The following is a 56231-nucleotide window of genomic DNA, read 5'->3' as shown; positions in this document are numbered from 1 at the left end:
CTGAGGTATTGGGAGCATTCAAAGAAAATACCATTCAGTATGTGAATTTTCAAAAGAGATTGCGAGAAATAATTGAGGAATTAACTTTGGAGAAAGCATTGGAACTTGGAATTTCTAGAAGAATGTTTTTTTATCTCAAAAAGAAGTTAGAATATAAAATTCCACTGAAGTTAAAAGAAAAAACTTTGAAAAAACTATTGGATCTAGTGTGAAATACCTCGTCAATAATCAGTAGAGGCATTTAACCTGTACATCTCTTTGTTTTGAGATTCCTTAAACTGAATACTTCTAGTTAAGAAATCATCTAATCCACAATACCACTTCATATTTTCTTTATCAGGTTTTGGCAAATTGAGAGTTCTAGGAAGATCATTTCGTAATGGGTTTTGCTCATAAAATTTTTTTCTAATTTCACCATATCTATTCCATTCTTCAACACTGAGTTTTTCTGAATCATGCGAAACGTTTGGCAACATTCCACTGGTTTGTCGTTCAATTGTAATTATTCTGTTATTTACTATGTCATGAATGATCTTTTGAAGTCCTGATGCAATAATGTGATATGATTTAATTACATCATCAGAATATGGAACATACACAACATCATCCAAAATATTTTCTTTCATAAGTACAGCTGAGCAATGATCAAAATTTTTCATAAAATCAAGTGATTTGGGAGAGTTCACAGCTGGAAATACAGGAAATCCTGCATGCTTGAATCTTTTAAACAGAGGGTGATTAGTAGTGCTAAATTCTTTTAGTTCTGATAACAATCGACGCATTTCAGAGATGTTGATTGTAAGATACTTTTCAACTAGACGTGCATCTTCAGAAGTTTCCCAATTTGTGGAATTGACGTCAACATAACTCATTATTTCCCATAGTTCATTTGTGGATAATTTCTCAAGATTTTCAAAAAATTCTTTGATCACAAGTCCTACATCTATGTCCGAATTTGTAACAATACTGTAAAAACTGACATTTCGTCTTCGTGATTCCATAAAAATAACTGCATCTTCTACCAACATCATCAGTTTAGAAATAATGTCGGTTTGTATGATCGATTTGAATTGTTTTTCAGATTCTTCATTGAATTTAATTTTCTTTTTTCCACCACGAATAAAGAGTTCCAAAGTACCCTCATCATATTTTTCAATGGATGTAAAATCAAGATTTAGAAGAATTCCCCTTAATGGCAAAATTCGCTCACGATAGTTTTGTAGCAAATACCATTCGCTTTCTTCAATTTCATCCAATATGAAATGAAACCCGTTCTTCTTCTTAAAGAGAAGGTTATGTCAAATAGTATGCTAAACCTAAGTATTAATCAAATTTCAAAATTATTTCAATAGTTTGTTCCTGTCCCTCATCAAAACCATAATTGAAAAATAATCTTGGATTTTCATCTGCAATTTCTTGATATAATTTATGATTAAACTGGACTTTGTACTCCACAAACATATTGCTAGATTCTTTGGGTACTAATCCAATAGTACAATACGACTTTTTTTGTTGACACGGTATGCTGTTACCGTCTTGGATTGTTGCTGAAGTTTGGAAATCAAACCACAAACCCTGAGGCTCAGAATACATATCTATCCAAAAATCATCAGCATTGGCTTTTCCAGTATTTGATATTTTGAGGGTAAATATTTCATCTTTGGTTCCGTTTGGAGTTAAACTTGTAGGTTCGTATGAATAATACAGTTTGTTTCCTTCAACAATCCCTCCAAGTGCATTCAAATCAGTTACCTGAATTTCTGGTTTGGAAATATCTGATTCTTCGTCATATAATGCCAAATAATAAAAAAATCCTCCTACCAAAAGACCTCCACCAATGGTAATGAATATGGAAAGTAAGATCATCGGTTTGTGTTCATTCCAATAACTTTTTGGATTTTGAGAGATGTGTGTATGTATTGATTTTCCATTTTGATATTCTTTTTCAGGATTAATGTTTTCATCCAAGTTTTTAGTATTTTTATCAATAGAGTGTTCTTCCCCTTTTTCTGAAAGGATCCAATATCGTTCATTGTTTTCATCAAAAGCATCAATATACTTGCGAACATTTCTCAAATATTCAATTCCTTTCCACACTTCCTCTTCAGGTTTTTTGATTATTCTGACTATTTCTTTACCCGTATATTTTTCTGGATGAATCAAATTAATTAAATTAAAAATTTGTTGCCAAGTTGAACCATTCCAAATCAAATCATTCCCTTTTTTTGTGATAAGATAATGTATTCCTCTTCCTTGAATAACTCGCGTGTCGATGATTTTTTCTTCAGCTAAGAATCGAAGTTTTTCTTTTAAATCATCATTAATTTCTAATCGATTATTTTTCTCAACCATGTCCAAAGTACTCAAAACATGAGAAGGGGAGGATTTCAATGTCCATAAAATCTCTACTTCTATTTTCTCTCTCATTGTTTTTTTCCAAGAACTTGAGAATAAAATTTTATCTAGACATACCAAATCCTCATTTTTTATTTACATATTTAGCGCAAAATCTGAGCGACTAAAAACTCTGTATTGCCCATATTACTAGACTTGCTATTATGGAAATGGCAAATCCTATAGACCAATTTCGTGGTTCTTTCCAACTGTTCTGGACTTTTTCTTGTAGTGTGTCAACTTTTTCTTGTAATTTACCATTGTCTATCAATAATTCATCACGAGTTTTTTGATGCTCAGCCATCTGTTCTGTATGGTGCTCTTCTTGTTTGTCTCCTACATCTTTGAAATTTCTTTCAGTAGTTTTTTGTAATGATTCTATTTGATCAGATACGTCATCTAATGTTTTATGAGCTATCTCTATATTGTTTTTTGATTCTACTGCTTCTTTGATTTCGGGTTTAGCCTCAGCAGCTTTTGTAAGTATAGTATCAACACTAAATCCTTCAGGTTTAGATTTTTCTAACTCTTTTAGTAATGCATTATCAATATCAAACGAAATCTTTGGGATTTTGATTTTGTCTAAGTTTATTGTTTCTAACACTTTTTGCATCTGAGTAATTTGTTTCACCATTTTAGTATCATGAATTTTTAAGAAAGGCTGAAGTGCGTTTGTTACCTCTTCCTGTTTTTGTGAGAGTAATTTCAGTGAATTTGTAAGTGATTCTGGCTGTATTTTTTTAAACCCATCTAGAAAACTTTCTCCAAGTTTGTATAATGACGTATTTTTAAGGGGTTCTTGTACCTCATGATCAGGATCATTTGAAAGAATGTCAAACAGATCTGCATACATACCAAATGGAATGTGATCATATTTTTCAAGATTTTTTGCGATGTGTAGTCTCACATTTTTTGATTGTTCTTTTTTAGCAAGTTTTTTTATTAATTCTATGCTGTCTTCTGGTAGTTCATACTGTTGCTTGAAAATTATGTCTATGGCTTCAATCACTCCATCCTCTTTCTTAGATAGTTGTTGAACTTTATTCCATAATTTGGAATCAGGATTTCTTTTAGGCAAGTAGTCTTTGATGTTAATTTTTTTATCTTCAGACATATTTCATAGTATTCTGTTAATAATTTAAGATATTCTTTAGATGATTTCTCATAATTCTGAATTTTAGGATTTAGTGCAAAATCTTCGTCCCTAACTATATCCCCCCCTTCAACGTGCTCCCAACTAAAATTGAACCAAATTTTGACAATTAATAATAAAAGATTATCATCAATTCATAATCACACCTTTAATTTTTCTCTGGAAATCCTTCTGTGTTCTTTTTCCGTACCATTTTTTCAAGGTTTCAGTACCTTCATGAGACATTTCAGAAACTAAATTGTAATTGTAGTCAGTTGCAATAAGCCACATCTGGATTCCGAAATGTCTAAAACCATAATTGGCTCTAAAATAAATTCCAAAATCTGATTTCTTAAAACCTATCATAGATAGAATTTTTTTGAAAAATTTGTTATCTCGAGCTACTGAACTAGTCAAAATTCTATCATATGTTTTAGATTCAAATTTAGTATCATTATCTTCCCAAAATAGATATTTTTTTCCTCTAGATACTCTGGTATTGTAAAATTGTTCTAATGGTTCAACAAATTCAGAATCCAAAATGTATTTATCAAAATCATCATGGGTTTTGTTTTCATGGACTTCAATGTGGCATATTCTTCTAACATAAGAGTAGATTTTATCACCTCTAAATTTTGCATATGCTACAACTTTTTCATCGGTTAATTTTACACCGTCTGTATCTTCCACATATTCAACTAACTGATCAATGAACTCCATTTTTGCCAATTCTATTAAATAAACTGTTGATGGTCTGACAAAAGTCCATGTCTTGACTCCAAATTTTAGATAGTCTTCAATGGAATAATGTTTCAACAGTAATTTTTTAGCTTGTGTGATTTGTTCAGGTGTGATGTGCAAATCTGATGATTTTTCTTTTGGTTTCTGTCCGCTTATTCTTAATTCAATTCCTTCGTCTTTACTAATGTCTATTCCAAGTCCATATTTTAGGGCGTGTCTTATTGCCTGTCTGTTTGACCAGTTTGGTTCACCATCTACTACTTCATAATTTGCAACTTCTATTAAGGCATCAACCATACTTGGAATGATTTCTTTCCAGTTTTCTTTGGTAATGTCATCAGGATGAATTTTGAATTTTGGAGTCACAAACCCCAGTACAATTCTAGCAAAACGTGTCTGATTGTTATGTTCAAATTTGGCATGGTTTTTTCTAGTCCAATTTTTGAATAACTCTGTCTTGAAAATATCTGATTCTGAGCGTAACTGTTTTTGAATTGTAAGAATTGTATTTTTTTGCTTTGCTAATTGATAATAATGAGAGCCATTAACCTTTTCAATTTTTTTAGAATCTCGTAGAGGATAGATATGACTTTTTGAAAATTGTTCTCTTGTTTGATGAAAATGATTTGCTAGTTCAGTAGGTGTGTGAGGTTTTATTTTTAATAATTTCAAAATTTCATTCTGAATATCTATTTTTGGTGTAACATTGTCATCAAATCTTGAATGAGAGGATGGAATTTTTGCATTTAGTATATTGACCAAGTATTCCACTCCCTCAGAATGGAATTGATTGTATCGTGATTTGATACGAATTGATTTAGACTCATTCCCAATGCCATTCTGAACAAAAAATGATTCTCATGTTAGTTTTAAAATCTTACGGATACAATGTTGCCTCAAAATGATGCATTAAGCGTCAATTTGGAGTTGATTTGTACAATTTTTCACAATATCGTTATTTCTTGTAATGTCAATGTCCGACAGCATGAAAAGCCTAAGAAATTTGTTCAGAATGACTTAAGGGATCCACACCATCGGACATTATTCTGATCATTCCATTTCTATAAAAAATGATATATCCTGTCATTTTACATAAAACCATTTTCCTCATTCATTTTTATTTTTCAAAATGGTTTTCATTTTCATTTTTTTAAGTGTGTGAATTATTTTGTGGGTTCACATTTTCCATTTTTGTGGGCATAGAAAAATAAAAAATGGTTATTTTACAAATGTATGTGTTCACGAAAAAAATGATCATAAAATGAACTCTTAAAATAAGATTTTTGGCATATTTATGTAATGAAAAAACATGGGAATGAAATATTTCATGAATATTCCCAAATGAAATCATTTTGTTAAGGTCACGCTAAATATCACGTTTTATACCACGTTTTGTGCCTACAGAGGAGTCAAAAATAGTTTCCAGAAACTATTATACATAAATGCAAAATATTATCATCATGGAAGGTTTTGACGGCAAAAAAGCTGCACAAGATTACATGTCAAAGCATACTCTTGCATTTTCTACTCCAGAGTTGACTCTAATGAGATTTGCATTCTGGTTAGGAGATTCAGTTCCAGATCCAAAGAATGAAGGAAAAGGAGTTCCACGAATGATGACATATTTGGTAGAGCAAGACTTTGAACCAGTTTTGATTGATGATGAAAAATATGTTCCATCAGGTGCAGTCAAGAGTTCAACACTAGTTGGAAATGCATTCAACGAACAAGTTTCAGATGGAAAGTTTTGTTCAGAATGTGGTACGAGTCTTTCTGCTACTGCAAAATTCTGTCCTGAATGTGGAACAACACAAGAATAAGAAAATTATTTTTAATTACTAGGTTTATGCTTTAGCGCCACACTTTGTGCAAAACTTTGCATTTGCTCGAAGTGGTGCACCACATGAAGAACATCCATTTCCATCTTGTGGAATAGATTGTGGAGATATTGTTTGTCTTGGCATTAATGAAGGATCAGGTGATGGTAATGTTCCAACGTCACCAAATGCTTCTTGTGCAGAAACAATTCCCGGTGGACCTCCACCTACTGGGTTTTGTGCAGTTCCTGCTCGTGGAGGTTGACCCATTCCGCCTGCCATCATTCCAGGTTGGCCCATCCCTGGCATCAATCCTGGAGATTGTGTGTTTCCAGAGCCTGTACCAATTGATTTTTTTAATTCAAAGATTACTTTGATTGCTAGAAATTCTAAAGCAGAATATGCAACTGTATAATCACCTAATTTTTGAAAGAATTCTTTGTCACTGATTTGTCCTTTCTTGTACATGTTGTTTGTATCTAGAAATGATTCATAGTATCCCTGAGACTCGTCAAACAAACTCTGAAGTTTGTCAAAGAGCATGTTCAGTGTATCTACTTCACCAAATGACATAACCTCACTCGGTTTTTGGAATATTAATTACTTTAGGATCAAAAAAGAGGAAAAACGTGTAGAAAGTTATGCGAGTGCTCTATCAATCATACCTTGGTATGATTCTTTAGATGCTGCTCCCACTTGCTGGCTAACTATTTCACCTTTGTTTAAGAGGATTAAAGTTGGAATACTAAAGACGTTGTATTTTGATGCCAGTTCATTGGCTTCATCAACATTAACCTTGACAAACTTTACTTTGCCTTCATAGTCAGCTGCCAGTTCTTCAACAACTGGACCTACCATTCTACATGGACCACACCATTCGGCCCAAAAGTCTACAAAAACAGGAATGTCAGAATTTATCACATCTACTTCCCATGATTTTGCATCTGAAATTTGTGTTACAGCCATTCTAACATTATTTTATTGGACGTACCTAAAAACGTTCACCAGAATTAACACCATATTTTTTGTCGGAAAATTAATTTTGATATATACTTAAATGACGTTTTGATAAAACTTATTCATGAGTTCAGAATCTAGACTGAAAAAATTACGAGGATCTGGCGGTTATGTTATGGCTTCAGTTACCGATGAACAACAGATGAAGGGTAACTTAGGTGGACCAGATCTATTTTTAGCACCAATTGGAAGATTAGATGCCGATAAAATTACTAAACATTTTTGCAATACTTGTGAGAAGGAATTTGAAGGCCCTCCAAAAATTGAATATGAGAACCCAAATGAAGAGGTTGCAGAGAACTTAATTCTTGCAGAACGAGGTCAATACATTTGCAATTCTTGTAATGCATCAATTGCAGAATACAGGGAATTTAAAAAAGAAGACGAAGCAGGAGAAGTTGGAAGTGCAAAACCATTAGAACCACAAGTTCAAAGTGCACCACAACCAGAAGTTTCAACACAGCAAGTACCAGAAACAACACCACAGTCTACATCTGCTCCACAAGAAACTGCAACACAACCAGGACCAGCAACTTCAGTTACATCAATTGAAGGAAAAATTGTATATGATGAAAATGCAAACAGAGTTGGAACTGCAAAACAAGTGGGTATTGATTCTACACAGACAATGGTTTTAGTAATAACTAAAGAAGATGGCACAGAAGGAAGTATTCCATGGAATAGTATTAAGAAGATTGGAGAAGTTGTTCTTTTAGGAAATCCAGATATTGTAATAGCAGCTCAACCAGGAAAATGTTCAAGTTGTGGATTTGTAAATAAAGAAGGCTCTAAATTTTGTGAAGAATGTGGAACCAAGATCTGATAGTTAGTAAATTTAATCAATGACACTATAGGCGAGAATGTAATTGGCAAAAAGATCAATCCCTAAAGGAGTAGTTAAAGACATCATTATTGTCGGTGTAGGGGTTTTAGTCATTTGGATAGGTCTACAAGTTGCATTTGGAACCCAAAATCCATTTTATGTTGTAGCAAGTGGAAGTATGATTCCAGTTCTAGAAGTTTATGATGTACTGATAGTTCAAGGTCACGAACCTTTTGAGGATATAGAAGTAGGAGACATTATTGTGTTTAATCGACCATCAGACCACGACAGAGTTATTGTACATAGAGTTGCGTCAGTAATATCTGAAGATCCTAAAACAATTAGAACAAAAGGAGATGCAAATCCAGCATCAATTCCCGGTACAGACTTTCCAATTACAGAAGAAGAATACATTGGAAAAGTAGCTTATACTCTTCCGCAAGTAGGATATGTAACTCAATTGCTCAAACCTCCAATTAACTATGTAATCATTGCAGTTGTTATTGGAATAATGGTAGTAAAGCAATTTGTAAAGAAGAAAAATGAAAAAGAATTATCCTTCGCAGATCCTTTGGATACGGATAATTCAGATACAATAGAAAAATTATCAGATATTAACAAGATTGAAAAGGATTCTGAATATTCTGAACATGTAGAATCTGAGAATGTAGAAGAATTAGATGATACTGACAAGCCAGAAGATGTGACTAGAACAAAAAAGATTGATGATACATTTGAGGGGATTGAGGATTCCATAGACAATGAAAAATCAAAATCCAAAGAAAATCCAAAGAAGAAAGATAAAGAATTCTAAATTTTCAGGCAAACAGGTTCACATATGCTGTATGACAAGAGCAATAGATCGTCCTGCTTGCTTGGTAGCATTATTACGTTAAATTTACTAAAAAAGGATTCTGATGAATTATTAGTTTCAAGAATAGTACCATTTATCAAGTAGCAAAAATTAAAATTCATAATTGAAATATTTGTTGGTTTTTTCAATAATACTTTTAGTTGGTTCTGCATATGCACAAACTCCATTTCGTGACACTTCGGGTTTGACATTAAATGGAATAGAATGGTGTGAAGAAAACTATCAGTTGTATTATTTTATGGGAAATGATTTTTTTGAACATCATCATCATTCAATTGAATCAAGATTATGTGGAAATTTGTATAATGATGACTTGTGGTTGTATTCAGGTCCTGACAGATACCAAAAATTAATTGAACAAAGTAGAATATACTATAACTTAGAAATTCAAGAGAGTGCAAAAGAAGCCGAGCAAGGAAAAATAGATACCAAATCTGTAAACATTCAAGAGATTCCTCAAGAGATTGCACAACAACAAAAAGAACTAGAGAAATCTGTTGAAGAAGAATCAAGTGAAGTAGAGGTTCGAGTAGAAATCCCCAAAGAAAAAGAAATGGATGAACCTCAAGGTGGAGGTTGTCTTATAGCTACTGCAGCATACGGCTCAGAGATGGCACCACAAGTACAGCTGTTACGTGAAATCAGAGACAACCAGTTGATGAACACCCAATCAGGGGCCTCATTTATGAGCGGATTTAACTCACTATACTATTCATTCTCTCCACATATTGCAGATTTGGAAAGACAAAGTCCAGTCTTCAAAGAGATGGTAAAGATTGGAATCACGCCAATGTTGTCAACTTTATCTGTAATGTCATATGCTGAATCAGAATCAGAAGTGATAGGGTACGGAATTAGTGTGATTTTGATGAATTTGGGAATGTATGTAGCTGCACCAGCTATGCTGGTTTATCAAATAAAAAATAAAAGAAAAAGAACTAAGAGTTCTTGTTGATGTCACCACAGATTCCGGGTGTGGAACCATCGGCTTGACATTCAGGAGCGAATCCTTCAAGTTCAATTATCTTTCGATTTCCATTACCATCATCTACAAGATCAAATTTCATCCAAGCAACATCGTTTGAAGAATCTGCATCAACAAATGCATTTGCAGGATTCCATGTATGTGTTAGGAAATATCTGTCATTTGGAATATTTGAAATATCAATTTCATTACCTTCAACTGATTGATGATATTGATCAACCCATCCTGGCTGAATTCCTTGTAATCCTACTTCACAATCCCAATAGATTCTTTGAGATGTTGGAGAATTACTACCATCATATTTGAAAACATTTGTAATACAAAATCCAACTTTGATGGATGTAGATTCATCAACTATATCACCTGGAACATTAGGATTAGTTGGATCATATGCTCTGATTGCAAATTCTCCAACATTATCAATGTGCCAATGATTGTGAGTTTCATGGAAAATGAATTGACTTACAGTGTCACTCCATACATTATGTTCTGGTAATCCAAAGTTTCCTTCATCATCATAGAGATTTTGAAAAGAATCTTGTGTAGTTCCTTCATCAGCATCAGGATCTGGGAATAGAGGCTGGAATTCTAAAGTTCCAGGTCCCAAATTAGCCCAAACATTTGTGAATCTTAAATATTCATTTTGTTGTTGATTATGAATAGCTAGATGTTTTGGAACTCCAGGTGTTACATCTGGTAAAAGTGCATCAGCAGGAACTGCTGTTCCATCATTACCATTACCATTACCATTACCATTACCATTACCACCTTTGGCTGCTGCAGCATCCATTATCATCGGAGTTGCAAACATAAAACCAATTGCTAGTAATATTGGAAGTATTAGAAGTGGTTTTCGAAAGTTTGTTTTTGAAAAAGTCATTAATCAATGCAAGATTGTTTGATACTTAAACGCCTGTTAGTAATGAAAATAACAAGCTACTTTTAATAGTATTATTTACTGTATTTCTTAATTTAAGAAAATATGAACTGATTTTTAGATTTAGAGAACAGAATCTTTTGTTTTGAAAACTCGCTTAAAGTAATCAGATGGCTCTTTTGGCTCTACAATATCATTTTTGATGCCTGCAAGATTCTTAGCCAAATTCTTTTTGTAACCAACTTGCATTTGTCTTTGAATTTGGATTCTTTGTGCTTGAGGAGATCCTGCACCATGCATAGATTCTGTGAGATATCCAACTGCATTTCTTCCTAAAGTCATGTTTTCGATTAATCTTAGAATTCTCATTCTATTTTCAACATCTACACCTTTTCTTCCAGCTAGATACTTTTTGAGTAAAGGTCCTGCTTCTGGATGTCTAAAGTCTTTTTCAGAAGGTAAAGTTACTACCAATCCACCTGCAATATCTTGTGCAAGTCTACTAATTTCATATGGGAATCGTGTTACATTATGTTTACAAACTTGTGCGAGCATATCATCATTTAAGAAAACACCAGACTTCATCTTTTGTCCTTGGTGAGAAGATGCTATTCCCGCTGCAAAAATTGTTTCATTAAGATGAGTCATCTCAATAATTTTATCTTTAATGTGAGATACTTTAGGAACACCATTGTAATCTGCAATTGTTGCAGCTGCACCAATTAACACATCACCTAAACCAGTTTTACACACATAACTGCGTCTATGATAACAGGTGAATCTTTCTACAAGCATAGATGCAAATTCATATTCACCATTCATGAAAACTTTGTCCCATGGAATAAACACATTATCTAAAATTATCAAAGCTTCTTGACCTCCAAACTTTGCGTTACCATCATCAATGTCACCTTCTTCCATACTTCTTGTATCACAAGATTGTCTTCCGTAAATGTAAGTGACTCCTTTTGCATCAGCAGGAATTGCTCCTACAATTGCCCAGTCTTTGTCTGATTCTGTTAGCCTAATAGTAGGCATCAAGATAATCCAGTGAGAGTTGATACAACCAGTTTGATGTGCCTTTGCTCCTGAAACATAAACTCCATTCTCATCAGTTTTTACAATTCTTGTAAACAAATCAGGATCTTCTTGTTCTGCAGGTCCTTTACTTCTGTCTCCTTTAGGATCAGTCATAGCACCACCAATTACAAGATTTTCTTTTTGTACCATTTTTACAAATTCTAAGAATCGTTTATGATAATCTGTTCCATGTTTTTCATCGATTTCAAATGTTGTAGAATGTAATGAATTCATTGCATCCATTCCAACACATCTTTGGAAACAGGTTCCAGTGTTTTGTCCAAGTTTTCTTTGCATTTTATTTTGTAATACTAGATCTTCTGCGCTTTCAGCAATGTGTAAAAATCGGTTTACTTTCAATCCAGTGATTGAAGAGTCTGCAGAAGCTAATGCTTCTTCACGAACTGCAAGATCATAAGTTTCGGCAACGGCATTAATTGATGGTCGGATCATTGGATGATCGACTGGTTCTTTAACTAATTCACCAAAGAGATAAATTTTGAGATCACGGCCTCTAAGACTTTCAATATAGTCATCTCCAGTTCTAATTGTCTTCAAGACATTAGCCATGTAACATTATTCATCTAGAAGTTGTATAAATATTCTAGACTAGTACAAGCTGAATTTTAGGAATGAATTGCGATCAGAGTCCTATTCGAACATCAAGGATTTTGCAACCCTTACCTTTCTCCATTACAAGAACAGGATTCATGTCTAATTCCTTAATCTCTTTAAAGTCTGAAACTAGTTGAGATAATCTCTGAATACATTCAGAAAGTTTTGTGATATCAGAGGGTTTTTCTCCTCTTACACCTTGAAGTAATTTTTGAGTCTTGATTGATGCAATCATGTCATCGGCTTCTTTATCAGTTACCGGTGCAAGTTTGAATGTAACATCTTTTAGAACTTCGACATAGATTCCACCCATGCCTAACATAATAACTGGTCCAAAGCCTGGTTCAAGTTTGGAGCCAATAATGAGTTCTTTACCGCCTTTTACCATTTCCACAATCAAAACACCTTTGATTTCGGCTTTCTTGTTGTATTTTTTGGCATTTTTGATAATTGTCTTAAATGCTTCTTTAATTTCACTATCATTTTTCAAATTAACTTTTACACCACCAGCATCAGACTTGTGAATTATTTGCGGTGATGCAATTTTCATTACAACTGGATATCCAATTTTCTTTGCAACTTTTATTGCCTCTGCTTCATTTTTAGCAAGTGCACTTTGTGGTAAAGGTAATCCATATGCTTTGAGAACTTCTTGTCCTTCTTCTTCTAGAAGATTTGGTCTTTTCTCTTTTTTGACCTTGTCAAAAATTTTCTTTGCTTTAGCTTTGTTTACTTTGAATTTTGTAATTTTTCCTTCTTTTGTATTTACCCAAATTGCAAATTTTATCATTGCAGCTAAAGTTCTGATTGCTCCTTCTGCATATGTGTAATAAGGAACATCTCCTTTGGATAAAATTTCTCTATTTGTAATTCCTTCATCTAATCCCATTAAACTTGCTAGCATTGTTTTTTTGTATTTTTTTGACATTGCAACAATGACTTCTGCTAGCTTATCATAATTTAGAGTCCCAGAAGGAGTACACATTGTAATAACTGAACCAACTTTGGGATGTTTTAGTACTCTATCTAAGACATTATGGAATCTGTTAAAATCAGCATCGCCTACAATGTCAACAGGATTTCTAGAGCTTCCCCACGGAGGAATTACTGCATCTATCTTTGGACGAATACTATCAATTTTGGCCATTCTAATACTTGATTTAGAGCAGGCATCAGTTGAAATGATTGCAGGTCCACCAGCATTTGATACAATAACTAAGCCACCAGCCGTTGGAAGTGGTTGTTTTGAAAATGCTGTTGCATAATCAAATAGTTCTTCCATTGTATCAACTCTGATTGCACCAGACTGTTTGAGTAATGCATCATAAATTTCATCTGAACCCATCAATGCTCCTGTATGAGACATTGCAGCCTTTGCACCCTCTGGACTACGTCCAGATTTTAGAACAAGTACTGGTTTTTTGAGTTTTTTAGTAATATTTTTACAAACTTTAAGAAATTCTTGACCATCACCCATGTCTTCAAGATACATTACAATGACTTTGGTTTGTTTGTGGTTTGCAAGAATCTTAAGAACGTCAACTTCGCTCATTGCAGCTTTGTTGCCAAGACTAACTACTGCAGAGAAACCAATTCCTTGAGCGCTTGCATCTTCAACTAATGCGGCACATATTGCACCACTTTGTGAAACAAGTGCAATTTTTCCAGATTTTGGGGTAACTTTAAGGAAAGTAGAATTCATCATTGTCTTTGGATCAAGATTCATGACGCCAAGACAGTTTGGTCCAATGATTTGGATTTTGTATTTTTTTGCAATGTCTTTAATTTCTTGTTCTCTCTTTGCACCTTCTTCATCAACTTCTTTGAAACCTGCTGTAATTATGATAACACCTTTGACTTTTTTCTTGCCACATTCTTCCAGGACAGGAGCTACCAAAGTATTTTTGATAACAATTACTGCCAAGTCAATGGATTTTGGAACATCTAAAACAGTTTTGTAAGCTTTTTTGTAAAATACAGTATCTCGTGATGGACTAATTGGATAAACAGTACCTTTGAAACCATTCATAATATTTGATGTAATTGTAGCACCTACACTTCCTCTCTTATCTGATGCACCAATTACTGCAATAGATTTTGGAGATAAAAAGACAGATTCTGCCATGTATGTTGAATCTAAGGATTTTGTATAATAAAGTTATTCTCGAAAATTCCTGATCTCTGATTTTTAGCTTCCCAGCATTTTTCCGGCCAGATTCTCTTTTCTTGGAACCCAAATTATAGAAAGATTGGAATATTTTCCAATTATCTCCCATGCTTCTCTAGCTAAATTTCTTAATTCTTCATTATTTATTGCAAATTCATGATTTAGTTGGTTTACAGTATTTTTTGAATCACTGTAAATTTTTACTTCTTGATCTAAATCTACATACTTGTTTAAAGCTGAGATTATTGCTAGATATTCTGCCTGATTATTAGTCAAATCAGGTTTTTTTTCATAAAATGATTCCCCGGTTTCTTTAACAAAATACCCATATCCACTATCTGTTCCACCAGAACCATCAACATAGATACTAATTCCCATCTTTATACAGCCTCGTTATCTTTACAATAAGATTTAGAACTATCATGTAAATAATTGTAGAGATTCCTTGAGACATTATTGATGCTAGGTATGGATCATAGTTTATTGTCAGAAAATAGTATTGTAATGCCCATCTAGCAACAGTATATACAACTTCAGCAACACCTAATGAAGTAATTAATTTTTTAAGATCATCTTTTAGTTTTACAGTATCAGTTTTGCCGGATTCTAATCGATATTTTTTTCTATTATCTAAATAAAATAGACTGCTAAAAACTGAAAAATAAATCACATAGTCAGCAATTGTAGTATATGTTGTGTTAAGATAATCTTCTTGATCTGATAAAACTTGAGCAATAATGGCAGAAATAATTATTGATGCTGCAAATGCAATGAGAATATTCTTGTTTAGTTTTAGATACTCTTGTAACACATACTAGAATATTGTCTGTTACAAATAAACTAAGATTAGTCCAATGTAATTTTCAAAAATATTATCAATCCTGCAAGTTCGGCAATTCCTACACCTAACATATATGGGAAAATTTCATGAGAAAAAATCTCTTCCATTGAAAAATATGCTAAAGCACCAATGACATTATGTAAAAATAACATTCCTGCTACAACTATCATGCCTAATGGAATCTGAGCTCTGGTTTTGGCATACATTTTTCCAAATATACAGATTAGAATTCCTAATATTCCCATATTTGCAATTGAGACAATAGACAATACTAAAGAAGTAGATTCCATTTAGTGTAAAACACCTGCTGAGCTTTTATTTACTTTTGTCCAATTTTCCTTCAATTTCTTCAAATGTCTCCATATTGACTTCAAGAAAAGTTGAGATGAAATACATTACATTGTATTTCTCTCCAACTTTACTAATCATGTTATTTTTTTCTAATACTCGTATATGATGCTGAATTGCCTTGTAATCAAGACCTAATTCATTAGATAATTGATTTGTGTTGAATGGTTTTTCTTTTAATTTTGAAATTATTTTTAATCGATTTAATCCCCCACGAGAACCTGCAAAAACAAACCACAAGAGTCTTTTTGCATCAGGATCACTAGCCATGATTTATGAAATTCTTTCTCATTTACTACTAAAAGGTATTCTGAGACAAAGTAGAAAGTATAAAAAACAAATCATACAAATTTGAATGAATCAAAAATGATGTTAAATTACGATGCACCTCTTTACAGACCTCCTTCAGAAGCTAGATCATTAATCTTTCAAGTAACTTTAGGTTGTTCATTTAACGAGTGTTCATTTTGTGATATGTATAGATCAAAAGAATATTCTGAAAGATCGTGGGATGATGTAAAATCTGAAATTGATATGATGGCAGAATATCTTCCAGATACCAGACGTGTATTTCTTGCAGATGGAGATGCACTTAATCTTGATTCAGAGTACATGATTAAAATTGTAAAATACATTAGAGAAAAATTTCAGAATATTGAAAGAATTTCTTGTTATGCAATGCCTATGAACATTCTAAAGAAAACTTCTGAGGAATTAAAGAAGATGAATGAAGCAGGATTAGACATGTTTTATTTGGGAATTGAAAGTGGTTCGGATATTGTATTAAAAAAAGTGACAAAAGGTGCTATTGCAAAAACTATCATTAAATCAGTAAACAAAGCAAAAGAAGCTGGATACATAATGTCATGCATGGTAATATTGGGATTAGGAGGAAAGAAATATTCTAAAGAACATATCAAAGGAACAGCAGAAGTTATCAGTGCATGCTCACCACATTATGTAGGTGCTTTAACACTCTATTTAGAAAATGGAATCAAACAAGAATTCATTGACAAGTATGAAGGAGAATTTGTTAGAATTAATGATGATGAATCATTAGAGGAGCTTTATGATCTGATAAAACAAATCGAAACTAAAGAAGAAATTGTTTTTAGAGTAAACCATGGTTCAAATGCATATACTGTAAAAGGAACATTCCCTCAAGATAAGCAAGACATGTTAGATAAAGTAGAATGGATGAAACAACATCCAGAAATTGTGCGTCCACAAGGACTACGTGGATTCTAAGCTAGATTATCGCGATATTGGTGTACTACCTTGAAGATTTTAACTGAATAATCTCCATCAAATATTTTGCTTGTAACACCATTATCAGAACTCAATACCCTAAATCTATACTCGTAACTTCCATCACTATTCACATCTGTCTGGGCAAAGTGAACTGCATCATTTTCTTGGAAAATTTGAATTATTACTGGGTATCCTTCTACATGATTTGCAATTTTTCCTTCAACAAATGCCCATGGCAATGCATTATCTTCAGGAGTGTGGAAAAAGAGAGATGTTTTTTCAAGTGCAATATTTCCATTTAGAGGAATCGTTTCAGTTTGGGATTCATGTGTATGATCATTGATTAGAACTTGCCCTGAATGTGGATGTGCAAAAGCAGAGTCAAGAGAAAAAGACAAAAGGAAAGTTAAAGTCAAAATGCTAGAAAATAAAACTATTTTATTCATATCAAAATCTTTGATTATAGTAGTTTAAGAATTTTTCAAACTAAAGACTATCAATTACGGATTTAAGATGGTCTGGAAGTTCTGGCAATTCAGTATGACTCTCATTATTTTGGAGAATTTCAGGTCCAATTCTCCTTACTCGTTGAGTTCCAAGCAGAGTGTCAATATTTCTTTGAATATCTTTTTCAGACATGACAGATTTGAGTTTCTCAGTTACTATTGCTTCATTTTCATATTTTTTTATCCCGTACTGAACAATTATGGTCTTCTCTTCAGATGATAATTCTGTCATGTTTTTGACATGCAGTTTATGGCTAAGAATCTTTGGTTAGTCAAATATAGTTAAAATATGATGAATTGTAAATCAACCTGCTTGGTAAGCAAATTACAATTAATTTCAAATGTTCTTACAACAAAGAGATATGCATCTATTGCAATAATTAGTGGAACAGGATTAGGAATAATCTACTATTTTTTGACAATGTCAATGCTTCCTTCTCATTTAGGAACTACAATGGAAATAATGCCAAGTTACATAATTACATCAGTAGGACTAACAATTTCAATATCAGCATTAGCTGGAATCAACTTTGCAATGATGGCATTCAAAATTAAAAGAATGAAAATGATGAATTCTGTTAAATCAAATTCTTCAACAATATTAGGAGGAGCATTTGCTGCATTTACTCCTGGATGTCCAGCTTGTACTGCACCTCTAGCAGTAATTTTAGGTGCTGTAGGAGGATTATCATTATTTCCAATGCAGGGATTAGAATTGAAATTCATTTCAGTAGGAGTATTGATTTTTTCAATTTGGTGGATTGCAAGAGGTTTACAAAGCAAAAGCTGTTGTAAAATAGGATAAAATTAATTCAAGAATTCTATTATTTTGATCTGTTATCAATGTAAATAGCTTTTAAGATGTCAGTTTTACTTACAACACCACCAAGTTTTCCATTAATTCGTACACCAACTCCATTAATTTTATTCTGAATCATTTCTTCACAAGCTACAGTAAGATCTTCATTGAAATCTACAGATTCAAAATTACTAGTCATGACATCTTTTGCTTTAATTGTATTTCCAAATCCCGAGTCAGATAGAAATCCTTTTCTTGTAAATACAACTGATATTGCAGGATCAGAACTATCCAGTACAGCATCAGTATTGCCTTGTTCTAGTGCAACATGAAACAAGTCACGAAATGTCATGATTCCTTGAGGTTCATTGTCTTGGTTTTTTAAGAAAATTCTAGATATTTTTTGTTCAATCATTTCAGATACAACATGTCTAAGGCTAGTTTCATAATCCAAAGAAACGTAAGATATCGTCATGACATCTCCAACGGTATGTTTGTTTGCATAGTTTTGGATATAATATCGAGCAATGTCAGTTTTAGTAATAATTCCAATGAGACCTTTTTGACTGGAGGTAACACCCAAAGAACCAATTTCCTTTTCAAGCATAATTTCTACACATTTTTCAACACTCATGGATTCATTTACAGAAGTCAAAATGTTCATTATTTGTGAAATAGGAATTTCATCAAGATTTTTTTCTGAATCGTCTTCAAGTAAAAATAATCCAACATCTTTTTCTGTAATTATTCCAACAGAAGAACCATTTTCAGTCACTATCAATCTACTAATTTTATTTTTTAGTAGTTCTGAAATCGCATGACTAAGAGAGGCATTTTTTTCAATGGTAATTGGTTTTTGTAAAATAGAAATTAAATCAGACAATTCAGTTCTCCAAACTACTTGATTAGATATACAGGGATTTTGGATTTTTGAAGAACATGATTTGATACACTTCCTATCATGTCCTTTGTTGCAGAACCAGAACCAGTTGTACTCATTACTATATGATCAAATTTTCCGGTTTTGGCAGTATGTAGTGTTACATGCCCAGGAGAGCCTCTAAGGATTTTTGTGGTGAATTTTACATTCTTGTTTCCTGCACGTTTTTCTGCTTTTTTTAGGATTATTTTTGCATCGTCTTCTAGTTGTTTATCAAATGCCTTTGTTCTTGGTCCCCCATCAACTACATGAGGTATTACATGAATACCAGTTACCTGACCATGAGTAAATCCTGCAAGAGTTAATGCTCTATCTAGGGCTTCAAAGGATTTTTTTGAACCATCAATTGGTACTAGAATTTTGTTAAGATCCATGAAAAAAACCTAAAATCATCCCATATTAAGAGTAAAATTGATTCTCAATTAAGAAATTGATCATTTGAGATTATTTGTAAGATATTGTCTTATATTTTTGTATAAATTTGAAAAATCCGTTTAGTAAAAAAAATAATTGTATTCAATGTGATGCAAAATTTTCGAATCACGAAGATTTAGTTGTACATGTCAGACATGAACATCATAAAACTATTGTAAAATGTCAAAAATGTGGCAAAGAATTCATTCATGAAAAAGACAGGCTTCATCATGCACGAAAAGAGCATGAAGAGGAGATGAGAAAAAGATCACATAGAAACTCATATCCTGATGAGTATCATACTCAAAATAGAGTGGACAAATTCAAATCTAGATTTAGTGATAAACTCTAATCATTTAATTTTTAAATTAAAATCCCATTTAAGATAAATCAAATTCCGTTAAATATAATGAAGATGTTTTCATTATATGGCAGACAAACAATTTCCTATTGAAGAAATTAAAAAGAACATTAAAGATATTTTGACTGAGCCAGAAATTCGATTTTGTGGATTAATTGATAGTTCAGGAGAATTGATTGTAGGAGATTTTAGAGAAGATGTAGTTCCTTTTGAAAATGATGCAAGAAGAAAACAAATGTATCAAGAATTAGCACATAGAGTAGGAAATCGACAAGGATTTGATGCAAGTTTAGGCAGAGTGAAATATTCATCTTCAAGAAGAGAAAATGTAGTCATGATGAGTTTTCCAATTGGAAAGTATGTGATTATGGTTACTGCTGAGCCTAGCGTCAACATAGACAGATTAGCTTGGAAGATAATTTACAAATTAGAGCATCAATGGTCTGAATTTCACGGATTTTGATTAAGAATAATCAGTGTGAGATGCAATTCTTTTTTCACTAGGTTTGTGTTTTCCTGTAACAATATAGTTGATAGCATCACTCATGAAAACTGCATGATCTCCAATCCTCTCAAGATAACGTAAGAGTAATGCTTCAGCTAAAGCACATTTGGTATTATTTGATTCAATAAGTTTGGGCAATCTTTCTTTGTACATTTTATCAATGAATGCTTCATCTTCTTGAATTTTTACAGCTTTTCTAACATCTAGTTGTGCAAAAGAGAGAACAGCTTCTTTTATCATGTGTTTTACTTTTTTTGTAATTTCAAGCAATGATGCATTTGTACATTCAGAAATATCTCCAAACAAGTCTCTTACTTCAGTTATATCATAAGCATATCTTCCAAATCTTGAAAATGCATAAGATATTTCAGTTGAAGAGCGAATCATTCTAAAATCATCAGCAACAGGTTGATATTTTAACAACATATCAAAAATTAAATCTTCTACTTCAAAGTACTTGTTACGAATTGAGTCAGATAATTCATAAACTTCATTGTGATTATCTTTTCCTTCAAGATACGTATCAACTGCAAGTGAAACACATTCTATGGCCATGTCACCCATCTCAGACATTATTTGAGATAGTTTTTCAAGTGAAGGATCGATTAATCTAGTCATTATCCAAATTGGCCCTGGACATATTTTGCAGTTAATTCATTTTTTGGATCAGTGAATAGTTTTTTTGTCTCTCTAAATTCAATTAAATCTCCAAGATACATAAATCCAGTATAATCAGATACTCTAACTGCCTGTTGCATGTTGTGAGTGACTATAATTATCGTGTAATCTTTTTTTAATTCTGTTATTGTTTCTTCAATTTTTTGTGTGGCAATAGGATCAAGTGCTGATGCAGGTTCATCCATCAACAATACTTCTGGCTGAATTGCCAATGCTCGTGCAATACAAAGTCGTTGTTGTTGGCCTCCAGACAATTCTATAGCAGATTTTTTTAAATCATCTTTAACTTCGTCCCAAAGATATGCCATTTTCAATGAATCTTCTACAATTTCATCAAGAATTTTTTTATCTCTTACACCATTTAGTTTTAGACCAGCAACTACATTATCATAAATAGACATAGTTGGAAAAGGATTTGGTTTTTGGAATACCATTCCAACTTTTCTTCTATGGTAAATAGGATCAATGGATTTATCATAAAGATCAATATCATCAATCATTACTTTTCCTGTAACTGATGCATTTTTTGTCATATCATGCATTCGGTTTAGACATCTAAGAAAAGTAGTCTTTCCACATCCAGAAGGGCCAATTAAAGCTGTAACAGATTTTTCTGGAAATTTCATTGTGATGTTCTTTACTCCAATAAAATCACCATAACGAATTGTAACATCTTCAGCAATCATTTTGTATTTCTTTTCAACTTCAGGTGTAGAAGAAGAAATATCATTAGAAGTTGTAATGTTTTGTGGGGGCATACTTAATGCAGTCATTTTTGTTTAGACACTCCTTGTTTAATTAATCTCCCGATCAATCCATGACCTCTTTTATTTGCAAAGTAATATCGTATTCCCAAATTAATTCCTAGAATGATTATTATCAAAACCAAAGCAGAGCCCCATCCTTGGAGTTGTGCACTATCATATGGTAGTAAAGATAATCTCCAAATTCGCAAAGGCAATGCATCCATTGGAACATCCATGCTGCTAAAGAATTGACTACTTCCAAGAATAGTCATGATCAATGGTGCAGTTTCTCCACCGATTCTAGAAACAGAAAGTAAAATTCCAGTTATCATACCATTTTTGGCAGCAGAAATTACAATTCTAAACGTAATTACCCATTTTTTTAAGCCTAATGCAGTTCCAGCTTCCCGATAAGTTACAGGAACCATCTTTAGAGATTCTTCTGTAGTACGTGCAACAATTGGAAACATAATCAAAGACAATGCAAAAGCACCAGCCCAAACTGAAAAATGACCTAAAATCAAAACGATCATCAAAAACGCAAAGATTCCAAGTACAATAGAGGGAAACTCCATAAAGACATCATTGAAGAATCTAATGGATTTGGCAAGCTTATTGTCCCCATATTCAGATAGATAGATACCAGACATCACGCCAATTGGAACTCCAATCAAACTAGATAACCCAATTATTATCAGAGTTCCTTGAATTGCAGGTCCAATTCCTCCTTCACCGGAACCAATCGCGCCAGGGGTTTCAGTTAGAAATTCATAACTTAATGCTGCAGCACCATTTTTGAAAACTTCAACTAAGATACTCCCTAGTGGAATTATTGCAATTATTACACAAGCAAATACAATTATTCTAACAGCTTTATCTACAAGTAATCTTTTTTCTACGTTTGATTTGAATAAAGCTCGATATTCCTGTCGACGTTCTTGTGTTGTGGTCAATTATTGATTGCACCTTCTTTAACTTTGAGCATTCTAGTAACAAGAATATGTGCAACTACATTGATCACTATTGCTATTAACAACAAAACTAATGCAACTCCAATTAATGCTGGAAGATGTAATGATGCAGGTGACGCTTCAACAAATTCATTTGCAATAATACTTGACATGGTTTGACTTGGTTTGAAAAAAGATGATGGGATTGCTGCAATGCCAGTTGCATTTCCAATTAACATAGTTACTGCCATAGTTTCACCAACAGCTCTTCCCAATCCAAGTATTGATGCACCAATTAAACCAGTTTTAGAATATGGAAATACAGCAAGTCTAAACATTTCCCATTTTGTTGCTCCTAACATGTATGCTGCTTCTTTTTGTTGTTGAGGAACTGCTTTCATGATTTCTCGTGAAACCGCAGAAACAGTAGGAATAATCATAATGGCTAAAATTACACTTGCAGTGATAATGTCTAATCCAAATGGAGTACCAGAAAATAACCAAATAGAATCTCCAAATGCATCATGAAGGGGTTTTTCAATCCAATCTTTAAAATAAATTCTAAAAACAAAAAGACCCCACAGTCCATAAATTACACTTGGAACTGCAGCCAATAATTCAACTAGAAAACCTAATGGTCCACCAATTTTTGCAGGAGCATCTGAGATAAACATTGCAATCCCAAGACTAAGAGGGACCCCTATTGCCATAGCAAGTGCTGCAGTAGCCAAAGTTCCCAAGATGTAAGGTAACGCTCCAAAGGATTCACGATCTTCAACTGCATTCCAATCAGTTCCTACAATGAAGGATAAACCGTCTTCTTCCCAAATTGGATAAGATTCAGAAAATAATTGAAAAACCAATAATGCAATCATGATTAAAACATAAACACCTGCAAGGGTTGCACCGATTTTGAAAACTTTATCAGAAATTGGGAGCTTTCCAGGTTTTTCTGGTTTTAGTCTTGCTCTAACCACAATTTTTGTTCCAAAAATAGTGTTATCTAAAAAATGATCATAAATTATGTAGAATATGATTTAGATGTAGATCTATATAGTTTATAATCAGAAGTAGTATAATTACAAAAATACAACTACGATCACAGAAAATAATGTCAGAAATTAAGCAATTTAGACGATTACAAGTAACTGGTGGCTCCACATATACTGTGTCATTACCAAAAACATGGATTGATGAATTAGGGTTAAAAAAAAATTCCAATGTCACCCTAATAAAAAATCGTAATGATTCAATAACATTATTTCAAGAAGAACAAAGTAAAAAAACAAATGCAATTGCATTAATTGGAAAAAAAGATACAAAGGAATCTCTAAGAAGAAAAATTATTGCAATTTATCTTTCAGGATACAAAACTATTGAGATTAAAACAAAAGGCATAGAAATTACCAGTGGACATAGAGGAGCCATTAGAGATTTAGTAAGAACCACATTAATGGGTACAGAGATTATTGAGGCAAGTTCTGAGAAAATAGTTTTACAAGTTTTAACACAACTTGCACAACTATCATTTGATGTTGCATTAAAGAGAATGTACATTACTGCAACAAATATGCATCAAGATGCCATAGAGGCATTAAAAGAATTAGATGTAGAACAATCAGAAGAAGTTCTCAAAATGGATGATGAAGTAGACAGATTTAGTCTTTATTTGATGAGAAACCTAAATTTATCATTAGAAAACGTGCAAGTTTTGCTAGATTCTGGGCTCGAAAAACCCTCAGATTGTCTTGGATACAGAACAGTTGTAAAATGTGTTGAAAGAATTGCAGATCATGCAGGACTAATTGCAAAAAAAGTAAAATATCTAAATTCACCAATAGATAAAAAAATTCTAAAAGAAATTGACAACATTAGCAAAGAATCATTGACTGTTTTTGAAAATTCGGTTTCTGCACTTTCAAAAAGAGATTATGAGATGGCAGAAAAAGTTGCATCAAGTGTAACCAAAGTAATAGAAAAAGAGAAAAGTCTAATGGATTCTCTTAAACCAAGTGACAATATAGCAATTATAAAATTGATTTTAGAAGATATTAGAAGAACTGCAGAATATTCAAGAGATATTTCTGAAATTGCGATAGATGAAACAGTGCAAAGTGTTATTGAAGAATCTTAAAAAAATAAAAAATAGAAAAAAATTAGACTTTGAGAATGCCTTGTTGGATTAGATATTGTAATCCATTGATATAGTCTTGATCAGTTATCAATCCTTCAGACCACCACTTTGCATTATCTCTAATCCATTGTGGAATTCCCAAATCTGTACTTGCATCAGCTTCATAATTCCAAAGAGTTTCTCCATCATAGGTTACTTGGGAGAGACCATGTTTACCAAGTTCTACCACTTTATCTGCAAGTGGAACATATAGTAAACTAGATGAGAATTCTTGTCCATCAGTAATCATCCAATATATCATATGGATGACAGCTTTTGCTTGTGCTTTGCTATCAGTTACAGATTTTAGATCATCATAGACTAGCAAGTACGTAAAACTTGCAATAGGATATGAATCAGATCCTGGTGCATTAACTAACGATACATCAACCCAACTATCTTCAGATGAAGGTAAAGTATCTGCTACTCCACTAGATGCAGCAGAAATACTGTCTAGCGTAGGCTCAATAAAGGCAGTTTTATCTGCATTTTGTATTGATGCAAAACTCATTCCGGTTTGGAATGCATACGCAAGTTCAATATAGCCAATTGAGTATTCGGTGGACTTTACAATACCTGCAACACCTTCATTTCCTGCAGCTGCAAGACCTGAAGGCCATGGTACAGATTTTCCTTTTCCTATCTGTTCATCCCATTTTGGACTAACAGTAGCCAGATAATCTGTAAATATGAAAGTGGTTCCTGAACCATCGGATCTATGTGCTGTAACAATTTCATGATCAGGGAGATTTAATCCCGGATTCTGTGAAGCTATTATAGGATCATTCCATCTTGTAATTTCTCCTAAGAAAATTTTTGAAACGGCTTCTGCTGTAAGCTTTAGACCTTTGTTTGGAACTTCAGGAAGATTATAAACAACAGTAACGCCTCCAATTGACTCTGGAATATGTAATGTTCCTGTTGCAATGTCTCTTTCTTTTTGACTCATGGGTTTATCTGATGCTGCAAAATTTACAGTTTTTTCAATATGCTGTTTTATTCCACCGCCACTGCCAATTGATTGATAGTTTAGATTTACGTTGTTGTATACATTGTTGTATTCAACTCTCCATAGATCGATGAGTGGAAATGGGAATGTTGCTCCTGCGCCAGTCAAAGTAAATTCTTGATTTGGATCAGGTACATCAGGGGATGTTGCTGCTTCTGCGTATAATGGAGTAACTATAGCTCCAAGTGCAGTTAATAAAATCAGTAACGATGTTTTTGTCTTCATTGATTAAACTGGTTTGAAAATTTTATTTACAAATGCTAGTCATAGATTACATTAGTTCCATATACTATATAGAAAAAAATTCATTATTCTTTTAGCTTATTTTCTCTAAATATGTCAGATCCATACCAACAGTATCTAAAATAGTCAAGACACCACTCATGGAACATTGGATCATCTGAATAAAACATCTCACTAATGTCAGATTCACCATCAAGAGTAGGAAACATCAAACAGGCTTCTTTTTCATTTAGAACAACCACAGTTTGGACATTTTTTTCCATTTTACGCTCAATTAGGCCTTTTTCTATTAATTTATCAAATCCCAATTTTTTTAGAAGAGTTTTTCGCCCTTTGGGAACAATTGCAGATTCTGAAAAAACATAGTTGAATTTCACTCCTTTTTTGATTTTCTTTACTAAAGGCTCTATCAAATCCAAAGGAACATCAGATAGAATCTCATAGACATATTGCTCAGAATTTTTGTAAATTATTTTCCACTGTTCTAAAACTTTTGAAACTCCTTTGATGTATTGTGCATTTGCAAGTTGACCACAACGCATCTGAAACTTGTGAGGAACATCTCCAAAGTTATGCTCTTCAAAATATTTTCTATTCTTGGAGAAAAATACAAGTGATGGAACCTGTGTACAAATAGTTTGTCCAAATGTGGTTAGAGAATATTTTCCACCAACATTTTTTTTAATTAATCCTGCTTTTTCTAAGCGTAAGAAATTTCTATGGACCTCTTGTTTTGTTGCATCAATTTCTTTTGCAAAAGCAGTAGGGGTATTATTTTTTGCAAGCAATCCAATCAAAATGCTTAACCGTTGTGAACTTGCAAGCTCTAAAACATAATCTGCAGTCTTATCTATAAGATCAGTCATCAAGAATAATACTCAATGCAAGATAAAAAGGATTGTAAGTTATTCAATCACTTTGATGAGATCTTTGAGTTTTCTTCTTGATTTTGGAGGTTTTTTCTTGTCAGGATATCCAATACATAAAATGGATGATGGTCTAAGATCAGTACCCAAAATCTTTTTGACTTTATCTTCATCAAACATTCCTATCCAAATAGTACTCAACCCCACTCCTGAAGCAGCAAGTAATGAGAATGCTGCAGCAATTGTTGCATCCTGTAATGAGAATTTATCAAGAATTTCTGAGGGGAATTTGAGTTTGACTCTTGAAGGATCCATACAAAAAACTAGAACTACAGGGGCATTAACATAAGGTTGATTGTTTGCAGCTTCAACAAGTGCTTCCTTTGTTGTTTTATTTTTGATTAGAAATACCTGAAATCCTTGAAAGTTTCCAGCAGAAGGTGCTACATCTGCAGCTGATAAGATTTTATCAATTTTCCAATCCTCTACCTTAGTTTTATCAAATTTTCTAGTAGAACGTCGAGTTGAAAATACTCTAAACAGATCAGTTGGGGAAAGATCCTGTCTTATTTTTTCAGGCTCAGATGACAAAATAGCTTGTATCAGAGATTTTTTTGTTTCTTTAGAATCAGCTTCTTCTTTGACTTTGGTGTCATCTCTAATCCATATAGACGGATAGAATTCTTTGGTTCCAATATACACATATTGTGGTTCATGAGGAACTTTGGCAAATTCTAAAAGTTTCTCTTGAATGTCAGTTGTTTTTGCTTCAAGTAATCTATGATTTGTTAAGATAAACTGTGTAACATCGGAATTAATTCTAATAAAGCTTGTTTGATCTTCTAGTTCCACTTCACCTACTGAATTATTTTTGAAAATTTCAACAAGATTATTCAATTCTGTTTTGTTGAGAATTATTACATCAGTATCATCTTCATCTATACCTTGCCAAACTAATCTACATCCATCCTTTGAGGTGTATGACGGTTCAACAGATTGGAATTGCATAACACTATTCATAATTCATTATTATAAAAAAGAAATTGTTGCTAGCTGAATATACCGCTAGCAACAGAGTAGGCACCTATTCCCATTCCTATTACTGCACCTATTCCCATGCAGAGGAGGTCAAATTTTATGACTTTTTTGAATGGAGCGTGTACCATTTTATCCCAGTTTGAGATTTGTTGGTTTTTCATGATTATAGTTAGTGATGGAGTTAGATAGAACATGGTAAAACATGGAGATTACAAGTAAGCTTAATAGCTGACCATGGATAATAGGGAATTATGAAATAAGTTAGTCATGAAAATGGATTCATGTAGAAAATGTGGAATTGAAATGGATGTGAACCAAACATGTTCAGTTTGTAGAGAGCCAATTAAATTCAAATGTAAAAAATGTCATTATTTTACAGATGAGCAAATACATTCTACATGTAAACTAGTGGATATGAATTACAAACAGCCAGTTTTTGATGTGATATAACAATAAACGAATAGAAAGAAAATCACTCTATTCTGTAGAGATTTTTGAACAGTTGTTTGATATTTGTTATTCAATAATTTTGAGGAATAAATAAAATTGGATCTTAAGACCAAAAACGATTAGTTGTTTGGTGACAGCTCCAATTACAACATGTTTTTCAAAATAGTATTTAGATCGTACTGATAATTTCTACTATTCTCTTTTAAGCAAAATCACTTTATGAAAAAATGGTATTCCTACAAGAGTTATTTGTCATAGTTTACCAGCGTCCAAGGATTGGGCATATTTTGGCCCAATCTTTTATTATTAGATGTAAATTCAGTCACAGATAATTATTAAAAATGGGCCCACGGGGATTTGAACCCCGGATCTTCGCCGTGTAAGGGCGACGTCATAACCGACCTGGACTATGAGCCCAGAAACCTACCTTGTTAAAATCCATTTAAACTTTGAGACAGGTAAAAATCTAGAAATTTGATTAAAACATGAGAAAATCATGAATGTTTTTAGTTTCTTTTCTAGTCCAATTGGTTTAGGACATGTTACTCGAGATATTGCAATTGCAAATAATTTTGAAAATGTTTCAACAAATTTTATTACAGGCAGTGGAGCTGCAAAAATTCTAAAAAAATTAGATTACAATGTACACGACGTATACAATCCACCATCATTTATGATTGAGAATGGAACATTAAAGAGTCCAATAAAATGGTTATGGAATTATTATCAATACTACAGGGATTGTAAAAGCATTTCCGAAAAAATTCTACAAAAGAATCAGCCTGATTTGGTAATCAGTGACGAAGATTTTGCATCATTAACTATTTCACAAGAGATAAAAATTCCTACAGTTCTGATAACGGATGTTTTAGAAACGCATTTCACTAAAGGAATAGCATCATTTATTGAAAAAAAAATGAACAAATCAATGCAAGAAATAATCAAAAAATGTGATCTAGTAATTTTTCCTGAAAAAGGAAAAGATGAAGATAACATCAAAAGAGTGGGTCCAATAGTTAGACAAACAAAAAATAATAGAGAAGAATTAAGAGAAAAATTTGGTTTTGATAAAAAGACAATCATCATATCCATAGGAGGAACTGATGCAGGATTGTTTCTAATTGAAAAAGCATTAAAAGTTCTTTCAAAAATTAATCAAGATGTAGATATAGTTCTAGTTTCAGGACCAGCAGTAACCAAAAAATTTGAAAATGTAAAAAACTTAGGATTTGTGGATAATTTGCATGAGTTGATTTTTGCAGCTGATGTTCTAATTTCTTTGGCAGGAAAATCGACAATCGATGAAGCAAAAGCTTACGGAACACCAGCAATATTCATACCAATCAAAGGGCATTTTGAACAAGAAGACAATGCAAAAGAAGAGGGGTTTTATTTTGAAGACATTTACAGACTAGAAGAATTAATTTTAGAAAAACTTGAATCAAAACGAAACCAAGTAAATGCAGACGGTGCCATAATCGCATCAGAAATTATTCAAAAATTGGTGGTTTAGCAATCAAATGCTTAATAGAAGGCCATGAGATTTTGAAAAAGTACTATGACTAAACTAATTGTTGCCAAATTTGGTGGCAGTGCATTAGGTCCCAATGGAGAAACAATTCCTCAAATTATTCAAAGAATTACAAATTTGAAAAAAAATTCTAAAGTAATTACGGTTTTTTCAGCCCCATTAACAATTTACAATGAAAAAAAGCGTTCATTGACAGACATTATTTTAGAACAGGGAAGAAATGCAGAAAAGGGAATTATGCCATCTTTGGATGTTGTAAAGACAACCTATCAGAAGATTCTAGAACTAGTAGATGAAAATAACAAAGAAAATTGTAAAAAAACGATAAATTCCCACCTAGAAAAAGCACAAAAAGCACTAGATGAAGCATTTGAAAACAAAGAGTTTGCCAACGAAGTACGTTCTCAAGCACTGGCATTCTCAGGAGAAATTTTGATGTCACATGTCATGAATCATATTCTGCGAAGTAATGGGATCAAAAGTGAAGGAGTAGATTTTGAAGATTGGCCAATTATAACTGATAACAATATTGAATTTACAAACTTTCTAACATCAGAATCCAGAGAAAAAATAGATAAAATTTCAGAACTAGTTGATAATAACGAGGTAGTTACTATTGGAGGATTCATAGGGAAAACCACAGATGGGATCCTTACTACATATGAGCGAGGGGGTTCTGATAGAACAGCTGCTGATTTAGGAATATTATTTCATAAAAAATATGACACAAGTGTAGACTTTGAGAAGGATAGTGCAGTAGTTTCTGCAGATCCAAAAATTGTAAGTTCTGAACTAAGAGAAGTGATGCAATTGTCATACAATGAGGCAAGACTTGCAGGGATGTTTGGAATGAAAATTTTAGATCCAATTGCAATCAAAGAAATTGTAGAAAATGGAGTAGACATGCCAATTACAATTACAAACATGAAAAATCCAGAACAAATTACTATAATTAAAAGAAATTTACCAGAACAAAAAGGTCATCCCATCAAGATTGTAACAGGTAAAGAAAATTGTGCTATTTTTAGAATTGAAACTAGTGCAATTCAAAAACTGTTGACATCTTTAGAAAAAGACAAACATTATAGTGAATTTGTTATTTTATCGCCATTTACAAAAGATGGAATTGAATTTTCTAGAATATTATTCCTTGACGGAGAATACGTAAAAAGAAATGAGAAATATCTTTTAGCATTTGATTCACTTGCAACTATTACATACAATAGAGGAGTAATTACATTAATTGGAGATGAAATGTGGAGAGTTCAACAAGTGGCATCTAGAACCAGTGCAAAGATTGGTGAAGCAGGATTAAATATTTTGAACATGGATGCACAGGAAGAGACATCACGGATAATTATTGTAGTAGAAGATACGCATGACAACATTACAAAAGCCATTAAAGCAATACACCAAGAAATTTCAAATATTAATTTTATTTAGTGTAAGAGTGGCGTTACGGGCTTTCACCTGTAAACGCCATCATGGGTTTGTTCTTGGACCTTTATCTAGAGTTAGTCCGGCGTTACCCAAAACACGCGATACTATACGTTGCAATTTCTAGTATTTAGACCTGATCTATATAGATCTGTTCACATACGCTCAGCTGCGTACCACAAAATAATTCCAATACCCAATAACGCATACCACTTGAAATTTTTCTTATTCATGAAAATATTGGCTGAGCCTAAATCCTCATCTTTGTATACAGTCAAACGTATTTTTCTCATCTCAAAAGCCTGACCAATCAAACCCACCACAAGGCATACAATTCCAGCAAAGCCCAGTGTCCATTCCATACTAGAATTTACAATTAATCAGATATGTAGTTTGAGATATTGAATAAAAGTTAGAAAAATAATTCTTTAAATTAGCATGTATTTTTTGCTCTCCTATGAAAGAAGTGGGTAAAATATGGATGAATGGGAAATTAGTACCATTCAAAGATGCCAAAGTTCATGTTTTAACTCATGCATTACATTATTCAACATCAATTTTTGAAGGGATTAGATGTTATGATACGCCAAATGGATCAGCAATTTTCAGATTACCAGAACATGTTGATAGATTTTTCAAATCTGCAAAGCTATATTCAATGAAAATGCAATTTTCAAAAAAAGTAATTTCAGATGCCATAATCAAAACAGTTCAATCTAGTGGACTCAAAGAATCATACATCAGACCATTAGCATACTATGGGTATGGAACAATGGGATTGACCCCAACCACAAACAAAGTGGATATTTCAATTTCATGCTGGGAATGGAAGATGGGTGAATCAAAAGCCGGTAAATTTTCAGGGGCAAAATGCAAGGTTTCAAGCTGGACAAAGATTGATTCAAGATCTCAGCCAATGCAAGCAAAAGCTGCATCAAACTATGCAAACGCAGCTCTTGCAAGAATGGAAGCATTAGAAAATGGATATGATGAAGCAATTATGCTAAATTCACATGGTAAAGTAGCAGAAGGGAGTGCTGAGAATATCTTTATTGTAAAAGATGACATCATTCAAACTCCTCCACTTTCTGCAGGAGGCTTGGACGGAATAACTAGAGACAGTATAATACAGATAATAGAAGAAAATGGGGGATTTGTAATCGAACGGGATTTAGAGAGAGATGACCTGTATAATGCCGATGAAATTTTTATGACAGGAACTGCAGCTGAAGTAAAATCAGTAACTCAAATTGACAAGGTAAAGATAGGAACAGGAAAAATGGGTGTCATTACCAAAGCATTACAAAAATCATTTACAGATGTAGTTATGGGCAAGGATGAAAGATTCTTGCCTTGGTTAACTTTTATCTGATCTCCATGAAGTTTTTTACCTATAGTGAGAAATAAAGAATTATGGATTCATGCTATACAGGCAATACACAAGAAATTTGCTGGTTCTGTAGAAAAGGCAGACATGATGATTGCATGAAAGAGATTCCTACTCAGGGAAAATCAGATGGACCACATGATTGCACGTTTGATACAAAACTTATTCCATGCAAATGCCAGCACTAAACAATTAGTAACAAATACAGCTTTTGGTGGAAAATTTCTATGAGTTACAATGAAGAGTTTTGGAATAAATATTCGGATGAAAATGAAGCAAGATACAATGAAGAGTTTTCTAAATTTGTCAGGGATTTGGCAACATCATTACATTGTACAAGTATACTAGAAATTGGTTGTGGAACAGGAATTGATTTAAGATTATTTCCAGATACATTTGAAATCCACGGAATTGATCTTAATGAAAAGGCATTAAAAATGGCTAAAGAAAAACTCTCAATTGCAAATTTTAGGAAAGGTTCCATTACAGAACTACCATTTGATGATTCAACAATTGATTTTGTCTTTACTCATGGACTGATGAATTATCTAGATGATGAGACTGTAGAAAAAGGAGTGTCTGAAATGTTCAGAGTGTCCAAAAGATGGATTATGAATTGTGAGAAATTTGAGGAAATTGAACAACAAATTGATGAGAATCAAAAATCTCGAAATATGCAAAATAAATGGCTTGACTATAAAGTAAAATTTGTCAGCAATGTGAATATGCATGAAGATATAGAACCAGACAAGCCCAGATTCACATTGCTAAAGAAACTCTAATTTTGTTTTGGTTGTAGTTTCACTTTTTGTACAGATAGTACTTTTGGCAACATTATACTAAATGTTGTAGGATTATTAGAAACAGAAATTTCTCCTTGATGTTGTTCCACAATATTTTTACAGCTTGCAAGACCCAACCCAGTTCCTTTTTGTTTAGTTGTAAATAATGGTTCAAAGATTTTATTCATATTTTCATTGGGAATTCCTTCTCCTGTATCACTGAATTTTATAATTGCAAAATTGTCTTGCTCACTTATCTGAATGGTAATTTTCCCTCCATCATGCATGGCTTGAATTGAATTCACAATCAAATTGATAAAAACAGCATCAAGTTTAATGGCATCACAATCAATTTTTACATCTTTTTTTGAAATTTCAACTTTAACATCTTCTGGAACATTAACTTTTTCCAAAGAGTTCTCAACAAGTTCTTTTAGCGAAACATTTGTCAGATTTAATGGAGAATTTCTCACATATCCCAAAACATCATCTACCTGATGAGAAATTCTATCAATACTTTTCTCAATCAAATCAATACGTTTTGTTACAGTTGGATCAGATATTTTTGAATCTGCAGGACTCTGTTTTATCAAATCTAGAGACATTTTCATGACTGATAGGGGATTTCTCAAGTCGTGTGCAAGACGTCCAGAAAGTTCACCAATTGCAGATAATCGCTCTGACTTTAGAATTTCATGAGTCTTTTCTTCAACAAGATTTTCAAGATTATCTCTTTGTTCAACAAGCTCAGTGGTTCTCATTTTTACTAGGCGTGAAAGATTTTTGTTGATTGTAATTACGATCACTGCAAAAACTCCCAGCATTGCAACTACTCCAAGCATAAGACTTTGTGATGAGAGGGTTTCATCCTCTTGAATAAAAATAGCATCAACCATTGAAACTAAGATGACCATGCTAACAATTGCTAATGTTAGTGGAATTCCAAATTTACTAATTGTTTCAAACTGAACAGTTTCAGAGAAAAACATTGCTTTATTTTCAGAGGATGGTAAATTAGCAATTTTGAGTCTAATGTGAAATGCGAAAATTAACAGTACAAAACTGTAGACATACAACAGATCAACTGGATGGCCATCATAGTAAGTTCCATCTAATTCAGCAAACAAAAAGAAAGTATCAGAAATGTTGTAAATTATAAAACCAAATAACACAAGCATCCAAGAGAAATTGGCAGATCTTTTTGTAAGAAATAAAATTCCGACGATGGCAGGTACAACTTGAATTGATGCCATAATGGGATATGCAAGTGCAATGGATGTTGCAAATGCTTCTTCTCCTTCCATATCATCATATGCTGCTAAAAGGGAGGGTAGCAATAATGAAAAAGATAATCCTATTGCAAACAACCAAACTTTCCAATTAATTGATTTTAAAACAGGTTTTAAGGAAATAAAGAGAAAAGCAATCATGAATGGATATGCTCCAACATAGAAAATGTCAGCTTCTGATGGGAATGGATCTCCTTCCCAAACATGATCGTATAATTGCCAAATCTGTTCAGCTATAAACCAAAATGCTGCACCAATTGCAAAAACAAGAAAACCTTTTGCTTGGAAATGTTTTTGTCTATGTAATTTTATTGCAAGAATTGATGAGTATGCAGTTAGAATTCCTGGAACAATTGCATATGTAGGAATTGAAATCCACATGAATTGTTGATCATCAAGAAGAGGTCTTAGCTGATAAATAGCAGTAAACCCAAGTAAAGTTACAATTAGAAAAGTTAAAGATTTTTTATTATCATTCAATTGTTTGTTAATTAAATTGGGTTTACTCAATTTTTGATCCTCTTAACTTCATATTATTTCCAATTTTTATAGAATATACGTTTTCAAGTAATTTCAATTGCATTTTACCTTAAAAACCATTGACTAAATCTATAGATATTTTGGTATATGTCACAATTTGAACTTACGTAGTGTTTAATAGTAAAGTATGATAATCTTACTTGGGCATGGGTGGAACAGTACTAGTTGTAGAAGATGATATGGATCTAATTGGAATTTACAAGGAAATTCTAGAATTACATGCATTTGATGTTGAGACTGCGATGAATGGAGAAGAAGGAGTTCAAAAATTCATAGAACACAAACCATCACTTGTAATAATGGATGGAGATATGCCAATACTTGATGGATATCAAGCATTCAAACAAATCAAAAGTATAGATGCTAATGCTAATGTGGTAATTGTTACAGGATTTTCAGAGTTTGAACCAAAAAGTCAAGAAGCAATCAAAGAAGGACTAATCAAAGTGATTTCAAAGCCATTAGGAGTGGATGAACTACTTGCATTAGCAAAAAAGTATACTGAAATCAAAATAGAATAATTTTTTAAAAATTATCTTTTTAAAATTAAATTAAAAGCGGGTCTAAAGGGATTCGGACCCTTGACAACCGGATTAAGAGTCCGGTGCGCTACCTGGCTGCGCCATAGACCCACCAAAAAGGATAAGCCTAGAGTTGTTATTAATCTTAAGATTTTAAAATAAATGAAAATTCAGTTTTATGCTTTTGCTTCAATTTCATTGTATTTTTCAATGATTGCAGTAAGTGCAGTTGAAACTGGAACATCGTTCATCTTTTTCTTTTCGGCTAGAAGTTTTTGGTATGCATCAAGTGTAATGTACACTGGAATTGAACCATTTCCTTCAAGTAGTCCTCTAACGTTGTAAAGAGCTGTTTCCATTCCTTTCTCAGCAGATTTTGCAAATTTTGCTTTGTCCAAAATTGCACCTAGAGGACCAAATGGCATCTCATAGTCTACTGACATGGTTACTCTTGTAAGATTATTACCTAATGCTTTGAATTCGTTGGTAATTTGCCAATTCTTGAAAGGACCTTCAATTTGCTTGGCAGTGATTTTCTCGTTTCTAATGAATTCAGTTGTTTCACAATCCCACTCTAAACGTTTACCGCTAAAGTCACCGATAATTCTAAAGGTTGTACCAACACCCATTCCTTCCTTAATATCCATAGGAACGACTGTCATACCTACTGTGTCATTTTTGATTTGATCAGAAACATGCTCTGGTCTTGCAAAGTAGGTGAAAACATTCTCTACAGGTGTTTTGATATCGATTGATTTTGTAACGAGGGTCAACGATTGAGTTTCTTGCCAATAAGGATTTAAAGGTTTTGAAGATTTTCCTGCCAAAATTGATTTACAATATATTCATCTAATTATTATGATAAATTGAATGACTAAAAAGCGATCAGTTTTTTTGATCTTTATTTTGATATTTTTAGCGTATGCAGGATTTGATTCAGCATATGCCCATTCCATGTTCAATTCGGCTGAGCAATCATATGGCGGTTATAGAGTCCAGGTTGCCACAGCACCAGAATTTCCACAAATTGATGAGCCATCACAATTTCTCATTAAAGTGACTAAAGGATTTGATTATGAAGATGTGGATAATTTTAGGATGGGAATACGAGTTTTTTATAATGATCAGCAAGTAGATGCCATTCCTCCAACATCAGTAGATGGTTCTCATTGGGATTTTGACTATATTTGGAGAAATGTAGGAAACCATATTGTGAAAGTTGATTTGTATGATATGGAAGATTCGCATGGAACTTTGACTTATACATTCAATATGGGAACTCAAAGTCCATTTGGGTTTGTTTTCATTGGTGCAATTACTACAGGTGCGTTTGTATTTGTAGGAGTAATGTTGTACATTTACTTGCCAAAAATGCTAAAAAAACCTAAACAGTAATTGGTTTAGAAGATTTTGAGATTCTAAATGCAAATATTGTAGTTAGCAACACCATTGCAAATAACCAAATTCCAATTCCCAAGTGAATTGCGACTAGTACTGCATGAAGCTTTGTATCAATTACTAGGGCACCAAGTGTAATTTGTGTAATAACTAAGCCAGTTGCAAGAGAGCTGGTAATTTTTATTTTCAAATCAGAATTTTTATTTATCAAACTTGCAATCATTGTTGAAACAACTAGTATTCCAGTTGTTGCAGCAGTTGTTCTATGAATCCATTCAATAAGATATTCCTCAGAAGGCATTACACCATTAGGGCATAGAGGCCATTCAGGACAAGTCAATCCAAGTCCAGCTGCTGAGATATATCCGCCAATAAACATCAATGAATACAAAACTATCATTGTTGTTAGTGCTAAGTATTGGATTGCCAAAATTTTTCGTTTCTAGTTAACTGTAATGACACCAGTCATCCAAGGATGTACCATACAAAAGTATGGATATTCGCCTGCTTCATCTAATGTTACTGAAAATGTACCACCTGCCATAAACAAACTACTGTCAAATTTTCCATCAGCTCCACCTGCAGGAGTTCCACTAGTTACAGTATGAGCTGCTGTATCATCATTTGACCAAGTGATTTCTTCACCTGCTGAAACTGTAACATGGTATGGAAGATAACATTCGTTTGTTTCATCACATCCAGGAACTCCAGAACCATCTGGGATAGATATTACTCCATCAAATGCTACTGGTTCTGGTGCTGCAACTTCTTCCATTACTTCTGGTTCTGGTGCTGCAACTTCTTCCATTACTTCTGGTTCTGGTGCTGCCTCCATTACTTCTTCTTCAACTGAAACATCCCCTACAATGATTTTACCAACCATTCCTTGTTCTCTGTGACCTGGAACTGTACAAATGTAATAGTAAACTCCTTCTTCTCCTGCAATAAATTCTGAAGTTCCACTTTCACCCGGTTTTAGTGGATTAGATGCTGTTGCAACTTCACTTCCAGGGACAATTCCTCCAAATCCTTCATCTTCAGTTGTTACACCAAAGGAGTGAAATGATTTTCCGGCATTATCAACATCAAAGATTACTTTGTCTCCAACTTCCATCTTAACTGTTGGATTGTGATCAGGTTCACCAGGTAACGAGTTAAAAGCCAAAGTCCTAAAGTCAGAAGATTCAATAAAATGAAGAACTTGTGTAAGGGTTGCACCAGTATGTGCTGCTGGACCTGCAGAACCTGAATCTCCAGCCATCATTGCTACAACTGGGGCAGGTTCTGAAATCCAATAATCCCACATTGAAAAGAAGATTGCTCCGCCAACAATGCATATACCTAACATGATAATCATCATTTTTCCAGTTCTTGCTGGAGTTGTTCTGTAAACTTGGGAATTATCGTGGCTCATTTCATATATCTCCTAATGTGATGGGTTCTTTGCCTCAAATGGATAATAGTATTTGCCACCGACTCCAAATGGATCCTCGGTATTTGCAAGTTGTCCCTTTCCTGAACTGTAAATCATGTTTGCCAAGAAGATTGCCATACTGACACCAATAACCATGGCACCGACTGTTGCAATCTGGTTCATAGCAATCCATTCTGGGATTGGAGGATAATCGAAAATTCTTCTTGGCATTCCATAAAGACCAAGTACGTGTTGTGTAAAGAATACTAGAACGGTACCAACAAATGACATAACAAAGTGGATTTTACCCATTGTTTCATTGTACATTCTTCCTGTTACATATGGGAACATGTAGTAGAGGAATCCAATTGAACCAAATGCAATTGTACCCATCACAAAGAGATGGAAGTGACCAACTACCCAGTATGTATCATGTGTGGTAAAGTCTAATGGCATAGCAGCGTTTGCAACACCACCTGCACCTGCAGAGAAGAATAATGCAATTCCACCAACTGCCCACATCATAGGAGTTGAGAACTTGATTCTGCCATTCCACATGGTTGCAACAAAGTTGAATACGTGCATGGCTGATGCTGGAACTGCTGCAAGAGTTCCTACCATGAATACTGTTTTTTCGGTAAATGACATTCCGGTTGCATACATATGGTGTGCCCATGATGAGAAACCGACAATAGATAACAATACAAATGCAAAGACACCAGAGTTGTAACTGTAAATTGGTTTTCTTGAGAATCTTGGAATAATTTCATACATCATACCAATTGCAGGAATTACTAGTACATACACTTCAGGATGGAATGTAAACCAGAACAAGTGTGCATATGCTATTGGATCTCCTCCCATTGCAGGATTGAAAAATCCACTTACGCCAAGTCTGTCAGTTAGTAACATCAAGAGTGCTGCAGCAAAAGTAGGAATTGCAACTAGAATAATCAATGATGAAGATAAGAATGACCATGCCAACAATGGAACTTGTCCAATTGACATGTCAGGATGTTTACATTTGAGAATTGTAACGATAAAGTTGATTGCGCCAAGTACGGAGGAGATACCCAGAATCTTTAATCCAAAAATCCACATATCTGCTGCAGGACCTGGAGCACTAATGATTGAATATGGAGGTGTTGCATACCATGTAAAGTCTGCAAATCCTAGCCAGATAAGTGCACCAGCTGGAGGAATCATCCAAAATGCTATGGCATTAAGTTTTGGATATGCCATGTCTTTGTATCTGACCATTATTGGAACATAGTAGTTACCAACTGCAGATGCAAATGGAATGATAAACAAGAAAATTAATGTCGTGCCGTGAACTGTGAAAATTCTGTTAAAGGTCATTGCATCACCAATAATTTGTGCACCAGGTAAGAACAATTCTGCTCTGATTGCAAGAGCCAAAGTTCCACCCAAGAACAAGAATGCAAGTGATGAAATCAGATAAAGTAATCCAACATCAGTATGATGTGTTGAGAACATTATCTGCCAAATTGGACGTGGTTTTTGTAATTCTAGAACCATCAGATAATCTCCTCAGATTTGTGCATTAAAAGTTGTGATAAAAGCGTTGTCAAGCTGTAGGATCCTCCACAATTAATTTTCCCCTCATGTTATAGTGGATTAATCCACAATATTCTCTGCATTGAATATCATGTTCTCCCGCATCAGTTGGAGCAAACCATACTGTGTTTACTCTACCAGGAATTGCGTCCATCAATACGACATAATCGTGAATGTTAAAAGAATGATTAACGTCTTTAGAATGAATTTCTAATTTGTAAGCTTTGCCAACTTCAACATGAAGTTCACCAATTTCTTTAGTACCATCTTCATGTTCAAAAGTCCAGAACCATTGTTGTCCTGTTACAATAATTGTTTCAGCACCTTCTGGAACATGTTCTACGAGTCTTTCTGCTTCCCAAGCTTCTGCCCCGACCCAACACATCAATGCTACAACAACGCCGATGTAAATCCATTCAGGCCAATTAGAGTGTCCGCCCATTATTACCAGTCCGTGCCCTCATATGGAGTTGGTTTTGCTTTTGGATGAGATTCTCTAAATCTCCAGCATTGCCAAATAATTGTTCCAGAGACTACTGCACCAACAGTAAATCCAACGGTCATTAATCTATAAAATAAATTCCAAATAACCACTCTACGATCAAGATATTCTCCAGGTTCATCACCGGCAGCAAATGCTAAGTCCACAGCTGGAATTACCATTAAAACTCCCAATACCAAGAATAACCCGACGAATTTCTTCATAGCGATTGAATGACGTGGCCTATAATTTCTATTTAAGGGTTTTCAAGATTATTAGCTACCATCCTTGATCGAATCGAGATGGATGCATTACATTAAGTCCTGATAATGAGAACTTTTGTTCTTTTTCTCTGAAAATATTCAAAGATGCATTGGCTATGATTAATTCAAAGAGGTTTGTAGGAGATAGATCAACAATTGTCGAAAGCATTGCCTTGATTGGATCCATATGAGTCACTAGAACGACATTCTCATCAGGATGATTTTTAGTTACATGATCTACTATCCCTAAAACTCGCTTTTTGACTTGATCAAAAGTCTCTACACCATTGTGAGCAATTTCTAATTCTCCATTGTAAAATTTCATAAAGACATTACCATGACTTGTGAAAATTTCATCATATGGCATTCCAGTAAATTTTCCCATATCAAGTTCAATTAAACGCTCATCAATTGTTACATCAATAGAATTGTGTTTACCGACAATTTCTGCAGTATGTTTAGCTCTTTGGATAGGACTAGAATAAATTGCTGAAACATTCATGTGTTCAAGTAATTCTGCAGTATGTTCTGCCTGTTTGATTCCAATTTCTGTCAATGGGACTCCTTCTGTTCTTCCAGCTAGAATTCTTTCAGTATTATTTTTGGCCTGTCCATGTCTGAGAAAGATAATCTGTCCCAATTTGATCGATTTTCAAATAGAGATAATAATAACATTGTCAGATAGAAATCATGAAAGTAGGAATAATTGGTGGAACTGGTGGAATGGGCAAAGGATTTGCTTTAAGATGGTCACAAAATAATGATGTTATTGTTGGTTCTAGAGATGCTGCAAGAGCATCTGAATCAGCTACAGAATATACGAATCTTGCAAAAGAAGCATTTGGTGAAATAAAGGGAACAATTACTGGAAACGACAATGTTTCAGTTGCTAAAGAAAGTGATGTTTTGATTTTATCAATTCCATATGAGAATATTGATTCTGTATGTTCAGGAATTTTGTCAGAAGTAAAAGATAGCTGTGTTGTTGTATCTCCAATCGTACCTATGACAAAAACAGATGTTGGATTTGAGTGTGTTTCAATTAAAGATAACAAACCATTTTCATACAAACTGGTTTCAGAACACATGAAAGACAAATCAAAATTGGTTTCTGCATTTCACGTAATCTCTGAGAAAAAGTTAATCAATCCAACATTGGAATTAGATTATGACATCTTTGTTTGTGGTGACGATAAAGAATCAGTTGCAGTAGTTAATCAGTTAATTGATGAAATCAAAGGATTAAGATCAATCTATTTGGGACCAATTGAATTATCATATCTTGCAGAAATGTCCACTCCATTGCTACTAAACGCAATGATCAGAAACAAGATAAAGAATCCAGGCATCAAAATTATCTAAACTACTCTTTTCTAATTATGAGTCACGAGTATTATAGACGAGGTAAAAACTGGTTTACAGTTATTGGATTACTTTTTTGTATAATGGGAGGTATTGTTCTAATTCAACAATTATTAATTTGGGGAATAGAATTTGTTGAAGATTTTCTATTTAATGATGAATTTACAAATGAAAAAGTTTCTGTAGCAATGTTAGGCTTTGGGATTTTTATGATAGCATTAGGATTTAGAAAACATGAACAAAAGAGATGAATTTCTAAGTCAACAAAAGATTTTACGATTAGCTACAGTTGGCAAAAACAAAACTCCACATATTGTGCCTGTATGGTATAGATATAGCGGAAAAAAAATTTACATTGGAACTAACACTAAAACGATAAAAGCAAAAAATATTAAAAAAAATAATCAGGTTTCATGCTGTATAGATATAGGAATAAAGGCGCCAAATATTTTTGGTGTTCTAGTGCAAGGAAATGCAAATCTTATCTTAGAAAGTAACAAAGTTAAAAATATTGCAAAAAAAATTCTTTTGCGATATTTTAAATCACTAGATAACAAATCTGCAAAAGAATTACTAGATGACACTAATTGTATTATTGAAATTGTTCCTGAAAAATTTACAGTTTGGAATTACTGAGTGACAAATTTTTCAATTTTACTCATTGCAGAATCCAATATTTTAAGATCTGGAAGATAAACTAGTCTGAAATGTCCACTGCCATACTGTTCTCCAAAACCGGAACCATGAACTGTCAGTACACCTTGTTCTTCTAACAACTTTGTTACAAATTCCTTATCATTATCAAACCTATTGTCTTCAATTTTTGGAAATGCATAAAATGAGCCCTTGGGGTTAGGACATGACAATCCAGGAATTTCGTTTAATCGTTTTACTACAAAATCACGATGTTTTTTCATTTCAGAAACAAAATCACCAATGTAATCTTGTGGTCCACGTAGTGATTCTAATGCTGCATGTTGAACAGGAAGACTAGTTGCAATTCTCACTCTAGCAAGTTTAGGCAAGTGTTCTCTTAATTCTGCTAATTGTGGAGATTGGTTAAATGCAATGTAACCGATTCTCCAGCCAGACATCAAATGGACTTTGGAAAAACCATTTAGAACAATTACTGGTGAATTACCAGCTACTTTACCAATTCCAACAAATTTTTCATCAAAAACTATTTGATCGTAAATCTCATCACAAATTATGTAGAGATTATGCTCATTTGCAATATCCACTAATTCTTTGAGGGCTTTTTCATTGAAAACAACTCCAGTAGGATTATTTGGACTGATCAAACAAATGGCTACAGTCTTTGATGTAATTTTGGATTTTATATCCTCAATATCAGGAGTAGAATTATTCAAATCTACTCCAAATTCTACAGGAATCCCACCATGTAATCGGACATACGAAGCATATGGAGGATAATAAGGTCCAGGTAATAGTACTTCATCGCCTTCTTCAACAATTGAAGATATCACCATGTCTAGTCCTTCAGAGACACCATTTGTAATTAGAATATCATCAGCATTGATGGAAAGCCCTTTGGCATTTTCTTTTTTGGCAATTTCTTCTCTTAATTCCAAAAGACCTTCAGATGTAGAATAGAAATTATCACCTCTCTTAATTGCATCAATCAAAGCTTGTTTTACATTATCAGGAGGTTGAAAGCCAAATTGTACAGGATCACCAATGTTTAGATAATCAACTTGCATTCCTTTTTGTTCAACTTTTCTAGCGGCCAGTACAATATCTCTAATTGCATATTCTACTCCAACTACTTTTTTTGATACCTTCAAAGTATCTAGACAGATATTTAGACCTGTTAAAATCTTACTTGTTTGGACTCGTTGCACAGTCTGGATAGTGCGAGCGGCTTCGAACCGCTAGGTCGAGGGATCGAAGCCCTCCGAGCCCTTTAGATTATCTTATTAAGTAAATAATTTCTCAGCATGATGAAATGCGTATATCTCCATTCAAAATTGGATTGATTTTAGTGATAGTGGGGATAATTTGGACAGCATATATTTTTGATGAAACTGAAAAAAAATATGATTCAATTTTACTAAAACAGTCAAGCTCATTTGAAACAAAATCAGAATTGCTTGGTATAGATATAGGATATTTCAAATTATATATGCCTGAATTTTCAGGAGAAGAAGTATTTGTTCAGATATTAGATTCTAATGACAACGTGATTCAAGAACAAATGATTCAAACAAAAATGTCAGTGGGTTATTTTGACTTTGAAGAAAACGGTGATTACACATTAAAGATTACAAATATTGCAAAAAATCAAATCAATATTGAAATGGAATTCGGAAATACAAATTCACAAAAAATGTATCCATCAGGAATTATAATATTTGTAGGAGCTATTGTGATGTTGATTATGGCATTTTTCAAAATTAAAAATTATAATATTGAACAACCTGAAGAGAATATCTCATAGATTTGTATACATTGAATGGTATGTCCAAAAATCAATACAAGATTAAAAATCAACCAGGTAGTAAAAAACAAAAATGCTACAATAGAGAATGGAAGAAATATTTTGAGTTTTGTGTGTTCTCTATTTTTTAAAATCAAGACTGCACCTAGTGATGCAATAACTAGTCCTAATTCTAGTGGTTGGTGAGACCATGAGATAAGCCCATCAATTCCAAAGACGTCATGAGATAAAGAATCTCCAAAACCTGAAACAATTTGTAGAATAGAACCTACAATAACTAATTTGATTCCAGTTTTAAGAGAACCATGAACTGATTTTCGAATTAATAGCATGCTACCAATTATTGCAGCACAAGTAGTCATTGAAACTCCAGAATAGACTACAATATGAGAGGGGCTCCAGAAAAACTCTGGTTCTTTTAGAAGATGTGAAATGGCATCCCAAAATCCTGCTGAAACAATTACAATTGGACCAATCATTGCTAAAATAGAAATTAATGAAACAAGAGTACTAGATTTTGTAATTGTCGAATTTGAAAGTCTTTGAATTAATTTCATTTTGTTCCTACAATACAACAGGGTTATTTGAAATATTGTAAGAGTATCAATTAGAAAAATTCAACATCATGGCTAATTTTATGAATTAACTATATTAGATGAAACAATTTACAAAAAATATGAGTCCAGGAATAGGATTAATGAAAAGGCGTTTAGAAAAGGAAAAAGATGCAGTTGCGTTAGGTATCTCTGGAATTGCAAAAAAATATGATGTAAAGCCAGAAAATATCAAAACGCTGGAAACAAAATATCATGATGATGCAGGAGATTGGTATGTCGCTCTGGGATGGGATGAAAAAAGAGCAATAGTTCAGATGGATTCTGTATTAGGAACAATAACAGAAATTAAAGAAATTTAATTATAACAAATATTTTAAAAATTATATGTCTAAAGCAATTGTTCTTGGCGGTTCAAGAGGAATAGGTAAAGCAATTTCTAAATCTTTAAAATCAATTGGAATTGACGTTTTTGCTACATCAAAAACTGATATTGATACATCAAATTTGGATAGTGTAAAAAAATTTTTAGAGAAAAATACTCAAACAGATATTCTCATATTAAATACAGGAGGACCTTCTCCAAAACTATTCAACACCATTACAGAAACGGATTGGAAACTTTATCATAATCAATTATTTTTAGGATTTGTTACCATTCTACAAAAAATCAAAATTAATGATGGAGGATACATATTTTTGATTAGTTCTAGTGTAATTAAAGAACCAAATGCCAAATTAATCATTTCATCAGCATATCGTGCTGCATTTTCTGAAGTCTTTAAAGTATTAAGCAAAGAATATGCTCAAAATAATATCAGTTGTGTAAATATTGCTCCAGGACCAATTAACACAGATAGAACTCAAGAATTAATAGAAAATGTTCAAGAATTTGAAGAAACATTACCTATGAAAAGATTGGGAAAACCTGAAGAGATTGGAAGTTTTATAAAATCAATTATTGAAAATGAGATAAAATATCTTTCAGGAGTCACAATAAACTTTGATGGTGCAAATTCAAATTATATTTTTTGATTAAATTATGGTAAATTTCCCCAACCAATTTCTATAAGTTTTGATAATGTTTTTGTAGTTACACATGCAGGCATTCCAGAACTATTTTTAATTAATAATTCTAATCCATCTTTACAAAGTATATTTTTTGATAAAACTCCTTGTTTGAACTGTTGTAATGGGGACAAAGTATTATCTCCCAGTAAAATTTTATTGCTAGAAATAGGAATGATTTTGAAAATCCTGTCATCGTTTGGTGCAGGAATTCCTCTACCATCCTGATTACTAGTCAAGACGTATAAATTACCATCAGGACCTTCTGCAACATCACGTAATCTGCCAAAAGAATCTTTTAGTAAAATTTCATTGGAAAGAACTTCATTTGTATCAAGATCAAAATCTAAAATTCTCAAATGTTTTCCATATAGTGTTGCAACAAAAAATTTGCCTTGCCAATCTGGAAATTTTTCAGAATTATAAAAAGTTGCACCTGAAGGGGCCCATGTTTCCTCTTGACCAGTTTGATATAAAGGAGTTACATATTTTGCATCAGTTAATTCACCAGATACATTAGGCCATCCATAATTTTTTCCAGATTCAATTAAATTAATTTCATCTCTTCCCTCCCATCCATATTCACCAGAAGGACCATGCTCAGTTGAAATCAAATTACCTGTTGATTTATCCCAATCTATTCCCTGTGGATTTCTATGACCATAAGAAAAAACAGGGGAATTTTCAAAAGGATTATCATTAGGAATGCTTCCATCAAGATTTATTCGTAAGATTTTTCCTCCTAACGAATTAAGATCTTGAGATAATTCAGGTGTTTTAATTTCACCAGTTGTAGCATATAGTTTACCATCAGGACCAATTTTTATTCTTCCACCATCATGAGCGGTTGAGCCTGGGATTCTATCAATTAAGATAAATTCATTTTCTAATTTATTGTTGGATTCAGTAAATCGTGAAAGTCTGTTAAACGTATCTGAAAGAATGTCCTTTGGTAAAGGCGTAGATTTCTTTGTATAATAAACATAAACATAATGATTTTCATCGAAATTAGGATCTAAAGCTATACCTAAAACTCCTGCCTCTCTTCTTTCAACTTGCAGAGTCAATGCAGGTTCATCTAAAAGTTTTCCATCTTCAATAATTCTTACTGTTCCATGTCTTGTGGTTCCAGGTATTTCGCCATCAGAACGTTCAGTAAAAAATATTCTTCCATCAGGGGCAAAATCAATTGCCCAAGGAATGTTTAAATTTTCAGCAATAATTTCGATTTCGACTTCATATTCAAATTTTTCAGCAAAAGAAATTCCAAAAAATATTCCAGAGAAAAGCATTACAGATAATATGACTAATAAAAATCTCATTACCAGGTATTTAAAAATCTAGTTCTTAAACTAATCTATTAGAAAATTTTATTTTTTAAATTCAACATTAGGAGTGTCTGATTGACCTGCTATTGCTATTAACCCACCATCACGTAGTTGTTGGAGCAACTGCATTACTTCTTTTTCAACTTGTTTTCTTTGTAATCCTGTTTGTTGTGCAAATACTTCAACAAGATCTGTTACTTTACGTTGGCCATTACAAGACTTCCAAAAGTCAACTATTGCTTGATTGACCATGAATCCTTGTTCATGTTCATTTGCAAGAACCATTGAACCATCCTCTTGTTGAATTAACTTTCCAACTCCTTGTGGTAAAGCAGTTTCATAATTTATTGGTGCAGGTGTATTCATAGTAGCACCCATATTTTTTATTTTTAATTTTCCTTCTTCAGTCATTTTATCCATTGACCATGCAGGTTCCCATACAATGTCTATTTTGACATTATTAACTCCAGGTACTTTTTTGGCAAATCTTGTGGCATCTTCAACTAGAGTTTCATGAAGAGGACAACCTTGAGTAGTCATTGTCATTTTGATGTTAACATCATTATTTTCAGTAACATCAATTCCATAGATTAATCCCATTTCTACAATGTTTAATGGAACTTCGGGATCCATACATTGTTTGAGTGATTCTTCAATTGCTTGTGGTGAAACGGTACTCATATTGTAAATGGCAGTTTGAAAAACAATAAAAACTTTCTAATTATTAGCTTCAAATAATTTTGGTATTGATTCTTCGTAGGGAAATTTAGCCACACCTTTTTCAGTAATTATCCCTGAAATTAATTCTGGAGGAGTCATATCAAATGCAGGATTAATTACACCAATATCATCAGGAGCTGTCTTTTTTTCACCAATACCAGTTACTTCAGTCCCTTTACGCATTTCAATGATTACATCTTCAGCCTTTGTCTCTAAATCAATGGTCGATAATGGGGCTGCAACATAAAATGGAATTCCATGTTGTTTAGCCATTGTTGCTACTTGATAAGTTCCAATTTTATTAAAAACATGACCAGTCTTTACAATTCTATCTGCACCAACTACTACCTTATTCACTAAACCATTTGCCATTGAATATCCTACTGCAGTGTCTGGCACTAAACTGACATCGAATCCATCATGTTTCAATTCAAATGCTGTTAATCGTGAACCTTGTTGAATAGGTCTTGTTTCAGTTGCTATTACTTTTACATTTTTTCCACTTTCTCTAGTTGCTCTGATTACACCTAATGCGGTTCCATATGCAACAGTTGCTAATGCTCCTGCATTACAATGAGTCATTATGGTGTCATTATTGTCAAAAAGAATTGAACCATTCTTACCCATAGCTTTGTTAATTTCAATATCTTCATCTGCCATTTTTTTAGCAGTAGAAATTACTAGTTCTCTAATTTGTTCAACAGAATCTCCAGTTTTTGCAATATTCATTATTTTTTCTAATCCCCAACCTAAGTTTACTGCAGTAGGTCTAGTAGCAAATAGAATTTTTTTTGCGTTTTCTAAATATGATATTAATTCATCTTTAGTGGTAGCATTACTTTGTAATACTGCTAATGCTAGACCAAATGCACCAGATACACCAATTGCAGGTGCACCTCTAACAACCAATGTAGATATAGCATCAGCCACTTGATTAAAATCATCAAATTCTACAATAACCAATTCATTTGGTAATTTAGTTTGATCAATCATTCTAACTTTGTTATTTTTCCATTCTACTGTTCGTAACGATGAATCTATGCCAATATTCTGATTCGTCAATAAACATATTTTACAGATGTTCATTTTAAATCAATCTTCGGGATTTAATTCATCAGACATATATTTTAAAAATTATTCCTGTAAATAGATGATTTCTAAAGAAAATTTAGATGAAGTAGATTCTAAAGGAATGTATAAAATTTATGACAAGTGGCCAGAAATCGCTAAAGAGGCATATGAATTAGATGAAAATAGTATAGAATTTGAAAATATTGATAATATTATTTTTGCAGGAATGGGAGGTTCTGGTGCAATAGGAGATATTTTTTATTCAATATTATCAAAAACAGATAAACATGTCTCAGTTGTTAAGGGATATCATCTGCCTAAAACAGTTGATTCCAACACATTAGTAGTTACAACAAGTGTTTCAGGAAATACATCTGAAACTCTTACAGTTTTAGAAGCAGCAAAAAAAATTGATACTAATGTTGTTGCTTTTTCTTCTGATGGAATAATGGAAAAATATTGTAAATCAAATAATATTTCCCATAAAATTATTCCTCAGTTTCATTCTCCAAGAGCTTCTTTCACAGCCTATTTGTATGGAATGTTAAAAATTCTTAAACCCATTTTGCCAATTAATGAAACTGATATTCAAGAATCTATTGAAAAACTATTTGAATTAAGAGAAAAAATCTCTTCTTCAAATCTTTCTAAAGATAATCCTTCATTAGATTTAGCAGAGTGGATCAATGGAATTCCATTGATTTATTATCCATGGGGATTACAAGCATCTGCAATTCGCTTTAAAAATTCATTGCAAGAAAACGGGAAAACCCATGTAATTGCTGAAGATGTAGTAGAGGCATGTCATAATGGAATAGTTTCATGGGAAAAATCATCCAATGTTAATCCAATTTTGTTACAAGGAAAAGATGATTATGAAAAAACAAAGGAAAGATGGAGAATTTTAAAAGAATATTTTAATTCAAATGGAATAGAATACAAAGAAATTTTCTCAGAGGAAGGTAGCATAATAACTAAAGTAATTAATTTAATTTATCTTTTAGACTATACATCGATATATTACGCAATAATTCAAAAAATTGATCCATCTCCCATTCCATCCATAGATTTTATTAAGAAAAGATCCACATTGGGTTAAATGTCAGAGTTTTTCTGCTAAAATATAATCAGATTTTAATTCTTGATTTTGTGAAGTATTTTGATTCCAATACTCAGTAAAAGTTGTAATCTTGAAATTATTTTTTGTCAATATATCAATAATTTGCTTAGAACTTTGATTATTTTGATTCAGGATCTCTTCATGTAGTTCAATAATAATTTTATTTGTAATTTTTAAAGTGTTAGAAGCACCTTTTAGTACAAATAATTCTGAACCTTCAACATCAATTTTTAACCAGTCAATTTTTTTATATAAATTTCCCAGTAGGTTATCCAGAGTTATGGATTTAATTGATACAGACTCATTTTGTGAATATGATTTTGATAGAATTGATGAAGTGCCAGAATGAGTTTTAGATTGAAATAATTTAACAGTTCCATTTTCTTCTGATATAGCTACATTATGTAAGGCAATATTTTTTAAATTATTTAATTCGCAATTTTGTGATAAAATTTTGAAGGTGTTAGGATCTGGTTCAATAGCAATAATCTTACAATCTTTATTTTTTTTAGAAAGTTTTAGAGTGTAGTATCCAACATTAGCTCCCAAATCAATTATTACATTATTTTTACCAGTAATTAATGAAAATGGTTCCCATTTTGCAATTACTTCTGAAAACAAAAATCGTGCAAGATCTTCAAATTTTGGTCTTGCTACAAAAATTATTCCTTCAGGAGATTTAACAATAATGGGTTTAGCAAGATAATCGGTAAGAAAATGTTTTTTAGATTCTTCAGTTTGTCTTTTAAAAACTGAATTTGGATGTTTTAAAATAGTAAGTAAAATTGTCTTAAAAAGAGAAAACCAATCTGTTTTTGGAATTGTTGATGTTTTTAATAATAAGTAAAAACACTGAAAAAATTTTTTTGAAGTAATCTTCATTTTCAATCAGTTAATATGTCAATCAAAGTAACTAGTTTATTTTGATGTGAGGTTCTGGAAATAAATTAATCTCAAGATTTTTTTCTTTACAAAATTCATCAGCTGCAGTAGTTTCACCACATGTAGCTTCATCACGATTTACTCTATCATAATCATCAAACATAATAATTCCACCTTTTTCCATTCTAGGATACACAAATTCCATACTTAGTTTAGTTGCATCATATAGATCACAGTCTACTAAAACTAAAGAAAATTTCTTATCAGATAATTGTTGGTATAATGTGTCTTCAAAAAGACCTTTAACTAAATTGACTTTGTCTGCAACATCAAACTTTTCTAATTTTTTTTGTACAATACTTTCACTTGTTTCTGAATACATTCCTTTTGCATTTTCCCAAATGGAATGTTTATCTTCATAAGGAAGGCCCATAAAAGCATCACATGCAAAAATTTTTCGTTTTGAATTTAATGTTTTCAAATAATGAGCAGTCATTGTGGTAGTACCGCCACGATAAATCCCCAATTCTAAAATATCACCTTCAATACCTTCAGTTTTTTTCACAAATTCTAACCAAGTTCCCATTCCCAATCCTTCTTGAAGATCTTCTAACTCATAGTGATTTTTCATATAAAATGAGAGTTCTTTACGTATTTCAGGTTCAAATTGAGTTGCAATGTATTTGGTCATTAATGTAAACAAAGGTTTAGAGTTTTTTTTAGCTAATGGAGTATTTGGTAGAAATTTCATGTATTTTTTTCTCATCAAAGAATATCGTTCAATTGCTTTAACATACAATCCAATTGCAATCTTTCTTCTAATACCCATTTATCTAAGAAATCTTCATCTTGTTTATAAATAAGTGTCCATGAAAATATTTTACAAATTCTAGTAAATCGATAAGATATAGAATTTATTTTAGACTAAATCCAAATTTGTATGTTATAGTTCCTGCAATTGCAGGTATCCAAGTTCCTATAAATCTCATAAAAATTACAGCTAATGATGCTAATGAGAAATCAATTCCATTATTAACTAACATTGCAATCATACCAGATTCAGTAACTATCACTCCGGCAGGTAAAAATGATAGATTTCCTATCAGCAAAGATGTATAATAGATTTGACCCGAATCAAAAAATTCAATTCCTATTCCTGCAGATTGAAAAATCAAATAAACAGTAATTAAATGAATGAATTTTGTAGAAAGGCTTATTGAGATTATTTCAAATAAATTCTTTTTTTTCATTAATATTTTGAATGATGTTTCAGACTCATCAATGGATGAATATAATTTTTTTAAAAAATTTATTTTTAAAATAATTTTTTTGATTGAAGTAAAAGTTTTTGATTTTGAAATCAAAATTCCAAATACTGCTACAAATAATATTCCAAAAATTAAAATAATTTGGCTTGTTAGAAAATTAGACCACATCATTAAAACACTAATGATTATGGTAATTGCAATTAATTCAGTCCATCTTTCAATTAAAATTATTGGGAATGTTGAAGAAATTGAATAATTAAATTGTTTTTTTAACAAAACAGATTTTATTGCCGTTCCTAACCCGCCAGGAGTTAATGCTAAAGATAATCCTCCCAAAAAAATCTTTATACTTTTTTTAAAAGAAATTGGTTTGTTTAATTGTTGTAATAATCTATGAAATTTAAAACTTGAAACTAATGTGTGGACTATCATTAAAATAATAATTATTGGAATATATTGAAAATCAAAAGTGATATTTTTTTCATCAATGGATGAATAGTCAGAGTAAAGTATTATTGCAAAATAAAAGATTATTGTTGCTGCTAATGCTAATATGATTTTGTCAAAAAAATTTTTAATTTTCATTTTTATTCCTATGATTATAGGTGTTTTTTGAAGATTATAATATGAATTGATTAGCTAATATTATTTTTAGTGTTATTAAACTCAAAGAACTTTCCTAATGATTGAATCTCATTCCTTTTAGATGTCTAACAAAACCCAGTTTTTCATAAAATGGTGCAACATCATCTAAACAATCTAAAACTGATTTATAGCATCCTTCACTTTCAGCACGTTTTAGAATTGTATTGATTAATTTTGAGCCAATTTTAGATTTTTGAAAATTTTTATTGATTACAACATCTTCAATATGACCTACATATTTTCCATTATGAATAAATTTTTGTTCTAAAATTAATGTAGCAGATCCTACAACTCGGGAATTTTTTATTACAACAAAAACTAGTTGAAAAGGATTATTTTTAATTTTTTGAAAAATATCTAAGGCTTTTTTTTCTGATAGAGTGCTTGCAGGTTTTAATGAGTCCAAGGATTCTAAAAATCCATTTTTTAGATCATCTAATTCTAATTCTCTAATAATAACATCATCCATGATTTATTCTTTAAATTTTTCTAATCGTTTAATTCGTTCTAATAGATCTTTTTCCGAAAATGCTTGTCGTTTAAAAACAATATGAGCAAATAATCCAATCATAAAACTAACGGCACCCAACAAAATCAAACCAGACGATAATGTTGAATTAATTTCAATAAAATTTGGTATAGATGATATTAATTTACTAATAATTCCAATACTGCTCAAAAGTGCACCGAACAAACCAAATGCCATTATAGGTCTATGGTATACAAGGGTACTAGAAATTATAGATAATGATCTTAGTGTATAACGTGTAATACTATGTACTAATCTAGAATCTTCTCTATGTTTAAAAGAAATAGGGGTTTCGCCAATTCTAAATTTTTTAAAATGTAAATCTAACAGTACTTCTTGAGTATAAGTAAAATTATTTACAACTGTAATATTTTCAATTGCATCTTTAGAATATGCTCTAAATCCAGTTTGTGTATCAGTAAATTTGTGTCCAGCAACAAATGAGACTAATTTTGTAAAAATTTGATTTCCAAAATAATTTAATTTTTTGTATGTAGATGGATTTCCTTTCCAGAATCTAGTTCCAACAACTACATCAAATTGATTATTAATTATTGGATTAATCAAATCTGGAATCTGATCAATATTGGCTTCACCATCAGCATCTACAGTAACAACAATATCAGCTCCTAGAGAGATAGAATTTCTAATACCAGTCATAAAGCCAGCTCCAACACCAAGATTAGTTTTATGTGAAATAATTTTATCTGCACCAGCATTCATTGCCATATCTACAGTATTATCAGTAGAGCCATCATTTACTACCAAGATTTCAACTTGATCAATATTTGGTATTTTTCTAGGAATTCTTAGAATAGTCTTTTCTATTCTTTCTTCTTCATTATACGCTAACATCAAAATGACTAATTTCAATTGCCTAATTATTAAAAAATGGCTATATAAGCAGTATTCTAAATAAATAATCTTAATTAGTACTGAGAAATAGACAACAAAAACATAATAATTAATTTAATCAGTCAAGATTGAATTGGTTTTAAATATTCTAGGCAAAGGTCCGGTGCTTTTTGTAGGATGTCATCCTGATGATGTAGAATATGGTTGTGGAGGAGTAATTAGTAAACTTGGAAAATCTGTTCCTATTCATGTAATTACTCTTTCAAAAAATCAGGAAAATCCTGATAACAAAAATGTGCTAAAAGAGAGCAAAGATAGTTTGAATTCATTAGGCATTAAAAAAGAAAATATTGTATTTGGCGATTTTGTTACAAGAGAATTTTCTTATTCAAGACAAGAAATTTGTGATTTTTTATGGAAAATAGGAAAAAAAATTAATCCATCATGTATATTCATTCCACCATATGATCTTCATCAAGATCATCAAGTAGGACATGATGAATGTCTTAGAGTTTTTAGAACAAAAACAATATTGGAATATGACATTCCAAGAAGTGAAAAATTTCCAAAACCAGTAATTTTTGTTCAATTAAATCAGAAAAATTTGAATGATAAACTCAAAGCTTTATCTAAATACAAAACATATCAGAAAAAAAATTATTTTCAAAAAGAAGTCATAGTTGCAGCATGTAAGTCAAATGGTGTCAAAGTAGAAATTCCCTTATGTGAAGTTTTTAGTCCTATATCCATTATTTGGAAATAAGTGAATAGATTTTTGAAGGTTTCAATTCATCAACCGAATTATCTTCCTTGGATGGGATTAATTCGTAAAATTTTGAATTCAGATATTTTTATTATTTTTGATGATGTTCAACTTGTAAGAGGAAAAAGCTATGTGATTAGAACAAAAATCAAAACTTCAGGAGGACCAAAATGGATTTCAGTTCCAGTAGAAAATAAAAATGATTTGCTGAAAATTAATCAAATCAAAATTAATCACAAGGTTTCTTGGCAAGATGAACATTGGAATAAAATTTTTGAAAATTATCATAAAACAAAATATTTTGATAAATATTCAAAAAATTTTAAGAAAATATTTTTTCAAAAACA

71 protein-coding genes and 3 tRNA genes (2 of these 74 cut by a window edge) are annotated in these 56231 nt (G+C 32.5%); 28 read left to right on the top strand and 46 right to left on the bottom strand.

Annotated features, from left to right (window positions below):
• Window positions 1-212 carry the 3' portion of a hypothetical protein gene (locus K5781_RS02675; protein WP_297440450.1) on the top strand. Its footprint begins 10 nt before the window's first position, so the window shows 212 of its 222 coding nt (coding positions 11-222); the start codon falls outside the window, past its left edge; its stop codon occupies window positions 210-212.
• Between the two features lie 9 nt (window positions 213-221).
• On the opposite strand, the gene K5781_RS02670 is transcribed toward K5781_RS02675, so the two are convergent.
• The 4 genes from K5781_RS02670 to K5781_RS02655 all read right to left on the bottom strand — a co-directional run bounded on the left by K5781_RS02670 (window position 222) and on the right by K5781_RS02655 (window position 5029).
• Window positions 222-1256 (bottom strand): hypothetical protein, encoded by a 1035-nt coding sequence (locus K5781_RS02670; protein ID WP_297440448.1) that lies wholly within the window; start codon window positions 1254-1256, stop codon window positions 222-224.
• Window positions 1257-1323: 67 nt separating this feature from the next.
• A complete protein-coding gene (locus tag K5781_RS02665; protein ID WP_297440446.1) occupies window positions 1324-2427 on the bottom strand; it encodes a hypothetical protein in 1104 nt (367 codons plus the stop codon).
• A 91-nt stretch (window positions 2428-2518) separates the two neighbouring features.
• On the bottom strand, window positions 2519-3508 hold the full coding sequence (locus K5781_RS02660) for a hypothetical protein (RefSeq protein ID WP_297440443.1): 990 nt from the start codon (window positions 3506-3508) through the stop codon (window positions 2519-2521).
• 168 nt (window positions 3509-3676) lie between these two features.
• Window positions 3677-5029 carry a hypothetical protein gene (locus K5781_RS02655; protein ID WP_297440441.1) on the bottom strand — a complete coding sequence of 451 codons (1353 nt, stop codon included), beginning with the start codon at window positions 5027-5029 and terminating at the stop codon, window positions 3677-3679.
• A gap of 698 nt (window positions 5030-5727) precedes the next feature.
• Between K5781_RS02655 and K5781_RS02650 the strand changes: the two genes are divergently transcribed.
• Complete coding sequence (locus K5781_RS02650) at window positions 5728-6087, top strand: zinc-ribbon domain-containing protein (RefSeq protein WP_297440439.1); 360 nt, start codon at window positions 5728-5730, stop codon at window positions 6085-6087.
• Between the two features lie 24 nt (window positions 6088-6111).
• Here K5781_RS02650 and K5781_RS02645 read toward each other — a convergent pair whose 3' ends face one another.
• Both K5781_RS02645 and trxA read right to left on the bottom strand, forming a co-directional pair.
• Window positions 6112-6657: a zinc ribbon domain-containing protein gene (locus tag K5781_RS02645; RefSeq protein WP_297440437.1), complete on the bottom strand. Its 546-nt coding sequence runs from the start codon at window positions 6655-6657 to the stop codon at window positions 6112-6114.
• A 66-nt stretch (window positions 6658-6723) separates the two neighbouring features.
• The gene (trxA, locus tag K5781_RS02640) at window positions 6724-7050 is read right to left on the bottom strand and encodes a thioredoxin (RefSeq protein WP_297440435.1); all 327 of its coding nucleotides are present in this window, start codon (window positions 7048-7050) and stop codon (window positions 6724-6726) included.
• Window positions 7051-7165: 115 nt separating this feature from the next.
• Here trxA and K5781_RS02635 point away from each other — a divergent pair, with 115 nt between their 5' ends.
• The 3 genes from K5781_RS02635 (at window position 7166) to K5781_RS02625 (ending at window position 9753) form a co-directional block, all read left to right on the top strand.
• Window positions 7166-7924 carry a zinc-ribbon domain-containing protein gene (locus K5781_RS02635; protein ID WP_297440433.1) on the top strand — a complete coding sequence of 253 codons (759 nt, stop codon included), beginning with the start codon at window positions 7166-7168 and terminating at the stop codon, window positions 7922-7924.
• 43 nt (window positions 7925-7967) lie between these two features.
• On the top strand, window positions 7968-8738 hold the full coding sequence (locus K5781_RS02630; RefSeq protein WP_297440432.1) for a signal peptidase I: 771 nt from the start codon (window positions 7968-7970) through the stop codon (window positions 8736-8738).
• 163 nt (window positions 8739-8901) lie between these two features.
• On the top strand, window positions 8902-9753 hold the full coding sequence (locus tag K5781_RS02625) for a CFI-box-CTERM domain-containing protein (RefSeq protein ID WP_297440430.1): 852 nt from the start codon (window positions 8902-8904) through the stop codon (window positions 9751-9753).
• Here the strand turns inward: K5781_RS02625 and K5781_RS02620 are convergent.
• The 7 genes from K5781_RS02620 to K5781_RS02590 form a co-directional block, all read right to left on the bottom strand.
• On the bottom strand, window positions 9737-10663 hold the full coding sequence (locus K5781_RS02620) for a lysyl oxidase family protein (RefSeq protein ID WP_297440428.1): 927 nt from the start codon (window positions 10661-10663) through the stop codon (window positions 9737-9739). The genes K5781_RS02625 and K5781_RS02620 overlap by 17 nt on opposite strands.
• A 120-nt stretch (window positions 10664-10783) precedes the next feature.
• Window positions 10784-12310, bottom strand: coding sequence for a 4-hydroxyphenylacetate 3-hydroxylase N-terminal domain-containing protein (locus K5781_RS02615; protein WP_297440426.1), 1527 nt, complete (start codon window positions 12308-12310; stop codon window positions 10784-10786).
• Between the two features lie 73 nt (window positions 12311-12383).
• On the bottom strand, window positions 12384-14480 hold the full coding sequence (locus K5781_RS02610; RefSeq protein ID WP_297440424.1) for a 4-hydroxybutyrate--CoA ligase: 2097 nt from the start codon (window positions 14478-14480) through the stop codon (window positions 12384-12386).
• A 63-nt stretch (window positions 14481-14543) separates the two neighbouring features.
• The gene (locus K5781_RS02605; RefSeq protein ID WP_297440422.1) at window positions 14544-14900 is read right to left on the bottom strand and encodes a reverse transcriptase-like protein; all 357 of its coding nucleotides are present in this window, start codon (window positions 14898-14900) and stop codon (window positions 14544-14546) included.
• A complete protein-coding gene (locus K5781_RS02600; RefSeq protein WP_297440420.1) occupies window positions 14890-15333 on the bottom strand; it encodes a hypothetical protein in 444 nt (147 codons plus the stop codon). Before K5781_RS02600 ends, K5781_RS02605 begins: the two co-directional genes overlap by 11 nt.
• A gap of 35 nt (window positions 15334-15368) precedes the next feature.
• Window positions 15369-15653 (bottom strand): hypothetical protein, encoded by a 285-nt coding sequence (locus K5781_RS02595; protein ID WP_297440418.1) that lies wholly within the window; start codon window positions 15651-15653, stop codon window positions 15369-15371.
• 25 nt (window positions 15654-15678) lie between these two features.
• Complete coding sequence (locus tag K5781_RS02590) at window positions 15679-15981, bottom strand: winged helix-turn-helix domain-containing protein (RefSeq protein WP_297440416.1); 303 nt, start codon at window positions 15979-15981, stop codon at window positions 15679-15681.
• A 96-nt stretch (window positions 15982-16077) separates the two neighbouring features.
• Here K5781_RS02590 and K5781_RS02585 point away from each other — a divergent pair, with 96 nt between their 5' ends.
• Window positions 16078-16959: a radical SAM protein gene (locus tag K5781_RS02585; protein ID WP_366847868.1), complete on the top strand. Its 882-nt coding sequence runs from the start codon at window positions 16078-16080 to the stop codon at window positions 16957-16959.
• Here the strand turns inward: K5781_RS02585 and K5781_RS02580 are convergent.
• Both K5781_RS02580 and K5781_RS02575 read right to left on the bottom strand, forming a co-directional pair.
• Complete coding sequence (locus K5781_RS02580; RefSeq protein WP_297440412.1) at window positions 16956-17408, bottom strand: hypothetical protein; 453 nt, start codon at window positions 17406-17408, stop codon at window positions 16956-16958. The two genes, K5781_RS02585 and K5781_RS02580, sit on opposite strands and share 4 nt — an antisense overlap.
• Window positions 17409-17448: 40 nt before the next feature.
• Window positions 17449-17700 (bottom strand): hypothetical protein, encoded by a 252-nt coding sequence (locus K5781_RS02575; RefSeq protein ID WP_297440410.1) that lies wholly within the window; start codon window positions 17698-17700, stop codon window positions 17449-17451.
• Window positions 17701-17781: 81 nt separating this feature from the next.
• Here K5781_RS02575 and K5781_RS02570 point away from each other — a divergent pair, with 81 nt between their 5' ends.
• Window positions 17782-18273 (top strand): hypothetical protein, encoded by a 492-nt coding sequence (locus tag K5781_RS02570; protein ID WP_297440408.1) that lies wholly within the window; start codon window positions 17782-17784, stop codon window positions 18271-18273.
• Window positions 18274-18292: 19 nt separating this feature from the next.
• Here the strand turns inward: K5781_RS02570 and K5781_RS02565 are convergent, their stop codons facing one another.
• Both K5781_RS02565 and K5781_RS02560 read right to left on the bottom strand, forming a co-directional pair.
• Window positions 18293-19150: a CBS domain-containing protein gene (locus K5781_RS02565; protein WP_297440406.1), complete on the bottom strand. Its 858-nt coding sequence runs from the start codon at window positions 19148-19150 to the stop codon at window positions 18293-18295.
• Window positions 19151-19164: 14 nt separating this feature from the next.
• Window positions 19165-19581 (bottom strand): universal stress protein, encoded by a 417-nt coding sequence (locus K5781_RS02560; protein ID WP_297440404.1) that lies wholly within the window; start codon window positions 19579-19581, stop codon window positions 19165-19167.
• 107 nt (window positions 19582-19688) lie between these two features.
• Here K5781_RS02560 and K5781_RS02555 point away from each other — a divergent pair, with 107 nt between their 5' ends.
• Complete coding sequence (locus tag K5781_RS02555) at window positions 19689-19973, top strand: hypothetical protein (RefSeq protein ID WP_297440402.1); 285 nt, start codon at window positions 19689-19691, stop codon at window positions 19971-19973.
• A 76-nt stretch (window positions 19974-20049) separates the two neighbouring features.
• Window positions 20050-20445, top strand: a complete 396-nt coding sequence (locus K5781_RS02550) for a DUF6659 family protein (protein ID WP_297440400.1) — start codon at window positions 20050-20052, stop codon at window positions 20443-20445.
• Here K5781_RS02550 and K5781_RS02545 read toward each other — a convergent pair whose 3' ends face one another.
• From K5781_RS02545 to pstC, 4 genes are all read right to left on the bottom strand, one after another.
• Window positions 20446-21105, bottom strand: a complete 660-nt coding sequence (locus tag K5781_RS02545) for a PhoU domain-containing protein (RefSeq protein ID WP_297440398.1) — start codon at window positions 21103-21105, stop codon at window positions 20446-20448.
• A complete protein-coding gene (gene pstB, locus K5781_RS02540; protein WP_366847867.1) occupies window positions 21105-21851 on the bottom strand; it encodes a phosphate ABC transporter ATP-binding protein PstB in 747 nt (248 codons plus the stop codon). Before pstB ends, K5781_RS02545 begins: the two co-directional genes overlap by 1 nt.
• 83 nt (window positions 21852-21934) lie before the next feature.
• Entirely contained in the window at window positions 21935-22864 is a 930-nt protein-coding gene (pstA, locus tag K5781_RS02535) for a phosphate ABC transporter permease PstA (protein ID WP_297440394.1), read from the bottom strand.
• The gene (pstC, locus tag K5781_RS02530) at window positions 22861-23838 is read right to left on the bottom strand and encodes a phosphate ABC transporter permease subunit PstC (protein ID WP_297440392.1); all 978 of its coding nucleotides are present in this window, start codon (window positions 23836-23838) and stop codon (window positions 22861-22863) included. Before pstC ends, pstA begins: the two co-directional genes overlap by 4 nt.
• A gap of 134 nt (window positions 23839-23972) precedes the next feature.
• On the opposite strand from pstC, the gene K5781_RS02525 reads away from it, so the two are divergent.
• A complete protein-coding gene (locus tag K5781_RS02525; RefSeq protein WP_297440390.1) occupies window positions 23973-24995 on the top strand; it encodes a phosphate uptake regulator PhoU in 1023 nt (340 codons plus the stop codon).
• Window positions 24996-25017: 22 nt separating this feature from the next.
• On the opposite strand, the gene pstS is transcribed toward K5781_RS02525, so the two are convergent.
• The 4 genes from pstS to K5781_RS02505 all read right to left on the bottom strand — a co-directional run bounded on the left by pstS (window position 25018) and on the right by K5781_RS02505 (window position 28384).
• Window positions 25018-26268 carry a phosphate ABC transporter substrate-binding protein PstS gene (gene pstS / locus K5781_RS02520; protein WP_297440388.1) on the bottom strand — a complete coding sequence of 417 codons (1251 nt, stop codon included), beginning with the start codon at window positions 26266-26268 and terminating at the stop codon, window positions 25018-25020.
• An 83-nt stretch (window positions 26269-26351) separates the two neighbouring features.
• Window positions 26352-27152 carry a transcriptional regulator gene (locus tag K5781_RS02515; protein WP_297440386.1) on the bottom strand — a complete coding sequence of 267 codons (801 nt, stop codon included), beginning with the start codon at window positions 27150-27152 and terminating at the stop codon, window positions 26352-26354.
• 39 nt (window positions 27153-27191) lie between these two features.
• Window positions 27192-28160 carry a nitroreductase family protein gene (locus tag K5781_RS02510; protein ID WP_297440385.1) on the bottom strand — a complete coding sequence of 323 codons (969 nt, stop codon included), beginning with the start codon at window positions 28158-28160 and terminating at the stop codon, window positions 27192-27194.
• 41 nt (window positions 28161-28201) lie between these two features.
• Window positions 28202-28384 (bottom strand): hypothetical protein, encoded by a 183-nt coding sequence (locus tag K5781_RS02505; protein ID WP_297440883.1) that lies wholly within the window; start codon window positions 28382-28384, stop codon window positions 28202-28204.
• 73 nt (window positions 28385-28457) lie between these two features.
• Between K5781_RS02505 and K5781_RS02500 the strand changes: the two genes are divergently transcribed.
• Window positions 28458-28640: a hypothetical protein gene (locus tag K5781_RS02500; protein ID WP_297440383.1), complete on the top strand. Its 183-nt coding sequence runs from the start codon at window positions 28458-28460 to the stop codon at window positions 28638-28640.
• Window positions 28641-28982: 342 nt separating this feature from the next.
• Here K5781_RS02500 and K5781_RS02495 read toward each other — a convergent pair.
• Window positions 28983-29057: transfer RNA gene (locus tag K5781_RS02495), tRNA-Val, on the bottom strand.
• Window positions 29058-29136: 79 nt separating this feature from the next.
• On the opposite strand from K5781_RS02495, the gene K5781_RS02490 reads away from it, so the two are divergent.
• Entirely contained in the window at window positions 29137-30153 is a 1017-nt protein-coding gene (locus tag K5781_RS02490; protein ID WP_297440381.1) for a glycosyltransferase, read from the top strand.
• Between the two features lie 45 nt (window positions 30154-30198).
• Window positions 30199-31614 carry an aspartate kinase gene (locus tag K5781_RS02485; protein WP_297440379.1) on the top strand — a complete coding sequence of 472 codons (1416 nt, stop codon included), beginning with the start codon at window positions 30199-30201 and terminating at the stop codon, window positions 31612-31614.
• Between the two features lie 149 nt (window positions 31615-31763).
• Here K5781_RS02485 and K5781_RS02480 read toward each other — a convergent pair whose 3' ends face one another.
• Window positions 31764-31970 carry a hypothetical protein gene (locus K5781_RS02480; protein WP_297440377.1) on the bottom strand — a complete coding sequence of 69 codons (207 nt, stop codon included), beginning with the start codon at window positions 31968-31970 and terminating at the stop codon, window positions 31764-31766.
• Window positions 31971-32065: 95 nt separating this feature from the next.
• On the opposite strand from K5781_RS02480, the gene K5781_RS02475 reads away from it, so the two are divergent.
• The 3 genes from K5781_RS02475 to K5781_RS02465 are packed head-to-tail and all read left to right on the top strand — an operon-like array spanning window position 32066 to window position 33777.
• Window positions 32066-32980 (top strand): branched-chain amino acid transaminase, encoded by a 915-nt coding sequence (locus tag K5781_RS02475; protein ID WP_297440375.1) that lies wholly within the window; start codon window positions 32066-32068, stop codon window positions 32978-32980.
• Window positions 32981-33021: 41 nt separating this feature from the next.
• On the top strand, window positions 33022-33183 hold the full coding sequence (locus K5781_RS02470; RefSeq protein WP_297440373.1) for a hypothetical protein: 162 nt from the start codon (window positions 33022-33024) through the stop codon (window positions 33181-33183).
• Window positions 33184-33222: 39 nt separating this feature from the next.
• Window positions 33223-33777 carry a class I SAM-dependent methyltransferase gene (locus K5781_RS02465; RefSeq protein ID WP_297440371.1) on the top strand — a complete coding sequence of 185 codons (555 nt, stop codon included), beginning with the start codon at window positions 33223-33225 and terminating at the stop codon, window positions 33775-33777.
• Here the strand turns inward: K5781_RS02465 and K5781_RS02460 are convergent.
• Entirely contained in the window at window positions 33774-35576 is a 1803-nt protein-coding gene (locus tag K5781_RS02460; protein WP_366847866.1) for an ATP-binding protein, read from the bottom strand. The genes K5781_RS02465 and K5781_RS02460 overlap by 4 nt on opposite strands.
• A 176-nt stretch (window positions 35577-35752) precedes the next feature.
• On the opposite strand from K5781_RS02460, the gene K5781_RS02455 reads away from it, so the two are divergent.
• Window positions 35753-36127: a response regulator gene (locus tag K5781_RS02455; RefSeq protein WP_297440369.1), complete on the top strand. Its 375-nt coding sequence runs from the start codon at window positions 35753-35755 to the stop codon at window positions 36125-36127.
• A 37-nt stretch (window positions 36128-36164) separates the two neighbouring features.
• Here K5781_RS02455 and K5781_RS02450 read toward each other — a convergent pair.
• A tRNA-Lys gene (locus K5781_RS02450) sits at window positions 36165-36238 on the bottom strand.
• Window positions 36239-36303: 65 nt separating this feature from the next.
• On the bottom strand, window positions 36304-36900 hold the full coding sequence (locus K5781_RS02445; RefSeq protein ID WP_297440367.1) for an SRPBCC family protein: 597 nt from the start codon (window positions 36898-36900) through the stop codon (window positions 36304-36306).
• A gap of 97 nt (window positions 36901-36997) precedes the next feature.
• Here K5781_RS02445 and K5781_RS02440 point away from each other — a divergent pair, with 97 nt between their 5' ends.
• Entirely contained in the window at window positions 36998-37522 is a 525-nt protein-coding gene (locus K5781_RS02440) for a hypothetical protein (protein WP_297440365.1), read from the top strand.
• Here the strand turns inward: K5781_RS02440 and K5781_RS02435 are convergent.
• From K5781_RS02435 to K5781_RS02410, 6 genes are read right to left on the bottom strand one after another with little or no spacing between them, the layout of a single operon-like run.
• Window positions 37512-37955: a COX15/CtaA family protein gene (locus tag K5781_RS02435; RefSeq protein ID WP_297440363.1), complete on the bottom strand. Its 444-nt coding sequence runs from the start codon at window positions 37953-37955 to the stop codon at window positions 37512-37514. The two genes, K5781_RS02440 and K5781_RS02435, sit on opposite strands and share 11 nt — an antisense overlap.
• A gap of 12 nt (window positions 37956-37967) precedes the next feature.
• On the bottom strand, window positions 37968-38939 hold the full coding sequence (locus K5781_RS02430) for a plastocyanin/azurin family copper-binding protein (protein ID WP_297440361.1): 972 nt from the start codon (window positions 38937-38939) through the stop codon (window positions 37968-37970).
• Between the two features lie 12 nt (window positions 38940-38951).
• Window positions 38952-40478: a cbb3-type cytochrome c oxidase subunit I gene (locus tag K5781_RS02425; RefSeq protein WP_297440359.1), complete on the bottom strand. Its 1527-nt coding sequence runs from the start codon at window positions 40476-40478 to the stop codon at window positions 38952-38954.
• A gap of 49 nt (window positions 40479-40527) precedes the next feature.
• On the bottom strand, window positions 40528-40959 hold the full coding sequence (locus tag K5781_RS02420; protein ID WP_297440357.1) for a cupredoxin domain-containing protein: 432 nt from the start codon (window positions 40957-40959) through the stop codon (window positions 40528-40530).
• A 2-nt stretch (window positions 40960-40961) separates the two neighbouring features.
• Window positions 40962-41222 (bottom strand): heme transporter CcmC, encoded by a 261-nt coding sequence (locus K5781_RS02415; protein ID WP_297440355.1) that lies wholly within the window; start codon window positions 41220-41222, stop codon window positions 40962-40964.
• Between the two features lie 55 nt (window positions 41223-41277).
• The gene (locus K5781_RS02410) at window positions 41278-41901 is read right to left on the bottom strand and encodes a histidine phosphatase family protein (RefSeq protein WP_297440352.1); all 624 of its coding nucleotides are present in this window, start codon (window positions 41899-41901) and stop codon (window positions 41278-41280) included.
• A 50-nt stretch (window positions 41902-41951) separates the two neighbouring features.
• Between K5781_RS02410 and npdG the strand changes: the two genes are divergently transcribed.
• Genes npdG through K5781_RS02395 form a run of 3 tightly spaced genes read left to right on the top strand, consistent with a single transcriptional unit; the run spans window position 41952 to window position 43259 of the window.
• Window positions 41952-42623, top strand: coding sequence for an NADPH-dependent F420 reductase (gene npdG, locus K5781_RS02405; protein WP_297440350.1), 672 nt, complete (start codon window positions 41952-41954; stop codon window positions 42621-42623).
• A gap of 17 nt (window positions 42624-42640) precedes the next feature.
• Window positions 42641-42874 carry a hypothetical protein gene (locus K5781_RS02400; RefSeq protein ID WP_297440348.1) on the top strand — a complete coding sequence of 78 codons (234 nt, stop codon included), beginning with the start codon at window positions 42641-42643 and terminating at the stop codon, window positions 42872-42874.
• Complete coding sequence (locus K5781_RS02395; RefSeq protein ID WP_297440347.1) at window positions 42858-43259, top strand: pyridoxamine 5'-phosphate oxidase family protein; 402 nt, start codon at window positions 42858-42860, stop codon at window positions 43257-43259. The genes K5781_RS02400 and K5781_RS02395 overlap by 17 nt, the downstream gene beginning before the upstream one ends.
• Here K5781_RS02395 and K5781_RS02390 read toward each other — a convergent pair.
• Complete coding sequence (locus K5781_RS02390) at window positions 43253-44428, bottom strand: aminotransferase class I/II-fold pyridoxal phosphate-dependent enzyme (RefSeq protein ID WP_297440345.1); 1176 nt, start codon at window positions 44426-44428, stop codon at window positions 43253-43255. The genes K5781_RS02395 and K5781_RS02390 overlap by 7 nt on opposite strands.
• 44 nt (window positions 44429-44472) lie before the next feature.
• On the opposite strand from K5781_RS02390, the gene K5781_RS02385 reads away from it, so the two are divergent.
• Window positions 44473-44547, top strand: a tRNA-Arg gene (locus K5781_RS02385).
• An 84-nt stretch (window positions 44548-44631) separates the two neighbouring features.
• Window positions 44632-45081, top strand: a complete 450-nt coding sequence (locus K5781_RS02380) for a hypothetical protein (protein ID WP_297440343.1) — start codon at window positions 44632-44634, stop codon at window positions 45079-45081.
• Here K5781_RS02380 and K5781_RS02375 read toward each other — a convergent pair.
• Window positions 45045-45638 (bottom strand): hypothetical protein, encoded by a 594-nt coding sequence (locus K5781_RS02375; protein WP_297440341.1) that lies wholly within the window; start codon window positions 45636-45638, stop codon window positions 45045-45047. The genes K5781_RS02380 and K5781_RS02375 overlap by 37 nt on opposite strands.
• Before the next feature lie 119 nt (window positions 45639-45757).
• Here K5781_RS02375 and K5781_RS02370 point away from each other — a divergent pair, with 119 nt between their 5' ends.
• Window positions 45758-45997: a hypothetical protein gene (locus K5781_RS02370; RefSeq protein ID WP_297440340.1), complete on the top strand. Its 240-nt coding sequence runs from the start codon at window positions 45758-45760 to the stop codon at window positions 45995-45997.
• 25 nt (window positions 45998-46022) lie between these two features.
• Window positions 46023-46670, top strand: coding sequence for an SDR family NAD(P)-dependent oxidoreductase (locus K5781_RS02365; protein ID WP_297440338.1), 648 nt, complete (start codon window positions 46023-46025; stop codon window positions 46668-46670).
• 5 nt (window positions 46671-46675) lie between these two features.
• Here the strand turns inward: K5781_RS02365 and K5781_RS02360 are convergent, their stop codons facing one another.
• Genes K5781_RS02360 through mtnA form a run of 3 tightly spaced genes read right to left on the bottom strand, consistent with a single transcriptional unit; the run spans window position 46676 to window position 49837 of the window.
• Entirely contained in the window at window positions 46676-48025 is a 1350-nt protein-coding gene (locus tag K5781_RS02360; RefSeq protein WP_297440336.1) for a PQQ-dependent sugar dehydrogenase, read from the bottom strand.
• A gap of 48 nt (window positions 48026-48073) precedes the next feature.
• Window positions 48074-48712 (bottom strand): PqqD family peptide modification chaperone, encoded by a 639-nt coding sequence (locus tag K5781_RS02355; RefSeq protein WP_297440334.1) that lies wholly within the window; start codon window positions 48710-48712, stop codon window positions 48074-48076.
• Window positions 48713-48748: 36 nt separating this feature from the next.
• Window positions 48749-49837: an S-methyl-5-thioribose-1-phosphate isomerase gene (gene mtnA, locus K5781_RS02350; RefSeq protein WP_366847865.1), complete on the bottom strand. Its 1089-nt coding sequence runs from the start codon at window positions 49835-49837 to the stop codon at window positions 48749-48751.
• A gap of 64 nt (window positions 49838-49901) precedes the next feature.
• Here mtnA and K5781_RS02345 point away from each other — a divergent pair, with 64 nt between their 5' ends.
• A complete protein-coding gene (locus K5781_RS02345) occupies window positions 49902-50921 on the top strand; it encodes an SIS domain-containing protein (protein WP_297440329.1) in 1020 nt (339 codons plus the stop codon).
• 3 nt (window positions 50922-50924) lie between these two features.
• On the opposite strand, the gene K5781_RS02340 is transcribed toward K5781_RS02345, so the two are convergent.
• The 5 genes from K5781_RS02340 to K5781_RS02320 form a co-directional block, all read right to left on the bottom strand.
• Window positions 50925-51824 carry an FkbM family methyltransferase gene (locus K5781_RS02340; RefSeq protein ID WP_297440327.1) on the bottom strand — a complete coding sequence of 300 codons (900 nt, stop codon included), beginning with the start codon at window positions 51822-51824 and terminating at the stop codon, window positions 50925-50927.
• Between the two features lie 31 nt (window positions 51825-51855).
• Window positions 51856-52653 carry a TylF/MycF/NovP-related O-methyltransferase gene (locus K5781_RS02335; RefSeq protein WP_297440325.1) on the bottom strand — a complete coding sequence of 266 codons (798 nt, stop codon included), beginning with the start codon at window positions 52651-52653 and terminating at the stop codon, window positions 51856-51858.
• A gap of 85 nt (window positions 52654-52738) precedes the next feature.
• Window positions 52739-53677, bottom strand: a complete 939-nt coding sequence (locus tag K5781_RS02330; protein ID WP_297440324.1) for a lysylphosphatidylglycerol synthase transmembrane domain-containing protein — start codon at window positions 53675-53677, stop codon at window positions 52739-52741.
• Window positions 53678-53771: 94 nt separating this feature from the next.
• Window positions 53772-54206, bottom strand: a complete 435-nt coding sequence (locus K5781_RS02325) for a GNAT family N-acetyltransferase (protein ID WP_297440322.1) — start codon at window positions 54204-54206, stop codon at window positions 53772-53774.
• 3 nt (window positions 54207-54209) lie between these two features.
• Entirely contained in the window at window positions 54210-55139 is a 930-nt protein-coding gene (locus tag K5781_RS02320; RefSeq protein WP_297440320.1) for a glycosyltransferase family 2 protein, read from the bottom strand.
• 115 nt (window positions 55140-55254) lie between these two features.
• Here K5781_RS02320 and K5781_RS02315 point away from each other — a divergent pair, with 115 nt between their 5' ends.
• Both K5781_RS02315 and K5781_RS02310 read left to right on the top strand, forming a co-directional pair.
• Entirely contained in the window at window positions 55255-55884 is a 630-nt protein-coding gene (locus K5781_RS02315; RefSeq protein WP_297440318.1) for a PIG-L family deacetylase, read from the top strand.
• Window positions 55885-56231, top strand: the 5' end (the start) of a protein-coding gene (locus K5781_RS02310; protein ID WP_297440316.1) for a WbqC family protein. The gene runs 367 nt beyond the window's last position; 347 of the gene's 714 nt are visible here — the first part of the coding sequence; it begins with the start codon at window positions 55885-55887; its stop codon lies beyond the right edge, outside the window.

Origin of the sequence: Nitrosopumilus sp. (assembly GCF_025699255.1) — an archaeon.
GTDB lineage: Archaea > Thermoproteota > Nitrososphaeria > Nitrososphaerales > Nitrosopumilaceae > Nitrosopumilus.
This window is presented reverse-complemented; position numbering and strand designations above follow the sequence as displayed.

Coding starts and splice junctions, on each gene's coding strand:
- K5781_RS02665 (WP_297440446.1), bottom strand. CDS start 2,427: ATGAGAGAGAAAATAGAAGTAGAGATTTTATGGACATTGAAATCCTCC.
- K5781_RS02660 (WP_297440443.1), bottom strand. CDS start 3,508: ATGTCTGAAGATAAAAAAATTAACATCAAAGACTACTTGCCTAAAAGA.
- K5781_RS02650 (WP_297440439.1), top strand. CDS start 5,728: ATGGAAGGTTTTGACGGCAAAAAAGCTGCACAAGATTACATGTCAAAG.
- K5781_RS02645 (WP_297440437.1), bottom strand. CDS start 6,657: ATGTCATTTGGTGAAGTAGATACACTGAACATGCTCTTTGACAAACTT.
- trxA (WP_297440435.1), bottom strand. CDS start 7,050: ATGGCTGTAACACAAATTTCAGATGCAAAATCATGGGAAGTAGATGTG.
- K5781_RS02635 (WP_297440433.1), top strand. CDS start 7,166: ATGAGTTCAGAATCTAGACTGAAAAAATTACGAGGATCTGGCGGTTAT.
- K5781_RS02620 (WP_297440428.1), bottom strand. CDS start 10,663: ATGACTTTTTCAAAAACAAACTTTCGAAAACCACTTCTAATACTTCCA.
- K5781_RS02615 (WP_297440426.1), bottom strand. CDS start 12,310: ATGGCTAATGTCTTGAAGACAATTAGAACTGGAGATGACTATATTGAA.
- K5781_RS02610 (WP_297440424.1), bottom strand. CDS start 14,480: ATGGCAGAATCTGTCTTTTTATCTCCAAAATCTATTGCAGTAATTGGT.
- K5781_RS02605 (WP_297440422.1), bottom strand. CDS start 14,900: ATGGGAATTAGTATCTATGTTGATGGTTCTGGTGGAACAGATAGTGGA.
- K5781_RS02595 (WP_297440418.1), bottom strand. CDS start 15,653: ATGGAATCTACTTCTTTAGTATTGTCTATTGTCTCAATTGCAAATATG.
- K5781_RS02590 (WP_297440416.1), bottom strand. CDS start 15,981: ATGGCTAGTGATCCTGATGCAAAAAGACTCTTGTGGTTTGTTTTTGCA.
- K5781_RS02585 (WP_366847868.1), top strand. CDS start 16,078: ATGATGTTAAATTACGATGCACCTCTTTACAGACCTCCTTCAGAAGCT.
- K5781_RS02580 (WP_297440412.1), bottom strand. CDS start 17,408: ATGAATAAAATAGTTTTATTTTCTAGCATTTTGACTTTAACTTTCCTT.
- K5781_RS02575 (WP_297440410.1), bottom strand. CDS start 17,700: ATGACAGAATTATCATCTGAAGAGAAGACCATAATTGTTCAGTACGGG.
- K5781_RS02560 (WP_297440404.1), bottom strand. CDS start 19,581: ATGGATCTTAACAAAATTCTAGTACCAATTGATGGTTCAAAAAAATCC.
- K5781_RS02550 (WP_297440400.1), top strand. CDS start 20,050: ATGGCAGACAAACAATTTCCTATTGAAGAAATTAAAAAGAACATTAAA.
- K5781_RS02545 (WP_297440398.1), bottom strand. CDS start 21,105: ATGACTAGATTAATCGATCCTTCACTTGAAAAACTATCTCAAATAATG.
- pstB (WP_366847867.1), bottom strand. CDS start 21,851: ATGATTGCTGAAGATGTTACAATTCGTTATGGTGATTTTATTGGAGTA.
- K5781_RS02525 (WP_297440390.1), top strand. CDS start 23,973: ATGTCAGAAATTAAGCAATTTAGACGATTACAAGTAACTGGTGGCTCC.
- pstS (WP_297440388.1), bottom strand. CDS start 26,268: ATGAAGACAAAAACATCGTTACTGATTTTATTAACTGCACTTGGAGCT.
- K5781_RS02515 (WP_297440386.1), bottom strand. CDS start 27,152: ATGACTGATCTTATAGATAAGACTGCAGATTATGTTTTAGAGCTTGCA.
- K5781_RS02510 (WP_297440385.1), bottom strand. CDS start 28,160: ATGCAATTCCAATCTGTTGAACCGTCATACACCTCAAAGGATGGATGT.
- K5781_RS02505 (WP_297440883.1), bottom strand. CDS start 28,384: ATGTTCTATCTAACTCCATCACTAACTATAATCATGAAAAACCAACAA.
- K5781_RS02500 (WP_297440383.1), top strand. CDS start 28,458: ATGAAAATGGATTCATGTAGAAAATGTGGAATTGAAATGGATGTGAAC.
- K5781_RS02490 (WP_297440381.1), top strand. CDS start 29,137: ATGAATGTTTTTAGTTTCTTTTCTAGTCCAATTGGTTTAGGACATGTT.
- K5781_RS02485 (WP_297440379.1), top strand. CDS start 30,199: ATGACTAAACTAATTGTTGCCAAATTTGGTGGCAGTGCATTAGGTCCC.
- K5781_RS02480 (WP_297440377.1), bottom strand. CDS start 31,970: ATGGAATGGACACTGGGCTTTGCTGGAATTGTATGCCTTGTGGTGGGT.
- K5781_RS02475 (WP_297440375.1), top strand. CDS start 32,066: ATGAAAGAAGTGGGTAAAATATGGATGAATGGGAAATTAGTACCATTC.
- K5781_RS02470 (WP_297440373.1), top strand. CDS start 33,022: ATGGATTCATGCTATACAGGCAATACACAAGAAATTTGCTGGTTCTGT.
- K5781_RS02465 (WP_297440371.1), top strand. CDS start 33,223: ATGAGTTACAATGAAGAGTTTTGGAATAAATATTCGGATGAAAATGAA.
- K5781_RS02455 (WP_297440369.1), top strand. CDS start 35,753: ATGGGTGGAACAGTACTAGTTGTAGAAGATGATATGGATCTAATTGGA.
- K5781_RS02440 (WP_297440365.1), top strand. CDS start 36,998: ATGACTAAAAAGCGATCAGTTTTTTTGATCTTTATTTTGATATTTTTA.
- K5781_RS02430 (WP_297440361.1), bottom strand. CDS start 38,939: ATGAGCCACGATAATTCCCAAGTTTACAGAACAACTCCAGCAAGAACT.
- K5781_RS02425 (WP_297440359.1), bottom strand. CDS start 40,478: ATGGTTCTAGAATTACAAAAACCACGTCCAATTTGGCAGATAATGTTC.
- K5781_RS02420 (WP_297440357.1), bottom strand. CDS start 40,959: ATGGGCGGACACTCTAATTGGCCTGAATGGATTTACATCGGCGTTGTT.
- K5781_RS02415 (WP_297440355.1), bottom strand. CDS start 41,222: ATGAAGAAATTCGTCGGGTTATTCTTGGTATTGGGAGTTTTAATGGTA.
- npdG (WP_297440350.1), top strand. CDS start 41,952: ATGAAAGTAGGAATAATTGGTGGAACTGGTGGAATGGGCAAAGGATTT.
- K5781_RS02400 (WP_297440348.1), top strand. CDS start 42,641: ATGAGTCACGAGTATTATAGACGAGGTAAAAACTGGTTTACAGTTATT.
- K5781_RS02395 (WP_297440347.1), top strand. CDS start 42,858: ATGAACAAAAGAGATGAATTTCTAAGTCAACAAAAGATTTTACGATTA.
- K5781_RS02375 (WP_297440341.1), bottom strand. CDS start 45,638: ATGAAATTAATTCAAAGACTTTCAAATTCGACAATTACAAAATCTAGT.
- K5781_RS02370 (WP_297440340.1), top strand. CDS start 45,758: ATGAGTCCAGGAATAGGATTAATGAAAAGGCGTTTAGAAAAGGAAAAA.
- K5781_RS02365 (WP_297440338.1), top strand. CDS start 46,023: ATGTCTAAAGCAATTGTTCTTGGCGGTTCAAGAGGAATAGGTAAAGCA.
- K5781_RS02360 (WP_297440336.1), bottom strand. CDS start 48,025: ATGAGATTTTTATTAGTCATATTATCTGTAATGCTTTTCTCTGGAATA.
- K5781_RS02355 (WP_297440334.1), bottom strand. CDS start 48,712: ATGAGTACCGTTTCACCACAAGCAATTGAAGAATCACTCAAACAATGT.
- mtnA (WP_366847865.1), bottom strand. CDS start 49,837: ATGAACATCTGTAAAATATGTTTATTGACGAATCAGAATATTGGCATA.
- K5781_RS02345 (WP_297440329.1), top strand. CDS start 49,902: ATGATTTCTAAAGAAAATTTAGATGAAGTAGATTCTAAAGGAATGTAT.
- K5781_RS02340 (WP_297440327.1), bottom strand. CDS start 51,824: ATGAAGATTACTTCAAAAAAATTTTTTCAGTGTTTTTACTTATTATTA.
- K5781_RS02335 (WP_297440325.1), bottom strand. CDS start 52,653: ATGGGTATTAGAAGAAAGATTGCAATTGGATTGTATGTTAAAGCAATT.
- K5781_RS02330 (WP_297440324.1), bottom strand. CDS start 53,677: ATGAAAATTAAAAATTTTTTTGACAAAATCATATTAGCATTAGCAGCA.
- K5781_RS02325 (WP_297440322.1), bottom strand. CDS start 54,206: ATGGATGATGTTATTATTAGAGAATTAGAATTAGATGATCTAAAAAAT.